General features: G+C 72.5%; 54 protein-coding genes and 1 pseudogene (2 of these 55 cut by a window edge). 32 read left to right on the top strand and 23 right to left on the bottom strand.

What is annotated here, in order from left to right; genetic code table 11:
• The 3 genes from ABD785_RS12145 to ABD785_RS12155 all read left to right on the top strand — a co-directional run.
• Positions 1-525, top strand: the 3' portion of a protein-coding gene (locus ABD785_RS12145; protein WP_344826320.1) for a response regulator transcription factor. The gene continues 138 nt to the left of window position 1, outside the view; only the last 525 of its 663 coding nucleotides appear in the window; its start codon lies off the left edge, out of view; it ends in the stop codon at positions 523-525.
• Positions 522-1,502, top strand: coding sequence for a sensor histidine kinase (locus ABD785_RS12150; RefSeq protein ID WP_344826323.1), 981 nt, complete (start codon positions 522-524; stop codon positions 1,500-1,502). The genes ABD785_RS12145 and ABD785_RS12150 overlap by 4 nt, the downstream gene beginning before the upstream one ends.
• Positions 1,503-1,565: 63 nt before the next feature.
• Positions 1,566-3,038 carry a DUF4153 domain-containing protein gene (locus tag ABD785_RS12155; RefSeq protein ID WP_344826325.1) on the top strand — a complete coding sequence of 491 codons (1,473 nt, stop codon included), beginning with the start codon at positions 1,566-1,568 and terminating at the stop codon, positions 3,036-3,038.
• A 25-nt stretch (positions 3,039-3,063) separates the two neighbouring features.
• Here ABD785_RS12155 and ABD785_RS12160 read toward each other — a convergent pair whose 3' ends face one another.
• Positions 3,064-3,582 (bottom strand): flavin reductase family protein, encoded by a 519-nt coding sequence (locus tag ABD785_RS12160; protein ID WP_344826328.1) that lies wholly within the window; start codon positions 3,580-3,582, stop codon positions 3,064-3,066.
• A gap of 135 nt (positions 3,583-3,717) precedes the next feature.
• On the opposite strand from ABD785_RS12160, the pseudogene ABD785_RS12165 reads away from it, so the two are divergent.
• Positions 3,718-3,915 (top strand): annotated as a pseudogene (locus ABD785_RS12165) (DNA topoisomerase IB); the annotation flags it as partial.
• A gap of 92 nt (positions 3,916-4,007) precedes the next feature.
• Here ABD785_RS12165 and ABD785_RS12170 read toward each other — a convergent pair.
• Together ABD785_RS12170 and ABD785_RS12175 are read right to left on the bottom strand one after the other, a co-directional pair.
• The gene (locus ABD785_RS12170; RefSeq protein ID WP_344826331.1) at positions 4,008-4,214 is read right to left on the bottom strand and encodes a hypothetical protein; all 207 of its coding nucleotides are present in this window, start codon (positions 4,212-4,214) and stop codon (positions 4,008-4,010) included.
• A 96-nt stretch (positions 4,215-4,310) separates the two neighbouring features.
• Positions 4,311-4,886: a TetR/AcrR family transcriptional regulator gene (locus ABD785_RS12175; protein WP_344826334.1), complete on the bottom strand. Its 576-nt coding sequence runs from the start codon at positions 4,884-4,886 to the stop codon at positions 4,311-4,313.
• A gap of 107 nt (positions 4,887-4,993) precedes the next feature.
• Between ABD785_RS12175 and ABD785_RS12180 the strand changes: the two genes are divergently transcribed.
• The gene (locus ABD785_RS12180) at positions 4,994-5,956 is read left to right on the top strand and encodes a zinc-binding dehydrogenase (RefSeq protein ID WP_344826337.1); all 963 of its coding nucleotides are present in this window, start codon (positions 4,994-4,996) and stop codon (positions 5,954-5,956) included.
• A gap of 71 nt (positions 5,957-6,027) precedes the next feature.
• On the top strand, positions 6,028-7,245 hold the full coding sequence (locus tag ABD785_RS12185; protein WP_344826340.1) for a metallophosphoesterase: 1,218 nt from the start codon (positions 6,028-6,030) through the stop codon (positions 7,243-7,245).
• Between the two features lie 22 nt (positions 7,246-7,267).
• On the opposite strand, the gene ABD785_RS12190 is transcribed toward ABD785_RS12185, so the two are convergent.
• On the bottom strand, positions 7,268-7,714 hold the full coding sequence (locus tag ABD785_RS12190; protein WP_344826343.1) for a YdeI/OmpD-associated family protein: 447 nt from the start codon (positions 7,712-7,714) through the stop codon (positions 7,268-7,270).
• A gap of 97 nt (positions 7,715-7,811) precedes the next feature.
• The gene (locus tag ABD785_RS12195) at positions 7,812-9,428 is read right to left on the bottom strand and encodes a collagen-binding domain-containing protein (protein ID WP_344826346.1); all 1,617 of its coding nucleotides are present in this window, start codon (positions 9,426-9,428) and stop codon (positions 7,812-7,814) included.
• A gap of 122 nt (positions 9,429-9,550) precedes the next feature.
• On the opposite strand from ABD785_RS12195, the gene ABD785_RS12200 reads away from it, so the two are divergent.
• Complete coding sequence (locus ABD785_RS12200; protein WP_344826349.1) at positions 9,551-11,623, top strand: MFS transporter; 2,073 nt, start codon at positions 9,551-9,553, stop codon at positions 11,621-11,623.
• Here the strand turns inward: ABD785_RS12200 and ABD785_RS12205 are convergent.
• The 8 genes from ABD785_RS12205 to ABD785_RS12240 all read right to left on the bottom strand — a co-directional run bounded on the left by ABD785_RS12205 (position 11,620) and on the right by ABD785_RS12240 (position 19,544).
• Positions 11,620-12,594 carry an LLM class F420-dependent oxidoreductase gene (locus tag ABD785_RS12205; RefSeq protein ID WP_344826351.1) on the bottom strand — a complete coding sequence of 325 codons (975 nt, stop codon included), beginning with the start codon at positions 12,592-12,594 and terminating at the stop codon, positions 11,620-11,622. The two genes, ABD785_RS12200 and ABD785_RS12205, sit on opposite strands and share 4 nt — an antisense overlap.
• Before the next feature lie 11 nt (positions 12,595-12,605).
• Positions 12,606-12,998, bottom strand: coding sequence for a nuclear transport factor 2 family protein (locus ABD785_RS12210; RefSeq protein WP_344826354.1), 393 nt, complete (start codon positions 12,996-12,998; stop codon positions 12,606-12,608).
• Positions 12,995-14,689, bottom strand: a complete 1,695-nt coding sequence (locus ABD785_RS12215; protein ID WP_344826357.1) for a class I adenylate-forming enzyme family protein — start codon at positions 14,687-14,689, stop codon at positions 12,995-12,997. Before ABD785_RS12215 ends, ABD785_RS12210 begins: the two co-directional genes overlap by 4 nt.
• Positions 14,690-14,756: 67 nt before the next feature.
• Positions 14,757-16,037 (bottom strand): ABC transporter substrate-binding protein, encoded by a 1,281-nt coding sequence (locus tag ABD785_RS12220; RefSeq protein ID WP_344826360.1) that lies wholly within the window; start codon positions 16,035-16,037, stop codon positions 14,757-14,759.
• Positions 16,034-17,143, bottom strand: a complete 1,110-nt coding sequence (locus ABD785_RS12225; protein WP_344827093.1) for a branched-chain amino acid ABC transporter permease — start codon at positions 17,141-17,143, stop codon at positions 16,034-16,036. Before ABD785_RS12225 ends, ABD785_RS12220 begins: the two co-directional genes overlap by 4 nt.
• Positions 17,144-17,148: 5 nt before the next feature.
• Positions 17,149-18,045: a branched-chain amino acid ABC transporter permease gene (locus ABD785_RS12230; protein ID WP_344826363.1), complete on the bottom strand. Its 897-nt coding sequence runs from the start codon at positions 18,043-18,045 to the stop codon at positions 17,149-17,151.
• Positions 18,046-18,054: 9 nt separating this feature from the next.
• Positions 18,055-18,765 (bottom strand): ABC transporter ATP-binding protein, encoded by a 711-nt coding sequence (locus tag ABD785_RS12235; RefSeq protein ID WP_344826366.1) that lies wholly within the window; start codon positions 18,763-18,765, stop codon positions 18,055-18,057.
• Positions 18,762-19,544, bottom strand: a complete 783-nt coding sequence (locus ABD785_RS12240; protein WP_344826369.1) for an ABC transporter ATP-binding protein — start codon at positions 19,542-19,544, stop codon at positions 18,762-18,764. Before ABD785_RS12240 ends, ABD785_RS12235 begins: the two co-directional genes overlap by 4 nt.
• Positions 19,545-19,749: 205 nt before the next feature.
• On the opposite strand from ABD785_RS12240, the gene ABD785_RS12245 reads away from it, so the two are divergent.
• From ABD785_RS12245 to ABD785_RS12270, 6 genes are all read left to right on the top strand, one after another.
• A complete protein-coding gene (locus tag ABD785_RS12245) occupies positions 19,750-20,289 on the top strand; it encodes a nuclear transport factor 2 family protein (protein WP_344826372.1) in 540 nt (179 codons plus the stop codon).
• Positions 20,286-21,053, top strand: a complete 768-nt coding sequence (locus ABD785_RS12250; RefSeq protein WP_344826375.1) for an SDR family oxidoreductase — start codon at positions 20,286-20,288, stop codon at positions 21,051-21,053. Before ABD785_RS12245 ends, ABD785_RS12250 begins: the two co-directional genes overlap by 4 nt.
• The gene (locus tag ABD785_RS12255) at positions 21,050-21,742 is read left to right on the top strand and encodes a VOC family protein (protein WP_344826377.1); all 693 of its coding nucleotides are present in this window, start codon (positions 21,050-21,052) and stop codon (positions 21,740-21,742) included. Before ABD785_RS12250 ends, ABD785_RS12255 begins: the two co-directional genes overlap by 4 nt.
• A complete protein-coding gene (locus ABD785_RS12260; protein ID WP_344826380.1) occupies positions 21,739-22,791 on the top strand; it encodes an NAD(P)H-dependent amine dehydrogenase family protein in 1,053 nt (350 codons plus the stop codon). Before ABD785_RS12255 ends, ABD785_RS12260 begins: the two co-directional genes overlap by 4 nt.
• Positions 22,788-24,386: a long-chain-fatty-acid--CoA ligase gene (locus ABD785_RS12265; RefSeq protein ID WP_344826383.1), complete on the top strand. Its 1,599-nt coding sequence runs from the start codon at positions 22,788-22,790 to the stop codon at positions 24,384-24,386. The genes ABD785_RS12260 and ABD785_RS12265 overlap by 4 nt, the downstream gene beginning before the upstream one ends.
• Before the next feature lie 91 nt (positions 24,387-24,477).
• Positions 24,478-27,357: an AfsR/SARP family transcriptional regulator gene (locus ABD785_RS12270; protein ID WP_344826386.1), complete on the top strand. Its 2,880-nt coding sequence runs from the start codon at positions 24,478-24,480 to the stop codon at positions 27,355-27,357.
• A 16-nt stretch (positions 27,358-27,373) separates the two neighbouring features.
• Here ABD785_RS12270 and ABD785_RS12275 read toward each other — a convergent pair whose 3' ends face one another.
• The 5 genes from ABD785_RS12275 to ABD785_RS12295 all read right to left on the bottom strand — a co-directional run bounded on the left by ABD785_RS12275 (position 27,374) and on the right by ABD785_RS12295 (position 33,403).
• Positions 27,374-27,964, bottom strand: coding sequence for a hypothetical protein (locus ABD785_RS12275; protein ID WP_344826389.1), 591 nt, complete (start codon positions 27,962-27,964; stop codon positions 27,374-27,376).
• A 134-nt stretch (positions 27,965-28,098) separates the two neighbouring features.
• Positions 28,099-29,622, bottom strand: coding sequence for an AMP-binding protein (locus ABD785_RS12280; RefSeq protein WP_344826392.1), 1,524 nt, complete (start codon positions 29,620-29,622; stop codon positions 28,099-28,101).
• A 46-nt stretch (positions 29,623-29,668) separates the two neighbouring features.
• Positions 29,669-30,652 carry a winged helix-turn-helix transcriptional regulator gene (locus tag ABD785_RS12285; RefSeq protein WP_344826395.1) on the bottom strand — a complete coding sequence of 328 codons (984 nt, stop codon included), beginning with the start codon at positions 30,650-30,652 and terminating at the stop codon, positions 29,669-29,671.
• 16 nt (positions 30,653-30,668) lie between these two features.
• Complete coding sequence (locus ABD785_RS12290) at positions 30,669-32,183, bottom strand: carotenoid oxygenase family protein (protein ID WP_344826398.1); 1,515 nt, start codon at positions 32,181-32,183, stop codon at positions 30,669-30,671.
• 11 nt (positions 32,184-32,194) lie between these two features.
• A complete protein-coding gene (locus tag ABD785_RS12295) occupies positions 32,195-33,403 on the bottom strand; it encodes an acetyl-CoA acetyltransferase (protein ID WP_344826401.1) in 1,209 nt (402 codons plus the stop codon).
• 191 nt (positions 33,404-33,594) lie between these two features.
• Between ABD785_RS12295 and ABD785_RS12300 the strand changes: the two genes are divergently transcribed.
• Genes ABD785_RS12300 through ABD785_RS12310 form a run of 3 tightly spaced genes read left to right on the top strand, consistent with a single transcriptional unit; the run spans position 33,595 to position 36,493 of the window.
• Positions 33,595-34,803 carry an acetyl-CoA C-acyltransferase gene (locus tag ABD785_RS12300; protein WP_344826404.1) on the top strand — a complete coding sequence of 403 codons (1,209 nt, stop codon included), beginning with the start codon at positions 33,595-33,597 and terminating at the stop codon, positions 34,801-34,803.
• Positions 34,800-35,690: an SDR family NAD(P)-dependent oxidoreductase gene (locus ABD785_RS12305; RefSeq protein WP_344826407.1), complete on the top strand. Its 891-nt coding sequence runs from the start codon at positions 34,800-34,802 to the stop codon at positions 35,688-35,690. Before ABD785_RS12300 ends, ABD785_RS12305 begins: the two co-directional genes overlap by 4 nt.
• Positions 35,687-36,493 carry a DUF1295 domain-containing protein gene (locus ABD785_RS12310; RefSeq protein ID WP_344826410.1) on the top strand — a complete coding sequence of 269 codons (807 nt, stop codon included), beginning with the start codon at positions 35,687-35,689 and terminating at the stop codon, positions 36,491-36,493. Before ABD785_RS12305 ends, ABD785_RS12310 begins: the two co-directional genes overlap by 4 nt.
• Positions 36,494-36,515: 22 nt before the next feature.
• Here ABD785_RS12310 and ABD785_RS12315 read toward each other — a convergent pair whose 3' ends face one another.
• Positions 36,516-36,902 carry an NUDIX domain-containing protein gene (locus ABD785_RS12315; protein ID WP_344826413.1) on the bottom strand — a complete coding sequence of 129 codons (387 nt, stop codon included), beginning with the start codon at positions 36,900-36,902 and terminating at the stop codon, positions 36,516-36,518.
• 171 nt (positions 36,903-37,073) lie between these two features.
• Here ABD785_RS12315 and ABD785_RS12320 point away from each other — a divergent pair, with 171 nt between their 5' ends.
• A complete protein-coding gene (locus ABD785_RS12320; RefSeq protein WP_344826416.1) occupies positions 37,074-38,246 on the top strand; it encodes a low temperature requirement protein A in 1,173 nt (390 codons plus the stop codon).
• A 99-nt stretch (positions 38,247-38,345) separates the two neighbouring features.
• On the top strand, positions 38,346-38,552 hold the full coding sequence (locus ABD785_RS12325; protein WP_344826419.1) for a hypothetical protein: 207 nt from the start codon (positions 38,346-38,348) through the stop codon (positions 38,550-38,552).
• Positions 38,553-38,718: 166 nt separating this feature from the next.
• Here ABD785_RS12325 and ABD785_RS12330 read toward each other — a convergent pair whose 3' ends face one another.
• Entirely contained in the window at positions 38,719-39,729 is a 1,011-nt protein-coding gene (locus ABD785_RS12330) for an MEDS domain-containing protein (protein ID WP_344826422.1), read from the bottom strand.
• Between the two features lie 165 nt (positions 39,730-39,894).
• Between ABD785_RS12330 and ABD785_RS12335 the strand changes: the two genes are divergently transcribed.
• From ABD785_RS12335 to ABD785_RS12385, 11 genes are all read left to right on the top strand, one after another.
• Positions 39,895-40,623: a PIG-L deacetylase family protein gene (locus ABD785_RS12335; protein ID WP_344826425.1), complete on the top strand. Its 729-nt coding sequence runs from the start codon at positions 39,895-39,897 to the stop codon at positions 40,621-40,623.
• 7 nt (positions 40,624-40,630) lie between these two features.
• Positions 40,631-41,332 (top strand): 4-carboxy-4-hydroxy-2-oxoadipate aldolase/oxaloacetate decarboxylase, encoded by a 702-nt coding sequence (locus ABD785_RS12340; RefSeq protein ID WP_344826428.1) that lies wholly within the window; start codon positions 40,631-40,633, stop codon positions 41,330-41,332.
• Complete coding sequence (locus ABD785_RS12345; protein ID WP_344826431.1) at positions 41,329-42,117, top strand: DUF1932 domain-containing protein; 789 nt, start codon at positions 41,329-41,331, stop codon at positions 42,115-42,117. Before ABD785_RS12340 ends, ABD785_RS12345 begins: the two co-directional genes overlap by 4 nt.
• Complete coding sequence (locus tag ABD785_RS12350; protein ID WP_344826434.1) at positions 42,114-43,196, top strand: 4-oxalomesaconate tautomerase; 1,083 nt, start codon at positions 42,114-42,116, stop codon at positions 43,194-43,196. Before ABD785_RS12345 ends, ABD785_RS12350 begins: the two co-directional genes overlap by 4 nt.
• A gap of 17 nt (positions 43,197-43,213) precedes the next feature.
• The gene (locus tag ABD785_RS12355) at positions 43,214-44,164 is read left to right on the top strand and encodes a VOC family protein (protein WP_344826437.1); all 951 of its coding nucleotides are present in this window, start codon (positions 43,214-43,216) and stop codon (positions 44,162-44,164) included.
• Positions 44,165-44,232: 68 nt separating this feature from the next.
• Positions 44,233-44,901 (top strand): GntR family transcriptional regulator, encoded by a 669-nt coding sequence (locus ABD785_RS12360; protein WP_344826440.1) that lies wholly within the window; start codon positions 44,233-44,235, stop codon positions 44,899-44,901.
• Between the two features lie 240 nt (positions 44,902-45,141).
• Complete coding sequence (locus ABD785_RS12365; protein WP_344826443.1) at positions 45,142-46,104, top strand: ABC transporter substrate-binding protein; 963 nt, start codon at positions 45,142-45,144, stop codon at positions 46,102-46,104.
• The gene (locus tag ABD785_RS12370) at positions 46,101-46,931 is read left to right on the top strand and encodes an ABC transporter permease (RefSeq protein ID WP_344826446.1); all 831 of its coding nucleotides are present in this window, start codon (positions 46,101-46,103) and stop codon (positions 46,929-46,931) included. The genes ABD785_RS12365 and ABD785_RS12370 overlap by 4 nt, the downstream gene beginning before the upstream one ends.
• Positions 46,928-47,710 carry an ABC transporter permease gene (locus ABD785_RS12375; protein WP_344826449.1) on the top strand — a complete coding sequence of 261 codons (783 nt, stop codon included), beginning with the start codon at positions 46,928-46,930 and terminating at the stop codon, positions 47,708-47,710. Before ABD785_RS12370 ends, ABD785_RS12375 begins: the two co-directional genes overlap by 4 nt.
• Positions 47,711-47,750: 40 nt before the next feature.
• The gene (locus ABD785_RS12380) at positions 47,751-48,527 is read left to right on the top strand and encodes an ABC transporter ATP-binding protein (RefSeq protein WP_344827097.1); all 777 of its coding nucleotides are present in this window, start codon (positions 47,751-47,753) and stop codon (positions 48,525-48,527) included.
• A gap of 112 nt (positions 48,528-48,639) precedes the next feature.
• Positions 48,640-48,837 carry a hypothetical protein gene (locus ABD785_RS12385; RefSeq protein WP_344826452.1) on the top strand — a complete coding sequence of 66 codons (198 nt, stop codon included), beginning with the start codon at positions 48,640-48,642 and terminating at the stop codon, positions 48,835-48,837.
• A 123-nt stretch (positions 48,838-48,960) separates the two neighbouring features.
• On the opposite strand, the gene ABD785_RS12390 is transcribed toward ABD785_RS12385, so the two are convergent.
• A complete protein-coding gene (locus ABD785_RS12390) occupies positions 48,961-49,377 on the bottom strand; it encodes an HtaA domain-containing protein (protein ID WP_344826455.1) in 417 nt (138 codons plus the stop codon).
• Positions 49,378-49,675: 298 nt separating this feature from the next.
• On the opposite strand from ABD785_RS12390, the gene ABD785_RS12395 reads away from it, so the two are divergent.
• Complete coding sequence (locus ABD785_RS12395) at positions 49,676-50,320, top strand: sulfotransferase domain-containing protein (RefSeq protein WP_344826458.1); 645 nt, start codon at positions 49,676-49,678, stop codon at positions 50,318-50,320.
• Here ABD785_RS12395 and ABD785_RS12400 read toward each other — a convergent pair whose 3' ends face one another.
• The gene (locus tag ABD785_RS12400; protein ID WP_344826461.1) at positions 50,321-51,202 is read right to left on the bottom strand and encodes a hypothetical protein; all 882 of its coding nucleotides are present in this window, start codon (positions 51,200-51,202) and stop codon (positions 50,321-50,323) included. It abuts the gene before it with no gap.
• Positions 51,203-51,262: 60 nt separating this feature from the next.
• The gene (locus tag ABD785_RS12405) at positions 51,263-51,652 is read right to left on the bottom strand and encodes a hypothetical protein (RefSeq protein WP_344826464.1); all 390 of its coding nucleotides are present in this window, start codon (positions 51,650-51,652) and stop codon (positions 51,263-51,265) included.
• A gap of 424 nt (positions 51,653-52,076) precedes the next feature.
• On the opposite strand from ABD785_RS12405, the gene ABD785_RS12410 reads away from it, so the two are divergent.
• Positions 52,077-54,893, top strand: coding sequence for a carbohydrate-binding protein (locus ABD785_RS12410; protein ID WP_344826467.1), 2,817 nt, complete (start codon positions 52,077-52,079; stop codon positions 54,891-54,893).
• Between the two features lie 56 nt (positions 54,894-54,949).
• Positions 54,950-55,897, top strand: partial view of a ThuA domain-containing protein gene (locus ABD785_RS12415; RefSeq protein WP_344826470.1) — the 5' portion only. 1,137 nt of this gene lie beyond the right edge of the window; only the first 948 of its 2,085 coding nucleotides appear in the window; its start codon is at positions 54,950-54,952; the stop codon falls past the right edge of the window.

Genomic DNA, 55,897 nt, shown 5'->3' on the forward strand with positions numbered 1-55,897 from the left:
GGGCCCGACATGATCGTCCTGGACGTCATGCTGCCGGGGTTCGACGGCCTCGAGGTGTGCCGCAGGGTCCAGGCCAGGCGCCCGGTCCCGGTCCTCATGCTGACCGCCCGCGACGACGAGACCGACCTGCTCGTCGGGCTCGGGGTGGGCGCCGACGACTACGTGACCAAGCCCTTCAGCATGCGCGAGCTCGTCGCCAGGGTCCGCGCCCTGCTGCGCAGGTCGGCGCAGACCGCGAGCGCCGAGAGCCTCGGCCCGCTCGCCATCGACCGCGCCGCCCGCCGGGTCCGGGTGGACGGCGCCGAGGTCCACCTCACCCCGATCGAGTTCGACCTGCTGGACTGCCTGGCCCGCACCCCCGGGACGGTCCTGACCAGGGCCGTCCTCCTGGCCGAGGTCTGGGACTGGGCCGACGCGGCGGGTGAGCGGGTCGTCGACACCCACGTCAAGGCGTTGCGCCGCAAGCTCGGGGCCGGGCTCATCCGGACCGTCCACGGCGTCGGCTACGCCCTGGAGCCGTCATGAAGCGGCCGCGCCCGCTGGATCCCCTGCGCTCCATCAAGGTCAAGATCGGGATCGTCACCGTGGTCACCGCGGCGACCTCCGCGATGATCGTCAAATGGGGGTACTACTTCGGCTTCCGGGCCAGGATCACGCTGCCGTTCGCGGTGCTGGGCTCGCTGATGGTCACCCAGCTCGTCGCGCACGGGATGACCGCGCCGCTGCGCGAGATGACCGCCGCCGCCCGCGCCATGGCCAGGGGCCGGTACGACCAGCGGGTGCGGGTCACCTCCCGGGACGAGGTCGGCGAGCTCGGCCGGGCGTTCAACACCATGGCCGCCGATCTCGCCGAGGTCGAGCGGCAGCGCCGCGAGTTCGTCGCCAACGTCTCCCATGAGCTCCGGACACCGATCACCGCGCTCCAGGCCGTCCTGGAGAACGTCGCCGACGGCGTCACCCCGGCGACGCCCGAGGTCGTCGAGGGAGCCCTCCAGCAGACCGAACGGCTGGGCCGCCTCGTCAAGCAGCTCCTCGACCTGTCCAAGGTCGACGCCGGGGTGGCCAAGCTCGACCTGGCGGTGTTCGACCTGCGCTCGCTCGCCGAGGAGACGATCGCGGAGGCCGCCGCCAACCACCGGGCCGAGTACCTGCTCGAGACCCTCCCCGGGCTCACCTGCAACGCCGACCGCGACCGGCTGCACCAGGTCATGGCCAACCTCCTCGACAACGCGGGACGGCACTCCCCGGCCGGCGGCGTCGTCACGGTGACGGCCGGCCTCGACCAGGACGGCGCCGTGCGGATCGAGGTGACCGACGACGGCCCCGGCATCCCGGCCGAGGAACGGCCCCGGGTGTTCGAGCGCTTCGTGCGCGGCGGGACCTCCGGCGGCGGCACCGGCCTCGGGCTGGCGATCGCCCGCTGGGTCGTCGACCTGCACGGCGGGCGCATCGCGGTGGTCGACTCCGACCACGGCTGCCGCATCCGCGTCACCCTGCCCTGACTCCTCTCCCACCGTCCAGCAGCACCTCTGGCACTACCCCCATGCCGAAAACAGGAGGCTTCGATGTCCGAGAACCATCCCCCGCAGACCGTCTGGGTCGTGGAACCCCCCGCCGTCCCGGAGCCGGAGGGCGAGGGAGCCTCGGTCCACGTCCTGGCCGGGGCGCTCGTCGCCGCGCTGACCGGCGCCGCGGTCCTCGCCTACGAGCGGGTCGGGGCGAACCTCCTCATCACGGCGCTCGCGGTCCTCGGCGCCCTCGCCCCCCTGCGGAAGCGGCGGATGGACCGCACCTCGCTGCTGTTCGGGACGCTGGCCGTGGCGCTGCTGGGCATCGCCGCCCTCCGCGACGCCGGCTGGATCGTGGCCCTGTCCGTCTGCCTGGCGCTGCCGCTGCTCTCCTACGCGACGATCGGCGGAAAGGGCTGGCTCGACCTGGCCGGCGGCGGCCTCGCGCCCCTCGCCTCGATCTTCCGGATGGTGCCCTGGCTCGAACGGGGAGTGCGCGCGCAGGCGAGCGCCGGCCGTGGCAGGGCCGGGACGGCCCTGCGCAGCGGCCTCGCCGCCCTCCTCCTCCTGGTCGTCTTCGGAGCCCTGCTGGCCAGCGCGGACGCCGCCTTCGACAGCGTCATCGCCGCCGTGCTGCCCGACCTCACGCTCCCCTCGGTGATCATCAGATGCTTCCTGTTCCTGACGATCGGGCTGCTCACGCTGGCCCTGGCCCACCAGTGCGCCGAGCCGCCGAGCCTGGACGGCCTCATCACCCGGCCCGAACCCGCCGGCCGTCTGCCGTGGGCGTTTCCGCTGGCCGCGCTGAACCTGCTGTTCGTGGTCTTCGCCGCCGTCCAGGCGACCGTCCTGTTCGCCGGGGACAAGGACGCGCTGCTGCGCTCCACCGGCCTGAGCTACTCCCAGTACGCCCGGCAGGGCTTCTTCCAGCTCGTGGCCGTCACCGTCCTGGTCCTGGCCGTCGTCGCGATCGCCTACCGCTTCGCGCCGCTGGCCGAGAAGAGGGACCGGGTGCTGGTGCGGGTCCTGCTGGGCCTGCTCTGCGCGCTGACCCTGGTGATCGTCGCGGTGGCGCTGCGCCGGATGTCCCTGTACGAGGAGGCGTCGGGCTGGACCCGGCTGCGGCTGTGGGTGCACTCCTTCGAGCTCTGGCTCGGGCTGGTGTTCGTCCTGATCGGAGTCGCCGGGGTCCGGCTCCGCGGCGCCTGGCTGCCGCGGACCGTCGCGGCCACCGGGGCCGCCGGGCTGCTCGTGCTGGGCCTGATCAACCCGGACGCCTTCATCGCCGGACGGAACGTCGACCGCGTCCTGGACGGCCGCCACCTGGACACCGGATATCTGAGAGAGCTGTCGGCCGACGCCGTCCCGGCGCTCGACCGGCTCCCCGAACCCCGCCGCTCATGCCTGCTGGGCCACTACGCCGAGGCACTGGGCGACGGTGACGCCTGGCCCGAGGCGAACCTGTCCAGGTCCGCCGCCCGCGACCTGATCCGCCGTCATCCGCTCGTCCCCGGGACCTGTCCGCGGTGAACCACCGGACCGGAACGCCCCGCGGTCAGCCCGAGGGGTGGCCCGGCTCCAGATCCTCGACGCCGTGGAAGCCGAGCGGGTCCGCGGCGGAGTCGCCCTCGACCTGGACGGGCTCCAGGAGGAAGCCGACATGGTCGCCGAGGTCGAACCGGTCGAGGATCCGGCCCGCGAGACGCCGCGAGGCGCCGGTCAGCAGGGGCACGCCGGCCGGGCCCGGCCGCCAGGCGCACCGGGCGAACTTGTCGATCTCGTCGCCCGTCCTGGTGCCGAACAGCTCCGCCGGCTCGCGCTGGTCCGGGTCGTCGCGGTCCAGGACGTGCACGGCGAGATGCCGGGCGCCACGGGCGACCTCGAAGGTGTGGTTGCTCCGGGACAGGCAGACCAGGTAGCGGAACGGGTCGATGCTCGCCTGGGTGGAGAAGCCGACGAGGCAGCCGGCCCGGTGGCCCGTCCCCGGGTCCACGGTGGTCACCACGAGCACCGGGTAGTCGAAGCCGTCGACGAAATCATCGGCGGAGTCGTCGGCGGAGGCGGGTGAGCTCATCTCGCCGGACTACCCGCCAGATCACCGGCGAACCGCCCGCCGCGACCGGCGGGCAGAGGTTCCCCGGGCGAGGGGGAGGGGAGAGGGCATGTCCGAAGACGGGCAGCGGCCTGCCGGCATCCCGTCCACGCGGACGAGGTCAACGCCTACCTGCGCGAGGCGGCGGACGGCGACTTCACGGCCAAGGACTTCCGGACCTGGCACGGCACCGTGCCGGCCGCCATCGGGCCGGCCGTCTCCAGGGAGGCCGATCACACGAGCTCCACCGCGGCGAAGGACGCGGTCGGCCGGGTCGTCAGGGAACTCGCCCACCACCTCGGGAACACCCCCGCGGTGGCCCGCGCCTTCTACATCGACCCGAGGATCATCGAGCTGTACGAGCGGGACCGCACCATCGACCGGGCCCTGCCCGCCGGCCGGGCGGTTCAGGCGGTGTCGGTGAGCGTCTCGCCGACCGCGAGGCGCTGCTGGAGCCGGGGGAGGAGCGAGATGATCTCCGCCTCCGCCAAAGAGGGCTCGGCGGTCTCCGGCTCGGGGCCGGCGACGGCGGGCAGGGCGCTTTCGATCTTCTCCAGAGCCAGCATGCCGAGCAGGATGCCGAACGGGAAGAGGCCGATCAGGAGGGTGATCATGACGGGTGCCTTTCGTTTCGGTCCTGGCCGCATACCCGGGGCTCCCAGCGCAAACTCCCGGGGGCGCGGAAATTCGGCCACCCGTTTCGGGCCCGGTCAGCCGGGGGACTCGAAGGCGCGGAGCATGAGCTCGGCGAACCGGCGGGAGGCGGCGGCGCGAGCCGGCGGAGAGGCGGCGTGGAGGCCCCTGTTGGCCATGAGCATGAGGATCAGGTCGTCCAGGACGAAGTCGGGGCGCAGGCGGCCGGCGTCCTTGGCGCGCTCGGCCAGGGCGGCCATCGCGGTCAGGGCACGCCGTCTTCCCTCGGCGAAGTCGATCGCGCCGGGATAGGCGGCCATGAAGGCGTCGGTGAAGCCGCGGTCTCGGGCGTGCAGCGCGCAGAGCCGTTCGACCACGAGGCGGAAGCCGTTCCACGGATCCGGGTCGGCCACGCCCTCATCGACGATGGCGTGGCAGGCCTGCATCTGGTCGGCGAAGGCCTCGGTGACCAGGGCCTGCTTGGTCGGGAAGCGGCGGTAGAGGGTCGCGGGCCCGACCCCGGCGCGCCGGGCGACCTCCCGCATCGGCACGTCCAGGCCCTCGGCGGCGAACAGGGTCCTGGCGGCGTCGAGGATGCGCTCGAGGTTGTCCCGGGCGTCGGAGCGCAGGGTGTGAGGCAAGCGGCCGGTCATCGCTCTCACTTTAGCCAAACGGACGGGGGTGTCCGTTAACGTCCGGAGGAATCGGCCGGAGGGGTCCGGCAGGGTGATATCCGGCCAGGTCAGAGGAGGAGAAGAACATGAAGGCGGTCGTGATCCGGACGTTCGGGGAGCCTGCGGGGCTGGAGATCGTCGATCTTCCCGATCCCGTTCCCGGCGCGGGGAGGGTGATGATCGCCACGGAGGCGATCGGGGTCGGCGGCGTCGACACGCTGCTCCGGAGCGGCGCCCTGGCCGCCTACGGCTTCACCGAGGGCCATGTCCCCGGCGGCGAGGTGGCGGGCACCGTGACCGCGGTCGGCGACGGGGTCGACGTGAGCTGGATCGGACGGCGCGTCTGGGCGTTCACCGGGGTGGGCGGCGGCTACGCCGAGCGGGCGGCCGCCCCGGTCGAGGAGCTCGTCCCGCTGCCCGGCGAACTGACCGCCGCCGACGCGGTGACCCTGGGCGGCTCCGGAGCGGTCGCCCACTTCGGCCTGGCCCACGCCCGGTTCGCGCCCGGCGAGTCGGTCCTGGTGCGCGGGGCCTCCGGCGGCATCGGGATCATGACCGTCCAGCTCGCGGCCCGTGCCGGGGCCGCGGCGGTGGCCGTCACGACCTCCTCGCCCGGCCGCGGCGCGCGCCTGCGCGCCCTCGGCGCGACCCACGTCCTGGACCGTTCGGGGGAGGGGGACGGGACGGCCCCCGGCGCCTACGACGTGATCATCGATGTGGTGGCGGGCCCGGACCTGCCCTCCTTCTTCCCGAGGCTCGCCCCGAACGGCCGTCTCGTCGCGGTCGGCGCGAGGGGCGGGCAGCCTCCGGCGGACTTCGGCACCCACCTCATGGCGGCGTTCCAGAAGTCGATGTCCTTCGCCACCTTCAGCTCCGCGACCGTCCCCTCACCCGCCCGCGGCGCCGTCCGCGCCGCCCACTTCGCCGCCGCGGTCCAGGGCGGCCTCCGGTCCGTGATCCACGCCGTCCTCCCCCTGGACCGGGCCAGGGAGGCGCACCGCCTGCTGGACTCCGGCGAGGTCTTCGGCCGTCTCGTCCTCATCCCCTGAGCAGGCCCCTGAGCAGGACCCCTGAACCGGCCCCGGTACGGGCCCCGTGGACCAGGCCCTAGGATCGGGCAGTGTTGATCGTCGTTGTGGTGTCGCTGATCCTGGTCCTCGTCGTCGGGCTGCACTGGTACCTGTGGGCGCGGCTGGTGCGGGACACGACCGCCGCCGGGGGGTGGGCGCGGCGGGCCGGGACGGCCGCCGTCGTGCTGATGCCGCTGCTCACGGTGGCGGGGGTGGCGGCCGGGCGGGCCGGGGCCCCGATGGCGGTGACACGGGCGCTGGAGTGGCCGGGATACCTCTGGATGGCCGTCGCGCTGTACCTGTTCCTCGCGCTGCTGGCGTCCGAGCTTGTGCGGCCCTGGTTGATGCGCCGTGGGCGGAGGACGTCCGGGGAGGCACCGGCGGAACCCGCACCGGCGGAACCCGCAGTGGAGGGGGCCGCACGGGAGGAGGCCGCGCCGGAGGTGTCGCGGCGGCTGGTGGTCGCTCGGGGGATCGCGCTGACGGCCGGGGTCGTCGCGGCGGGGACCGTCGGATACGGGGCCTACCAGGCGTGGCGGCCGCCGCGGGTGCTGCGGGTCACGGTGCCGCTCGCCAAGCTTCCGCGCGCGGGGCACGGGTTCCGGATCGCGGTCGTCAGCGACATCCACCTGAGCTCACTGGCGGGGCGGGAGCACTGCAAGCGGATCGTGGACGTGGTCAACTCGACCCAGGCCGACCTGATCGCGATCGTCGGCGACCTGGTCGACGGGGACGTTCCGGACCTGGCGTCGGCCGCCGCGCCGCTGGCCGGGCTGCGGGCGCGGCAGGGGAAGTACTTCGTGACCGGCAACCACGAGTACTTCTCCGGAGCGCGGCAGTGGATCGACCACGTGCGGGAGCTGGGCATCACCCCGCTGGTGAACGAGCGGGTGGCGCTCGGCGCGTTCGATCTGGCGGGCGTCAACGACCTGCGCGGTGAGGCGTCGGGCGAGGGCCCGGACTTCGGAAGGGCGCTCGGCGGCCGCGACGCCGGCCGGGCGGTCGTCCTGATGGCCCATCAGCCGGTCGTCGTGCACGACGCGGTCGAGCACGGCGTCGACCTGCAGCTCTCCGGGCACACCCACGGCGGGCAGCTGTGGCCGGGACCCTACGTGGCCGAGCTGGCGAACCCGACCGTCGCCGGGCTCGAGCGGTACGGCGACACCCAGCTGTACGTCACCCGCGGCGCCGGGGCGTGGGGGCCGCCCGTCCGGGTGGGCGCCCCCTCCGACGTCACGGTCATCGAACTCGCCTCCCTCCAGGCCTGACCCGCGGGAGATCCGCGGCGCGTCAGGCGAGCAGCGCGTCGACCGCCTGGGCGACGCGGCGGGCGCGGGTCTCCGCCTGCCTGGCCGACTCGACGGCGACGATGTGGCGTTTCCTGGCGCTGGGGGACAGGCGGGCGAAGGCCTCGGCCGCGCCGGGAGCGGCGTCCAGGGCCGCGGCGAGGTCGGCGGGGACGGGAAGATCGCGGGGGGCGGTGTCGAGTTCGAGCACCACCTCGAGGCTGTCGCCCGCCGCGACGCCCGCGAGCCTGCGGTGCTCGGCGCTGACGGGCAGCAGGGTCCTGCCGCCCATGACGCCGAGCGTGCTGCGGTAGGTGTGGGCGCCGAGCGTGACCGTCACCGGGGGGCGCCGCCCCGAGCCGAGCGCCTCGACGATCTCGTCGGGCACCTCGATGCCGGTGGCGGTCCTGCCGTGGGTCTCCAGGACGGCGTGGAACTTCAGGGCGGTCATCGCGGTCTTCCCTCCGTTGCTGTGCGCTGTACCTCCAGGGTCCCGTCCACCGCTTCAGAATCCCTTCAGAACCCCTTCAGGACCGGTGTCACGCCCGCTACTTCGTGGTGCGGGGCGTGATGAAGGTGCGGGTGCGGTCCCGGCCGGTGCTCCACACGACGGAGTTGTCCATGGTGCCGACCCGGGCCGTCCTGACGGTGAAGGTGATCACGACCGAGCGGTGCGCGGCCAGGGAGCCCGCCCAGGTGAGGCGGCCTCGGGAGAAGCGGGCTCTGCCATCCGTCGAGCGGAAGCCGCCGAGGACCGTTCCGTGGCGCAGGACGCCGGAGAGGTCGTCGACGAAGGAGGTCCTGGTGAGCGGGCCCGGGCCGAGGTTGGTGGCCCGCAGCGCGTAGTAGACCTTGCGGCCGACGCGGACGGCCGTCCGGTCGACCCGCTTGTCGACGACGAGCCTGCCGGGAGCGGGCCTCGGGATCGGCGCGGGCGGACTCGGCTGGCCGGTCGCAGGAGTCGGGCCGGGCGGGGCGGTGACCTGGGTGATGGTCACCGTGGGGGTGGGGGTCTCGGTGGCGATCACGGGCACGCAGTCCAGGGTGGTGGCGAACGGGAAGCTGTGGATCTCGCCGCCGTCACCGGCGTCTGAGCCGTGCACGAGGCCGCCGACGATGACGTTGCCCTCGATGTTCGAGGAGTTCAGGTCGGTGAGCCGCGCCCGCGGGGCGAAGATCGTGCCCTCGATCGTGCCGCCCTGCCCCGCGGGCAGCGTGATCTGGGTGGCGGTCGGGAAGTCGAACAGGATGAAGGACGCGTCGGATCCGCCGATGCCGGCGAAGTTCGGGGCCGCCCAGGTGAAGGAGTCACCGACGTCGGAGGTGTCGACGACGACCAGGAGCGGGGCGGTGGCCGTCGGCCTGTTCCCGAAGGTGAGGATGGAGATGTTCGCGAGGTCGGACGCCCTGAGGTGCAGGACGTTCGTGCGGCCCGCGGCGAGGGTGATCCTGGCGTTGGTGCCGGCGGGGATGCCGGTGGGCGCCAGGGCGGCCCCGTCGCCGTCGCGCAGGTTCACGTTCGAGACGCAGCTCGTCAGCTCGTCGGCGCGCTCGCGGTAGGCGTCGAACAGCGCGGCCGGATCGAACGGCAGCCCGGGGCCGACCGAGGACGTGTCCTGCCTTGTGGTCAGCTCGACACGGGGAGCCGAATCGTAGGCGCCACCACCGTTGACCTGGGTGTTCACGAGAGCGCCGTTGCCGTCGACGCTGAGGACCCGGCTCGCCGCCAGGTCACCGATCTTCACGAACCCCTGGGACAGGACCTGGAGCGAGCCGCCGGAGGCGCTCGCCGGCCAGTTCACCCTTCCCCCGATGACCAGCGCGGTCGGGTTCGTGTCGCCGGGGGCGGTGAAGGAGCCCGCCCCGCCGCCGGCGACCCGGTACCGGCCCGTGAGCGTCAGGTCGCCGCCGATCGCCATCGTGCCGTCGTTCTCGTTCCCCGAGACCTCGGCGTCGCCCGCCACGACCACGGTGAACCCGTTGCCGCCCGCGACGGGGTTGCTCGCCGCCCGCACATGGGCGTTCGCGGCGAGGGCGGTGGCGAGGCCCGCGGCGGCGACCAGGGCGGAAACGGCGGCGAGCGCGGGCTTCGAGGACTTCACCATGACCACATGATCGGCCGTCCGCTCCCGTGCGGCGAGCGACGGCGCTGGTGCCCCGGTCAAAGGTCTTTCCATGAGGGGCGACGGCCCGGAGGCCGAGATGACTACTCCATGTAACGGTAAAGAGACATGAGGTGACGTGGCGGGGGCGGTAGTTCTTGAGGGACGTCTAGGGGAGGGGATCCGTGCTGAGGACCGTTGCTGTTCCCGAGACCGGGCGGCGGAAGGAGGCCGGGGGGCGGCGGTGGTGGATCCTCGGCGTGATCGGGATGGCGCAGCTCGTCGTCGTCCTGGACGCGACGGTGGTCAACATCGCGCTTCCGTCGGCCCAGCGGGCCCTCGGGTTCGACGACGGCGACCGGGCGTGGATCGTCACCGCCTACGCGCTGGCCTTCGGCAGCCTGCTGCTGCCCGGCGGGCGGATCACCGACATGATCGGGCGCCGGGCGGCGTTCATGGCGGGGCTCGCCGGGTTCGCGGTCGCGTCCGCGCTGGGCGGGGCCGCCACGGGATTCCCGCTGCTCGTCGTCGCGCGGGCGCTTCAGGGCTGCTTCGGCGCGCTGCTCGCCCCGGCGGCGCTCGCCCTGCTCACGACCACGTTCGCCGAGGGCAAAGACCGGGCCAGGGCCTTCGGGGTGTTCGGCGCGCTCGCGGGATCGGGCAGCGCCGTCGGCCTCCTGCTCGGCGGGGCGCTGACGGAGTACCTCGGCTGGCGCTGGACCCTCTACATCAACCTCGTCTTCATCGCCGCGGCCCTGCTGGGCGCGGCCCTGCTGCTGCCGCGCACCCCGGGCGACCGGACGGTCAAGCTGGACCTCCCGGGAACCGCGCTGATCACCGGCGGGCTGTTCACGCTCGTGTACGGGCTGACCAACGCCGAGCAGAAGGGCTGGTCGGCGACCGAGACCCGGGTGCTGCTCGGCGCGGGGATCGTGCTTCCGCTGGTCTTCTTCCTCTGGCAGGCGGCCTGCAGGCGGCCGCTGCTGCCGCCGCGGGTGCTGGCCGACCGGAACCGGGCGGCGTCCTACCTGTCCGTCGCGATCGTGGGCGCCGCGCTCTTCTCGGTCTTCCTGTTCCTGACCTACTACCTCCAGCTCAACCTGCGGTACTCACCGATCCGGACGGGCCTGGCGTTCCTGCCGATGGTCGCCGCGCTGATGGCCGCGTCCGGGCTGGCGACGGGCGTGCTGGTCCCCAGGCTCGGGCCGAGGGCCGTGGTCCCGGGTGCCATGGCGCTGAGCTCGGCCGGAATGTACTGGCTCACCCAGCTCGATCCGTCGAGGGGCTACGCCGAGGGGGTGCTGCCCGCGCTGGTCGTGATCGGCCTCGGCTGCGGCGGGATCATGGCCCCGGCGATGAACCTGGCGACCTACGGGGTCGGCCCGCGCGACGCGGGCGTCGCCGCGGCCCTGGTCAACACCAGCATGCAGGTCGGCGGCTCCATCGGGACCGCCCTGTTCAACACCCTCGCCGCCACCGCCGCGGCGGACTACCTGACCGCGCACGAGGGCCCGGCCGCCCGGGAGGGCGCCACCCTCCACGCCTACGGCACCGTCTACGCGTGGGCGGCGCTCCTGTTCGCGGGCGGCTGCGTGCTCATCGCCCTGTTCTACCCGCCCAGGAGGCGGGCCGCCGAGCCGGAGCCGCCGCCGTGGACGCTCGATCCCTGGAGCGGCCTCCTCATCACCGAGGACGCCTACCTGGCGCTGCCGCGGAACGTGGCCCGCACCGTCGAGGTCGTCGACGGCAGGGTGGTCTACGCCGAGCGCACTCCCGCCGCCCACCAGCGGGTCTCCTGGAACCTGACCGTCGCCCTGCGGCTGGCCCGTCCCGGCGACTCCCGCGTCGACATCGTGCAGAGCCCCGACATGCGGTTCTCCTCGGTCTTCGCGCCCCCGGCCGGCGAGACCGGGCAGCGCTTCACCGTCCGCCGCCCCGACGTCGCCGTGCTCCGGGGCGTCCGGATGGAACGCCCCGTCGGCTCGCGGGACGTTCTCGCCGCCATCGAGATCTCGGGGCCGCACTCGCTCACCGATTTCGCGCACAAACGCGCCGAGTACGCCTTCGAGGGCATCCCCGTCTATCTGATCGTGGTCATGGACGGTGAGCGCGTCCACTCGGTCGAGGAGTACCGCCTCGACTGGTCCGGCCGCGGCTACCAGATCGCCGCCGTCCACCGCGAACGCCTCGCGGCCGACCTCGGCGGAGGGCTCGAGCTCGATCTGCCGTTCACCGAGCTCGAGCTCCTCCGTACTTAGAACCCCGCGCCGGGGGCGAGGGTCTTGAGGGTGTGCGCGGCGGCCGGGTCGGCGTCGGTGCAGGCGGGGACGATCACCAGATCGTCGACGCCCGCGGCCTCGTAGGCGCGCAGCCGGGCGAGGACGGCGTCGCGGTCGCCGAAGGCGGTGACGGCGAAGACGAGCTCGTCCGGGATCGCGGCCAGCAGCTCGCGCGGATGGGGACGGCTCCTGGCGAACTCGACGACCTGGGCGAAGCCCGCCCGCTCGAACATGTCCGAGTAGCCGGGCGCGGCCAGGTAACCGACGACGCCGCGGCGGATCTGGTCGACGGCGGCGGCGTCCGGATCGACACAGGTGGGAATCCACGCGGCCACCCGCGGCCGCTCCCGTCCGATCCGGTTCGCGGCCTCGCCCAGGGCCTCCGCGAGCTCGCCCGCCGTCGTGGGATCGACGAGGTTCACCACCATCCGGGCCGCGTGACGGGCGGCCGTCGCGATGGCGCGGGGGCCGAACGCCGCGATGGTCAGATCGGCGCCGGGGGCGGCCAGCCGGAGCCGGTAGCCCCGCGAGCCGACCTGACGGCCGGTGAAGCCCGACTTCCCGCCGGCGAGGATCGGGGCGACGGCCTCGGCGGCCTCCTCCAGGGCGGCGCCGGGCGCGGAGCGCGCCCGGCCGTGCCACTCCTCGACGACGACCGTGCTGGACGTGCCCAGCGCCACCTGGACGGGACGCCCGGTCAGCGCCGCCACCGACGCCGCCCCCATCGCGATCATCATGGGGTCGCGCACCTGGACGGCGAAGGGCCCCAGCACCAGCGAGGAGGTGCGCATGGCCGCCCCGGCCGCCGTCGCGAGAGCGAAGGCGTCATAGGTGGCCATCTCACCGATCCACACGGCCGGGTAGCCCAGCTCGTCGGCGATCCGCGCGGTGTCCAGGACCTCCGCGGCGGGCCTGTCCTGCCAGAGTCCGAGGGAGACCTCGATGTTCATCCCGGCCCTCCTCAGGCGGCGAAGTCGGCGGCCAGGCCCATGCCGCGCAGGAGCGTCGGCCGGTCGTAGTACTCCAGCCACTCGGCGACGAGCCCGTCCCTGACCGTCAGCACGCCGACGACCGGCACCTCGGCATGGCCGCCGCGCTCGGTGTCGAACACGTCGACCCGCTGCACGAACACCTTGCCGTCGATCTCGCCGAGGGACTCGACCCGCAGCTCGAGCCGGATCAGCCCCTCGGCGAGCAGCGCCAGGCGCTCGGCGATGGCCTCCCGGCCGACGATGGGCTCGTGCATGACGCTGTGCAGGACGCCGTCCGGGGCGAACAGCGCCTCCACCCGGAGCCAGTCCAGTTCGTTCCAGGCGGTGATCATCTCCTGGACGACGTCGATCTCGGCGCTCACGCGCTCTCCTTTCCGGCCAGGACGTCCGCCCTGACCTCCCGCTTGAGGATCTTGCCGACCGGGTTGCGCGGGAGGACCTCCCGCAGCTCCAGGCGTTCGGGCAGCTTGTAGGAGGCGATCTTCCGCTCCCTGAGGAAGGCGACGAGGTCGGCGAGCTCCGGCGCCGCCCCCTCGGCCGGGACGACGACCGCGCAGACCCGCTCGCCGAGGATCTCGTCGGGGTAGCCGACGACGGCCACGTCCGCGACGCCCGGATGCGCGGCGAGCAGGCCCTCGATCTCGGCGGGGGCGATGTTCATGCCGCCGCGGATGACGAGGTCCTTGGCCCGGTCGACGTAGTGCAGGAACCGGTCGTCCGCACCGGCGATCACGAACACGTCGCCGGTCTTCAGATAGCCGTCCTCGTCGAACGGGCTGGGCAGCAGGTCGCCGCCCAGGTAGCCGGGGAACACGACCGGGCCCTTCAGCCGCAGCTCGCCGGGCACACCGGGCTCGGTGACCTCCCGGCCGTCCGCGTCGACGAGCTTGACGTTGATCTGCTCCGACAGCCGCGACGTCCAGGTGACGCCGGGCGTCCCGTAGCGGGGGAAGTACCGGGCGCGCTCCTCGGGGTCGGGCACGTCGTGCGGGTCGGTCATCAGCCCGATGCCCTCGTTCGAGCCGAAGAAGTTGATGATCCCGATCCCGTGCTCCTCCTGCCAGCCCCGCACCATCGCCGGCGGCAGCGGGGCGGAGCCCGAGCCGATGAGCCGCAGCGAGCCGATGCCCGTCGCGGCCAGCAGGTCGGGCCGGGCCAGCAGCATGCTGAGCAGGGCCGGCGGGGCGACGGTGTAGGTGGCCTGCTCCGCCGCGATCTGCTGGAGGAACACCGGCAGATTGAACGGATGGTGCTGGACGAGCAGCCCGCCGACGCGCAGCCACGGCAGGAACATCCCGTTGATCCCTGCCATGTTGACCATCGGGAACGGGTTGAGCAGCACGTCGTCGCGGGTCAGCCGGGGCGCGTCGACCGTCGCCCAGCTCATGGCGAGCCAGTCGTAGTGGGTGCGCGGCACGCCCTTGGGGGTGCTCTCGGTCCCCGACGTCCAGCAGATCGTCACGCAGTCGTTCGGATCGGCCGGATGCTCGGCCACGTGCGCCTCGACCCGCTCCCGCGCGCCGGGGGCGGCCGGGCCGCCGATCTCGACGTCGCCGGAGGGGCCGTAGGCGAACACGGTGTCCAGCTCCGGCAGCGCCCGCCGGACGTCGGCGGCGAGATCGCGGTCGCCGAACCGGCTCGCCGTCACGAAGGCCGTGAACTCCGCGAGCCGCCCGAGCTCGCCGACCTCGTGCTCCCGGTACTGGACGGCCAGGGGCGACACGACCGCGCCGATCCGCCACAGCGCCAGGTAGGCGGTGACGAGCTCGACGGTGTTGGGGAGCTGGAGCCCCACCACGTCGCCCGCCTCGACGCCGTGCGCGAGCAGGACGTCGGCGAGCGCCGTCACCTCATCGTCGACCTGGGCCCAGGTCAGGCGCCGGGGAGGAGACCCGACGAGGTCCTGCTTGTCGGCCGGATCGACCAGCGCCTCGCGATCGGGTTCGGCGGCGACCCTGGCCCGGAACAGGCCGTCCATGGTCTCCTCGCTCCACCACCCCTTCGCGGTGTACTCCGCCACCCGCTCGGCCGGGTGCAGACCTCGCGTGTTCATCGGTGCCTCCTGGTGCGCTCGGAAGGGCGGGCCCGTGGGGGCCCGCCCTCAATACTGCGGCCAACGATCAGTTCGCGCCGGAAATGTCGATGACGTCGCCGGCGGGCTCGAAGGTCTTCTTGGACGCCGACCAGGTGAACGGCCGGAATCCGCCGATGCCCAGGGAGTTCTCCGGGCTCATCTGCCACTTGATGCCGTCGATGAACATCGGCGGCTGGTAGGTCTGGGTGCGGGCGGTCTTGATGATGCCCAGCTTGCTGAGGCCGTCGCCGGAGGCCGCGGCCTTGGTGAAGGCGTCGACCATCATGTCGGCGATCACCCAGCCGTTGACGGTGTAGCTGTTCAGCGGGAGCTTCACGCCCTGGGCCTGCGCGTCGGCCAGGTACTGCTTGACCCCGGCGTCGTCCTTGTACAGGGCGTTGCCCGGGTCCTTCAGCCAGACCATGACCTGCTGGCCGTCGGCGGCGTCGCCGGCGGGCTCGTAGAGGGTCTTGCCGTCGACGCAGTTGGCGGGCTGCACGAACGTCTCGGGCTTCCAGCCGGAACGGCCGACGGCCTGGCTGAGCGCGAGGCAGTCGGTGGTGACGCCCGCGTCGACGAGGACCTTGGCGCCGGTCGCCTTCAGGGTGGTCGCGGCGGCGTTCGGGTCGGTCAGCGGCGCCTCCTTGACGATCTTGAGGTTGGTGCCCTCGATCGCCTTCTTGAAGCCGTCGGCGTAGGACTGCCCGGACTCGGTCTGGTTGGCCGCGAGCGCGATGTCGGTGCCGCTGGGGTACTTGGCCTTCAGCCCGGCGACGACCGCCTTCATCTCGGCGTCGGCCGAGGGCAGGTACTCGGTGGTCCACGGGAAGTTCTTGGCGTCCTTGTACGCCGGCAGCGAGGCCTGCCCGAACAGCAGCGGGACGCACTGCTCGTTCTGGTCGTCGGCGACCGCGTTGACCTGGCCGGAGCCGAAGGTCTCCAGGACGTGCACGCCGTCCTTCTGGATCAGCTCGTTGACGTTGGACTTGGCGCGCTCGGGGTTGAACGCGTCGTCCTTGGCCACGACCTCGACCTTGACCCCGCCGATGCCACCGGCGGCGTTGGCGACCGCGAAGCGGCCCTTCATGCCGTCGATGACGGCGCCCACGGCGGCGGCGAGCGGACCGGACAGCGGCGCGCTCCAGCCGACCTTGAGCGTGCCGGTGATCTTCGCGGTGGCGGCGTCCGGGTCGGCGCAGTCCGCGGCGGAGATCGAGCCGGGGGCGGCCGACGCGCCGGTGGTGGTCTCGTCGTCGGAACCGGACCCGCAGGCGCTCAGCAGCAGCGCGGCGGAGACTCCCAGAGCGGTCAGGCTGGTCCTCTTCATGCTTGATCTCTTTCCATGGAATCGCCGGATCCGTCCGGCTTCGGGGTGGGGGAGGGATGAGTTCGGGGAACGATCCGCACGATGCCCCGCGCGGTCCGCTCCAGGCGGCCGACGACTCCCTCGGGCATGAGGAAGACGATGAGGATGAGGACAGCGCCGAAGAGGATGCCGGACACGTGCCCGGACACCACGTCGGACGTCCAGTAGGGGACGAACACCACGGCGAGGGCCCCCGCGACCGGCCCGTACAGGGTCGCGACGCCGCCGAGGAACAGGCCCGTGATGAGCTCGATGGACTTGAGGAGGGTGAAGGAGCCGTCGGGTGAGAGCGCGCCCACGTACATCGCGAACAGCCCGCCGGCCAGGCCGGTGATGGCGCCCGACAGCCCGAACACCAGGGTCTTGACCGAGGCGATGCGCACCCCGCTGGCCGCGGCGGCGAGCTCGTTGTCCCGGGTCGCGATCATCGCGATGCCGGTGCGGCTGCGGGTGAGGTTGCGCACCAGCAGCAGGGTCAGGACGAGCAGGATCGCGCTGACCCAGTACAGGAACACGCCGCGGTCGCCCAGGCGCAGGCCGGTCCACTCCGGCGGGGCGAGCTGCCGCGACCGGATGACCATGCCGGCGGCGCCGCCGGTCAGATCGGCGAACCTGCGGACGATCTCGGGGAAGGCCACCCCGACGGCGAGCGTCACCAGGGCCAGGTAGAGGCCGCGGATCCGCAGTGCGGGCAGGCCCACGAGGAAGCCCAGCGCGAAGCAGATCACGACCGCGACCGGCAGCGTCAGCAGCGGCTCGACCTCGTACTTCACGATGAGGACGCCCGTGGTGTAGGCGCCGAGCCCGAAGAAGGCCGAGTGCCCGATGGACAGCAGCCCGGTGTAGCCGGTCGCGAGGTTGAGCCCGCTGATCGCGATCGCGAAGATCAGGACGCTGGTGAGCTGCCCGACCCGGAACGGTTCGAGCCCGGCCCCGGCGAGCAGCAGGAGCAGCACGACCAGGGGCACGGCCACCCGGACGGCCCAGTGGGCGCCGGAGCCCTCCTCGATGACGAACCGGGGTCCGCGCTCTCCGGCGGCGGAGGGCCGCCGGGTCTTCTCCGTCATGGTCGTCACAGCCGCTCCATCTGCCGGGTGCCGAACAGCCCGGTGGGGCGGAACAGCAGGATCGCCACGATCACGACCAGGGCGGCCGTCTGCGGCAGGGTGCCGCCGATGAAGTCGACGTAGCCGGTGATCATCGCCTCGAGGAGGCCGATCGTCAGGCCGCCGACCACCGCTCCGATGGGGCTGTCGAGCCCGCCGAACAGGGCCGCGGCCGAGGCGTAGATGAGGATGGGGAACATGGTCGTCAGGCTGAGCTGCTGCGCCGACAGCGGAGTGACCAGCACTCCGGCGAGCGAGCCGATCGTCCCGGCGAGGCCCCAGCCCAGCATGAGGATCCGGCCGGTCGGCACGCCGCTGAGGGCGGCCGACTCGGGGTTGTCGGCGACGGCCCGCATGTTCAGCCCGAGCCTGGTCCGGTTGAACAGCAGGAACACGGCGCCGATCATGAGGATCACGAACAGCCAGACGCCGAGGGCGTCGAAGTAGAGCCGGGCCCCGCCGACGCCGACGTAGTCGTCCTGGCCGCCGGGGAACAGGCCGTCCATCGGCTTGGTCTCGGAGTTCCACAGCAGCCCGGCGAGCGCGTTGAACCCCGTGAACAACCCCAGGGCGACGATCAGTGTCGCCATGTCGTTGCGTTTGCGGACCGGGCGGATCAGCGTCCGCTCGACGACCGCGCCGAGCAGGAAGCCCACGATCGCCGCGACGAGCGCGCCGATCCAGATCGAGACGCCCTGCGTGGTCAGCCACCAGGCGATGTAGGTGGTGAACAGGGCCATCTCACCCTGCGCGAAGTTGATCGTGCCGGTGCCGCGGAAGACCACGACCAGGGCCAGCGCCATGATGGCGTAGACGGTCCCGTTGGTGATCCCGTCGAACAGCCGTTCAAGGAAGATGTCCATCAGGCTCCCTCACAGACCCAGGTAGGCGCGGCGGATGGACTCGTCGGCGCGGAAGCCCTCGGCGTCGCCCGAGGCCACGACCCGGCCGACCTCGAGCAGGTAGACCCGGGAGGCCAGGCCGAGGGCGAGCTCGGCGTTCTGCTCGACGAGGAGCAGGGCGGTGCCCTGCTCGCGGTTGATGTCGCCGAGCGTCGAGAACAGCTCGGAGACGATCTTGGGGGCGAGGCCGAGACTCGGCTCGTCGCACAGCAGCAGCTTGGGGCGGCTCATCAGGGCCCTGGCCACGGCGAGCATCTGCTGCTCGCCGCCGGACAGCGTCCCGGCCTCCTGGCCGGACCGGGCGGCGAGGATCGGGAAGACCTCGCACCAGCGGTCGATGTCGGCCTTGATCTCCGCGGTGTCGCGGCGCAGTGCCGCGCCGACCCGCAGGTTGTCCAGCACGCTGAGGTGGGAGAACGTGCCGCGGCCCTGGGGGACGAGGCTGACGCCGCGGCCGACGATCTGGGCGGGGTTGAGGCCGTCCAGCGGGGCTCCGTCGAAGGTGACGGTCCCGCCGTGCGGGATGAGGGCGGTCAGGGCGCGCATCGTGGTGGTCTTCCCCGCGCCGTTCGCGCCGAGCACGACCACGACCTCGCCGGGCTCGACGGTCAGGTCGAGGCCGTGCAGGACCCTGGCCTGCCCGTATCCGGCGGTCAGGCCGGTGACTTCGAGGAGGCTCATGAGGCCCGTCCCAGGTAGGCGGAGATCACGCGGTCGTCCGCGCGGACGTCCTCGGGCCTGCCGTCGGCGATGCGCCGACCGGACTCCATCGCGACGACGTGGTCGCTGATGCCCATGACGAGGCCCATGTGGTGCTCGACCAGCAGCGCGCCGAGACCCCGCTCGGAGGCCAGCCGGACGATCAGCTCGCCCAGCTCGTCGACCTCGGCGTGGGTGAGGCCGCCGGCGGGTTCGTCGAGCAGCAGGAGGCGGGGCCTCGCGGCCAGGGCCCTGGCCAGCTCGACCCGCTTCAGGGTGCCGAAGGGCAGGCCGGCGGCGGGCTGGTGGGCGAGGCCGCCCAGGCCCAGGTCGTCGAGGATCTCGAGCGCCTCGGCGGTCAGCGCCCGCTGCTTCGAGCGCGTGGTCGGCCACCCCAGCATCGCCGCGGCGAAACCGGACGGGGTGCGCGCGTGCGCCCCGACGAGGGTGTTCTCCAGGACGGTCAGCGAGGGGAAGAGCGCCAGGTTCTGGAACGTCCTGGCGATGCCCAGCCGGACGATCCGGTCGGGCCGGACGGACAGCAGGTCGGTGCCGCCGAACGTGATGCTCCCCGCGTCGGGCCGGTAGATCCGGGTGACGCAGTTGAACAGGGTGGTCTTCCCGGCGCCGTTCGGGCCGATCAGCCCGCAGACCTCTCCCGGCGCGACCGCCAGGGACACGCCGTCCAGGGCGGTGACGCCGCCGAACCGCAGGGTCACATCGGTGATCTTGAGTTCGGGAGGTGGGTCTTGTGTTGCCATCCAGCTGCGCTCCTCTCCGGTTTCGACACTTCAGTTATGAGTGTGTTGCCGGTCACATACTTGCTACAACAAAGAGAGTGACCACGTCAATGGCCTGATATCGGAACGAGATCTGGCGATTTTGGAGAGACCCGGGTTGCCCCTTTGCCTAGACACTCTGTTAGTTGTAGCGTGATGAGACCGGGATCACCCTCGAGGAGGACCAATGAGCGACCCCGTCCCGCCCGCCGTCCGGGCACTGCTGGACAAGCAGGAGATCACCGAGCTGCTGGCGCGCTACCTGCGCGCCGCCGACCGCGGTGACGCCGACGGCCTCGCCGCCTGCTACCTGCCCGGCGCCACCGAGGACCACGGCGGCGTGTACACCGGCGACGCCGCCGGATACGTCGAGCAGATCCGGCCGGTGCTGACCCACCCCAAGGGCCGGACCATGCACTGCATGTCGAACGTCCTGATCGACCTCGACGGCGACAGCGCGTTCTCGGAGTCCTACGTGGTGACCTTCAGCGCCGTCCGCACCAGCGACGGCCACGGCCACTCCTTCGTCGGCGCCCGCCTGCTCGACCGGCTCGAACGCCGCGACGGCCGCTGGGGCATCGCCCACCGGCAGCTCGTCTGGGAGTTCAGCCACGACGCGCCCGCCACCGAGACCTGGCTGTTCGGCATGCTGATCGACGACCCGGAGAAGCTGGCGCGCGGCGTCAAGTTCCCGGCCGACCCGGTGTACAAGGGGGCCGCCCGATGAGCGGAGCACGCAGGACCTACGCCGGAGCGACCGCGCTGGTGACCGGCGCGACGCGCGGCATCGGGGCGGCGTTCGTCGCCGAGCTGTTCGAACAGGGCGCCAAGGCCGTCTACGCCGGGGCGCGCAACCCCGCCGACGTGCCCGCCGAACTGCTGGAGGCCGGGGCCAGGCCGGTCCGGCTGGACATCACCGACCTGGGCCAGGTCGCCGCCGCGGCCGCGGAGTGCCCGGACGTCTCCGTACTGGTCAACAACGCGGGATACCACGCCAACCAGCGGCTCGTCCTGAACGACGACCCGGCGGCGGCCCGCGCGGAGATGGACGTCAACTACTTCGGGACGCTCAACATGACCCGCGCGTTCGCTCCCGTCCTGGGCGCCAACGGCGGCGGCCAGATCATCAACGTGCTGTCCGTCGCGGCGATCTTCCCGACCGCGTTCATGGGCGGCTACTCGCCCGCCAAGGCCGCGACCCTCTACCTCAGCACGATCACCCGCGCCGAGCTGGAGCCGCAGGGCACCGACGTCACCGCGCTGATCGTCGGCTCGGTCGACACCCAGATGGCCGCCCACGTGGACGGTGAGAAGGAGGACCCGCGCGACATCGCGCGCGCCGGCCTCAAGGCCGCCCTGCGCGGGGAGCACGTCGCCGACACCGACTGGATGGCCGTGGACTCCCGCGCCCGCCTGGCCCGCGACCCCGCCCGCTACGAACGGGGCCTGGCCAAGGTCCTGAACGCGACGCAGCTGAGGACCGGCCGATGAGCGGGCCCGAGCTGATCCAGGCCACGATCGCCGCCCGCTCCCTGCCCGACACCGCCGAGCAGGCCAGGGCGCTGTTCGGGCTGCCGCCCGGCTTCCCCGACCCCGAGCTGGCCGACTGGGGGATCGTCAACGAGATCCTCGGCCTCGGCCGCACCTATGTCGAGATCGTCGCGCCGTCGTCGGAGACCTCGGCCCTGCACCGCTTCCTGGCCCGCGGTGAGGGCGGCTACGTGGTGGGGATGAAGGTCCCCGACACCGACGCGATGATCGAGCGGGCCGCCGAGCGGGGCGTCCGGGTGGCGCACCGCCAGGAGTTCCACGGCGCCGACATCGTCCAGCTCCACCCCGGTGAGCTGGGCGTGATGCTGGAGGCCGACCGGCTCCCCGACGGCAAGGACTGGCACTACGACGACTGGGACGTCCCCGCCCGTCCCGCCGACGCCGCGACGGGCGACCTCGTGGCCGTCGACATCGCCGTCGAGGACCCCGCCGGGACCGCCGAGGTCTGGGCGCACGTGCTCGACGCCGAGCTCGACGGGCCCGCCGCGGTGCGGGCCGGGGGAGTGATCCGGTTCGTCCCCGCGGAGGGGCGGCGCGGGCTCGTCGCCGTCGACGTCCTCGCCCCCGAGGCGTCCGAGCACACCATCGCCGGGCTGCTCGTCCGGTGCGTGACCGAGGAGAAGGCATGACCGTCCGGGTGATCCAGTGGGCGACCGGCGCGATCGGCAAGACCACCCTGCGGGCCGTCCTGGACGCTCCGGACCTGGAACTGGCCGGCCTGTTCGTCTACGGTGACCGCAAGGCCGGCCGGGACGCGGGCGACATCGCCCGCCGCCCGCTCACCGGGGTGATCGCGACCCGCGACCGGGCGGAGATCCTGGCCACCGACGCCGATCTCGTGATCCACGCGCCGCGCCTCCAGGACCCCTACGAGACGCACGACGCCGACATCTGCGCGCTGCTGCGCTCCGGCAAGAACGTCATCACCACCGCCGGGCACAGCTTCCCCCGCGCGCAGGGCCCCGAGCGGGAGCGGATGTTCCTCGACGCCTGCGCCGAGGGCGGGAGCACCCTGTACGGCGTCGGGATCAGCCCCGGCGTCGTGGGGGAGCGGCTCGTGCTGGCGCTGACCGGCGTCTGCCTCGATCTGGAGCACGTCTCCATCGACGAGGTCCTCGACGCCAGCCGGGTGCCCGACCCCAACTTCGTGTTCGACGTCATGGGCATGGGGTCGGCGCCGGGCGCCATCGACCTGGACGGCGGGGGCCTCCCGGTCATGTACGGAAAGCTGTACGGCGAGACCCTCGCGTTCATGGCCGAGCGGATGGAACTGCCGGTCGACCGGATCGAGGCCGACCACCGCGCCGAGCTCGCCACCCGCGACCTGACCGTCCCCGCCGGGACGATCAAGGAGGGGACGGTCGCGGCGACCGAGTGGCGCTGGCACCTGGTCAGCGGCGGCGAACGCCGGATCACCCTGTCGATCATCTGGACCATGGACCCGGAGATGCCGCGGTATGCGGGCCGCGACCACTGGACGGTCACCGTCAAGGGCAAGCCCGGGATGACCATGACGCTCAACCTCATCGAACCCGACGAGCCCGGCAGCCGGACCACGGCCGGGCAGTTCATCACCTCGGGGCCCGTGATCCGCGCGATCCCGGCCGTCCTCGCGGCTCCGCCCGGCATCTTCGAGCCGCCCGTCTTCGCGCCCTACACCTTCGGAGGGACCCGGTGACCCTGACCTACTTCCCGCGCTCCGGCCCCGACGCCACCTACGCGCTGCTCCCCGGCGGCCGCAGGGTCGAGCGCCTCGCGGACATCCTGCGCGCCCGGGCGGCCGCCACGCCGGACGCGCCCGCCGTCATCGAGCCCGGGCGCACCACGACCTTCGGTGAGCTCGACGCCCGCGCCTCCCAGGTGGCGCAGGCCCTCTTCGGGGACGGGGTGCGCTCCGGCGACCGGGTCGCCTACATCGGCGTGAACGCGCCGTCCTTCCTCGAGGTGCTGTTCGGCGCCGCCAAGCTGGGCGCGGTCGCCACGGCCGTCAACAACCGGCTGAACCCGGCCGAGGTCGCCCAGATCCTCGCCGACGCCGAACCGGCCGTCCTGGTCCTGGGCGCGGGCGACGGGGAACTGGCGCCCGCCGAGGGCACGATCCCCTCGCTGACCAGGGTCGTCACCACCGACGGCGACGCGGGAACGACCGGGTTCGAGGCATGGATCGCCGACCGTCCCGGGGTCGATCCGGGCGTCGAGCCCGACCCCGAGGACACGGCGGTCATCTTCTACACCTCCGGGACGACCGGGCTGCCCAAGGGCATCATGCTCAGCGGCCGCAACATCGGCCAGGCGCTCGCGACCATGCACTACGAGATCGAGCTCGACGGGACCTCGGTCGCGATGGCCCCGATCCCCTACTTCCACGTCTCGGGATTCGGGCTGGCGCTCGTCGCCCTGCTCAACGGCTCCGCGCTGCTCCTGGAGATGGCCACGGACCCGGCGGCGCTGCGCGACCTGCTCATCAGCCGCAGGGTCTCGCACGCGGCGCTCGTCCCGACGCTGATCCAGCGGCTGATCGCGCTGCCCGGAGTCGCCGAGGAGGACTGGAGCGCGCTCAAGTACGTCGTGTACGGGGCCTCGCCGATCCCGCTGCCCGTGATCCACGCGGCGACGACCACGATCGGCTGCAAGTTCCTCCAGTCCTACGGGCTGACCGAGTCGACCGGCGGCGTCACCATGCTGAACCCCGGCGACCACCTGCCGGGCCCGGGCGAGGAGCACCGGCTGAGGTCCGCCGGACGCCCCATGCCGGGCGTCGAACTGAAGATCGTCGATCCGGAGACCCTCGAGGAGCTCGCGCCGGGGGAGCGCGGCGAAGTGATCATTGGCGGGGGCCATGTGATGAAGGGCTACTGGCGGCGGCCCGCCGAGACCGAGGCGACGTTCCTGCCGGACGGCTGGCTGCGCACGGGCGACGGCGGCTCCCTGGACGGCGACGGTTACCTCTACCTGCACGACCGGCTCAAGGACATGATCGTCACCGGCGGCGAGAACGTCTATCCCGCCGAGGTCGAGAGCGTCCTGTCCGGCCATCCGTCCGTGGCCGAGGCCGCCGTGATCGGCGTCCCCTCCGACCGCTGGGGTGAGACCCCCTTCGCCGTGGTCGTCCCCCGCCCGGGCACCGTCCTGGACCCCGGCGAGCTCATCGCCTGGACCCGCGACCGGCTCGCCCACTTCAAGTGCCCCACCGCGGTGACCGTCGTCGACGTCCTCCCCCGCAACGCCTCCGGAAAGCTCCTCAAGAACCGCCTCCGCGCGGAGCACGCCTGACCGCCGGACCGGGAGAGTCCGGTATGGGTCAACCCTGGGGGTTGACCCGGTTCCCGCCGTGACCGGAGGGTGAGGCGGGGATTCATCGGCGATGGGGGTCGCGGGGATGTACGGGGTGGAGTTCGGGGTTCTGGGCCGGTTCCGGGTGCTGGCCGGGGGGCGGGAGGGGGATCTGGGCCCGCCGCAGCAGCGGGCTCTGCTGGCGGTGCTGGTGCTGCGAGCGGGCGAGATCGTGTCGGCCGACGCGCTGGCGTCCGCGATCTGGGGGGACCGGGCGCCGGCCACGGCGGCCAACATCGTGCAGGGCTACGTCGCCGGGCTGCGGGGCGCGCTGGAGCCGGAACGGGAACGCGGCGCCGCACCGCGGCTCCTGCTCACCAGGCCGCCCGGCTATCTCCTGGACATCGTTCCCGAGCAGGTCGACGCGGTGCGGTTCGAACGCGCCGTGGAGGCGGCCCGGCGGCTGGAGGCACCGGGCGAACGAGCACGGGCGCTGCGGGCCGCCCTGGGCCTGTGGCGGGGCGAGGCACTCGCCGACCTGGAGGGGTGGGAGTTCGCCCGCGGTACCCGGGTCCGGCTCGCGGGGCTGCGGCGCACGGTCCTGGACGAGCGGATCGAAGCCGACCTCGCCCTGGGCCTGCACGCCGAGCTGGTTCCCGAACTGGAGGCGCTGGCCGCCGCCGAGCCGCTGCGCGAACGCACCCACGGGCACCTGATGGCGGCCCTGTACGGCGCGGGCCGCCAGGCGGACGCCCTCGCCGCCTTCGACCGGGCGCGCCGCTCCCTCGCCGACGAGCTGGGTCTCGATCCCGGCCCGGAGCTGCGGTCCCTGGAGACGGCGATCCTGCGTCAGGAACTGCCCCGCCCCGTCAGGGAACGCGCGGCGGCGGGCGCACTGCCGATTCCTTCCACCGACCTGATCGGCCGCGACGGAGCCCTCGCCGAGATCTCCGGCCTGCTGGACGACCACCGGCTGGTCACGCTCACCGGCACGGGCGGCGTCGGCAAGACCCGGCTGGCGCTGGCCGCGGCCCGGGACCGGGACGGCGCCGTCTGGGTGGACCTGGCCGAACTGAGCGATCCCTCCCAGGTCGAGCAGGCGGTCCGGGCCTCGCTCGGGCTGGAGCCCGGCGCGGCGCTCTCCGACCTGCTGCGCGACGCCCCGCGAACCCTGCTCGTCCTGGACAACTGCGAGCATCTGGTCGACGCGTGCGCGGACCTCGTGGCGGGCCTGCTCCGGGACTGCGCGCAGGTCCGGGTGCTGGCCACCAGCAGGGAGGCACTGGACTTCGCGGGCGAATCGGCCTGGGCCGTGCCTCCGCTGGCCGGCCCCGACGCCGCGACGCTGTTCCGGCGGCGGGCCGCGGGGGGAGCGCACGAGGCGGCGGGCGACGACGCGATCTGCCGGCGGCTCGACGGTCTGCCGCTGGCGATCGAGCTGGCTGCGGCGCGGACCCGGGTGCTGTCGGCGGCGGAGATCGCCGCCCGCCTCGACGACCGGTTCGCGGTGCTGGGACGAGGCGGCCGCGACGTCTCGCAGCGGCACCGCACCCTCACCGCGGTCATGGAGTGGAGCCACGCGCTGCTGACCGACGCCGAACGCGACTACTTCGCCCGGCTGTCGGTCTTCCGCGGCGGTTTCGGCGTCGCGGCCGCCGAGGCGCTCGCCGATCCGCCAGGCGACGGTCTCGACCTGCTGGGACGGCTCGTCGACAAGTCGCTGCTCGTGCGGGGCACGGGCGCGCTGGGGCGGTCCCGGTTCCGGATGCTCGAGACCCTGCGCCGGTTCGGCGAGGACCGTCTGGCCGAACAGGGCGGCGTCAAGTCCGCCTGGCAGCGGCACGCCGGGTTCTACGCCGCCTTCGCCGGCGAGCTGGCCCCCCTCGTCCCCGCCGCCCGCGTCGAGTCCCTCGACCTGCTGGGCGAGGAGTTCGGCAACCTGAGGGCGGCGCTGCTGTGGGCGCTGGAGAACGGGGAGGCGCACCACGCGGCCGAGATCGTCGGGAACTGCTGGCCGCTGTGGGTGGCGCGCGGCATCATCGACGAGGCGCTGGAACTGGTGGAACGGACCCTGGAGACCTGCGAGGGCGGCTCGCCCGGGCTGCTGGCACCGCTGCTGTACGCCAAGGCCTCGGTCAGCGGGATGCGCGGCGACCTGGCGAAGGCGGGGGAGGCGGCCCTCGCGTGCGTCGAGGCGGCGCGCGCCGCCGGCCTGCGGATCGTCGAAGCGCGCGCGACGACCTGCCTGAGCCTGGTCGCCTGGACCCGCGGTGACTCCGCCTCGGCGAAGAGCCTGGCCCTGGACTGCCTGCCCCTGCTGCGGGAGGTCCGCGACCACGCGCACGTCGCGCTCCTGCTGTCCCATCTGGGACGCCTGGCCGAGACGGCCGAAGACGCGGACCGCTACTTCGCGGAGGCCGAGTCGCAGGTACGGCAGGTCGGGGTCACGCATCTGGTCGGATTCGTCCTGGGACTGCGCGCCGACCGTGCCCGGCGGTCCGGCGACCACGACACCGCCCTCGCCCTCAGCGAGCAGGCTCTGGCGGCCTACCACGCCGACGCCGCCCTGCCGCGGCCGGGCAGGGTCGTGAACGCGCTCGTCCACACGGTCGGGATCGCCGGCTGGCTGGGCGCCGACCCGCTCCAGGCGATCTCGGCGCAGTTCCAGGTCGTGTCGGCCGTACCGGAACCGCGTCATTCCCCCATCACCTGCATCGAGACGCTCGCCGACGTGGCCGTCGCGCAGCAGCGGCTCGCGCTGGCCGTCGTCCTGCTGGGAGCGGCCGACGGCCAGCGCGAGCTGCGCGCCGAGCCCGTCCCGGACTCGGAGAGGGCCCGGCACGCCGCGCGGATCGCCGCGTGCCGGGCCGCACTGGGCGCGGAGTTCGACACCTTCTGGAGCACCGGCCGCACCCTCAAGGAGGACGACCTGAGGGACCAGGTCCGGGTGCTGGGCGTCACCCCGGACTGAACATCAGGAGTGCGGGTCAGGCGTCGCCCTCGCAGGAGTTCCGCGTCTCGGCCGAGCAGTAGTCGAATCCGCCGCCGCCGAAGGCCCTGTCGAGGTCGCCGGGGCCGCCGACGATGACGTCGCTGCCCCCGTTGCCCTCGATGGTGTCGTCGTCCTCGTCGCCGAAGACGGTGTCGCGGGCCGAGCCGCCCAGGAAGTAGTCGCCTCCCCGGTTCAGGAAGACCTTCGACGGCAGGGCGGTGCTGTTGACCACGCTGTCGACACCGTCTCCCGTGGAGATCTGGATCTTGGTGAGGCCCGCACTGGCGCAGCGGACGCCCCCGTCGGCGCCCTTCGTACAGCCGGAGTTCGCCGTGAGGACGTCGCTGAAGTTCTTGACGACGATGGAGCTTCCCTCGACGTAGATCAGGATGTTGTTGTCCACGTCGCCCGCGCTGACGTTGAGCTGACCTCCGCTGGAGATCGACACTCCGGTCGTGGCGAGGGCGGGCGTGGCCCCGGCCACCGCCAGGGGGACGGCGACCAGGGCGGCCGCCGAAGCGAGCAGGGCGGCCCTGCGCACCGGGCGGCGGGCCGAGGAGCGTGCGGGCAGAGCGTTCGAAGCCATCGAGGAACCTCTTCTCCGCGGTCGGCCGGCCCGTCTCCCGGGCCCCCGTCTCCGACCGCTCCGCCACTCTCGCCCCTCCCGCTGGACGTCCCCTGGACGCCCGCTGGACGCCGCCGCCGGCCGGGACGCGCGGGTCAGCCGACCTGGCGAGTGCCGCCCTCCCACCAGGGCTTGCGAAGCTCACGCTTGAGGATCTTGCCGGAGGCGTTGCGGGGCAGCTCCGCGGCGAACTCGACCGCGGTCGGGCACTTGAAGTGCGCGAGCCGCTCGCGCAGCCACGCGATGACCTCCTGGGAGGTCGCCTCGGGCGCGCCCGGCCGCCGCACCACGACCGCCAGCGGCGTCTCGCCCCACCGGTCGGACGGGACGCCGATGACGGCGCACTCCAGGACCGACGGATGGCCCGCCAGGACGCTCTCGACCTCGGCGGGGTACACGTTCTCCCCGCCGGAGACGATCATGTCCTTGAGGCGGTCGTGCAGGTAGAGGTAGCCGTCGGCGTCCATCGAGCCGGCGTCGCCGGTGCGCAGCCAGCCGCCCGGCAGGAACGCCGCCTCGGTGGCCTCGGGGTTGCGCCAGTAGCCGGTGGTGACCGAGGGGCCGCGGGTCACGACCTCGCCGACGACGCCCGTCTCGGCGAACTCGCCGGTCACGAGGTCGGCCACGGCCACCTCGATGCCGGGCACGGCCTTCCCGGCCGACCGGAGCCGTCCGGCCACGGGGTTGTCCGGGCGGTGCTGGTCGGGGCCGAGCAGGGTCGTGACCCCGATCGTCTCGGTGAGGCCGTAGGACTGGAAGAACTCGGCTCCGAACAGGGCCACCGCGCGTTCCAGCAGCGGTTCGGAGATCGGCGACGCCCCGTAGACGATCTGCCGCAGCGCCGAGAAGTCGGCGTCCTTCGCGGCGGGCAGCTCGCACATGATCTGGATGACGGCCGGGACCATCGCCGTGTGCGTCACCCGGTGCCCGACGAGCTGGTCGAGCATCGAGAACGGGGTCGGCTCGCGGGTCTGGACGAGCGTGCCGCCCCGGGCGAGGGTGATCAGCGCCCAGCCCGCCCCCGCGATGTGGAAGTAGGGGATCGGGACCAGGCTGACGGAGTCGGGGCCGACGTCGAAGCAGGCGCCGAACAGCTCGACGGCGGCGGCGAGCCCGGCGGCCGTGATGTGGACGCCCTTGGGCCGGCCCGTCGTGCCGGAGGAGTACATGAGCACGAGCAGCTCGTCGCCCGCGGCCTCGCGGCGCGGGTCGAGGGCCGTCCCGCCCTCCAGCCACGTCTCGTAGGACGGGCCGACCCCGATCACGGGGACGGCCAGCCCGGCCAGATCATCGAGGTGCTCGGCCCCGGCGACGACCAGGGAGACCTCGGCGTCGGCGAGGATCCAGCGCAGCTCGGCGCGGGACAGGCGGAAGTTCAGGGGCACGAGCACGACGCCGGCCTTGGCCGCGCCGAACAGCAGCTCGAAGTACTCGGTGGCGTTCCGGTCGACATAACCCACGCGGGAGCCGGCGGGCAGCCGGGCGAGCACGTCGGCGACCCGGTCGGACCGGGCCGAGAGCTCCCCGTAGGTGATCTCGCGGCCGTCGCCGGTGACGGCCGTGGTCTCGGGGTGTTTCGCCGCGACGACCCTCAGCAGGTCGGGAACGGAGGTCGGCATGGTGGTTCTCCCATCTCGCCCGCGGTGCGCCGCGGGCGGAGGACGTTCAGGTGGTGCCGGAGATGACGGAGACCTCGGTGCCGCGCAGGACGGCTCCGCACTGGTCGCAGGCGAGCTGGGCCTTGAGGTCCTGGCCGCAGTTCTTGTGCGTGTAGACCAGGGCGGGGCCCTCCGCTGCCCGGAACCAGCGCTGGCCCCAGTCGACGGCGGTCATGATGACGGGGAAGAAGGCCCGGCCCTTCTGGGTGAAGTGGTAGCCGGGCCAGTCGGGACGGTCGGTGCCGGGCGTCTGCTCGAACACGCCGATCTCACAGAAGGCGCGCAGCCGGTCGGAGATGATCGTCGGCGGGGCGCCGAGCCGGTGCTCGAAGTCGCGGAAGCGGTGCGCGCCCTGGAAGGCGGCGCCCAGCAGCGCCGCCGACCAGCGGTTGCCGATCAGGCCCATGGTCTCGGGGAACATCCCGGCGCCCTCGGCCGAGGCCGAGCGGCGCCGGGTCGTGGCCGCCGGAACCGACCGGTTCCAGGTGCCGCTCGGCCCGAACCCGCCCGTGACGTCGCGGGCCTCGGCCGGCTTGCCGCACGAGCCGCAGCCGAACACGGGAGAGAAGTCCCTCCCGCAGGTCCGGTGCACCATCTGGGGGAGGCTCTCGACGTGGGTCGGCACCCACTGCGCCTCCCAGGTCCAGATGGTCAGCAGCACCGGCCACAGGTCGCGGCCCCGCTTGGTCAGGGCGTACTCGAAGCGGCGCGCGCTCGCCTGGTACTCGACCCGCTCGAAGACGCCCATCTCGGTGAGCGAGGCCAGGCGGCGGGTCAGGACGGCGTGCGAGATCGGCAGGACCTCGCGCCACCCCCCGTACCGCCGGACGCCCAGCATCGCCCACCGCAGGATCAGCAGGTTCCACTCGTCGCCGATCAGCCCGAGCGTGTGGCCGACGGCGTTGGTCGTGCCGCGCGGCAGCCGGGTGGGCTTGTCCCCGGGATGGACGAGGACGGGAGGGGCGTCGAGTGGGACGCTCTGCTGGGTCACAGGGAGGGTTCGCCTTTCAGAGTCCGGCCGCGGTGGCCGGGGAGTCCGCCGTGGACCAGCCGGGGAGGGCCGAGCCCGGCGCCCAGGTCGCGTGGGTACCGCTGGAGATCCGTTCGGGCAGCCGGACCCTGGCCAGCGGGCCGTCCGCGAGACGGGCCGCATCGAAGATCAGGCACTCGGAATGATCTTCATTCATGTCGGTGGTCAGGGTAACAAGGTAGCCGTCGTCCTCGGCCTTGGAGCCGAGGCGCGGCGCGAAGGCCGGCTCGCTTCCGTAGACGCCGTCGGGCAGGGTGATCCGCTCCTCGGCGCCGGTCTTCAGGTCGTGCCGGACGAAGCCGTTGAACAGGAACCAGCCCTCGACGCCCGTCGCGGCGTAGGCGTAGCGGTAGTCGCGACCGCCGCGCAGGTTGTTCAGCACGCCGAACTCGGTGATCGTGTCGGTGAGCCGCTCCTCCCTGCACTGGCCGGTCTTCATGTTGAGCCGCCAGCGGTGCAGGCGGGTCTGCATGCGGTCGAGCGCGAGGAAGCGGAACATCCGCTGGTAGAAACTGCCGTCGCCGGTGTCGCGGGGCTCGGGGTCGCCCTGGAAGAAGCCGTCGAGGACGATCTCGTCACCCTCCTCGTAGGCGTTGACCCAGTGCAGGACGTAGGTCGGGTCGGCGTCGAACCACTTGATCTCGGCCGAGCCGCCGCGCCGGGGGATGACGCCCAGGCGGGTGGGGGTGTCGCGGTAGAAGCGGGCCGCGTGCGCGCCCTTCTTCAGCAGTTCGGGGTCCCAGAACAGCGGGCAGTCGTTGAGGATCGCGTAGTTCTCGGTGAAGGCCATGTCGTGCGGCAGGCGCGGGCCCGGCAGCGGCACCTCGGTGTAGTGGACCAGCTTGTCCTCGGCGTCGACGACGCCGTAGTGCATGTACGGGGCGTCCTTGCCGTAGTTGAAGAACAGCAGCTCGCCGGTGTTCTCGTCGGACTTGGTGTGCGCCGAGACGCCGCAGGAGGGGAAGGAGCCGTTCCACTCGGACTTGCCGAGGGTCTCCAGGGTCAGCGGGTCGAGCCGGTAGAGGTCGCCGCACTGGTAGAAGCTGGTGAGCGCGACGCCCGCGTGCACGACGACGTCGGTGCTGGAAGCGTCCTTCATCCGGCCTCGGGCGCCCCAGCCGTCGGTACGCACAGCCTTCTCGGGACGCTCGGCGATGCCCGCCCACAGGGGTCCGCCGCTCTCGCGCTCGGCGAGCAGCCCGTCGGTCTTGACGAAGCGGTTGCGGTAGAAGGCCTTCCCGTCGCGGAAGCCCACGACATGGACCATGCCGTCGCCGTCGAAGGGGTGGTAGCGGTCGATCGCCGGGTGGACCGGGTTCTCGGTGTTGCGCAGGTAGATGCCGTCGAGGTCGGCGGGGATCTCGCCCTCGACGACGGTCAGGTCGTCGGCCTTCCACTCGCTGGTCTGGGGGCGCCACGGCCCGGTGCGGTAGGGATGGTCGTCATCGTCGGGGAGGGTCGACAGGACCCGTCCGAGCAGTTCCACGTCCACGGGGGTCTCCTCTAGTCCTTGCCGATGACGAAGCTGACGGCGGTGGTGGTGCTGCCGCCGATGTTCAGGGTGGCGAAGCGGCCCGCGCCCTCGACCTGGGTGTCGCCGGCGGTGCCCGTCACCTGGCGGGAGGCGTCGACGAGCATCCGGACGCCGGTCGCGCCGACGGGGTGGCCGACGCCGATCAGGCCGCCGCTGGGGTTGACCGGGATCCGGCCGTCCTTCTCCAGGTCGCCGTTCTCGATGGCCTTCCAGCTCTCGCCGGGGCCGGTGATGCCGAAGTGGTCGATCGCCATGTACTCCGACATCGTGAAGCAGTCGTGGGTCTCGATGCCGTCGACGGCGTCGACCCCGGGCAGGCCCGCGCGGCGGAAGGCGTCGGCGATGACGTCGCGGACGTGCGGGAGGGCGTAGCGGTCGTCGCGCGAGCGGTCGAGCTTCTGCTGGAGCGGCAGGCCCACCGTGCGGTGGCCCCAGCCCTGGATCCGGGCGAGCCCCCGCAGCTCGGGACGGCGCGCGAGGTAGCGGTCGCTGACCAGGACGACCCCGGCGCCGCCGTCGGTCATCTGGGAGCAGTCGAACCGCCGCAGCCTGCCCTCGACCGGGGGATTGGCCTTGTCGTCGGCGCTGAAGCTCGCCTCGGTGACCTCCCAGCCGCGGGTCTGGGCCAGCGGGTTGGCGCGGGCGTTGCGGAAGTTGAGCTCGCCGATGGCCCGCAGGTGGGCGTCGTCGAGGCCGTACCGGCGGTCGTACTCGTCGGTCAGGGCGGCGAACATGTACGGCCACATGAAGGTGGCGTCCTGCCCCTCGTGGCCGGCCCAGGCCGCCGCGCCGAGGTGGCGGGCCGCGAGGTCGCCGGGGACGGTCTTCTCCAGCTCCACGCCCAGGACCAGGGCCACGTCGTAGCGGCCGGACTCCAGATCGGCCATGGCGGCCAGCGCCGCGATGCCGCCGGAGGCGCAGGCCGCCTCGTGGCGGGAGGACGGCAGCCCCCACAGCTCGGGGATCACCGTCGCGGGCATCCCGCCGAGCTGGCCCTGGCCGGTGAACAGCTGGCCGAAGGCGTTGCCGACGTGGATCACCTCGACGTCGGACGGCTCGAGCCCGGCGGACTCCAGGGTGCGGGTGGCGACCTCGTGCGTCAGGTCGGAGAACTCCAGCCCCGCCCGTGCCCAGTTCCGGGCGTAGTCGGTCTGGTAGCCGCCCAGGATCGTGGTCATATCCGGACCTCCTCTTGTGCGACCCCTACGGTTCGCTCCGACTTCTTACTACAACAACCAGAGTTGATCGTCAACGGCTGGAATCATCAAAGCACAGTACAGAGCCGGAATCCTGAGTGAAATGGGTCTTGCTCTGGCTGGACAGCGACACTACATTTATAAGAGTAATCGAGGAGGAGGGGAGCCGTCGCATGGCCGAAGCCCTGGTTCTGGACTATGTGCGCACCGCTCGGGGCAAGGGCTCGCCGCGCGGGTCCCTGCACGGGTTCACCCCGGTCGAGCTGCTGGTCCGGCTGCAGCGGGCGCTCGTCGAGCGCACCGGGCTCGACCCGGCCCGGGTCGACGACGTGACGATCGGCTGCGCCACGCAGAGCGGCGAGCAGGGAGCCAACCCCGCCCGGACCGCCAACCTGCTGGCCGGCTGGGGCGAAGCGGTCCCCGGAGTGTCGATCAACCGGTTCTGCGCCTCCGGCGTGGACGCGGTGGGCCAGACCGCCGCCCGCATCAGGGGCGGAGACCTCGGGCTCGCCGTCGCCGGCGGGGTCGAGAGCGTGTCCCGGGTCCCGATGTTCAGCGACAACGGGCCGCTGTACTGCGATCCGGCCACCGTCCGGAAGATCGGCGCCGTCCACATGGGCATCGCCGCCGACCTGAACGCCACCCTCGACGGCTGGAAGCGCGAGGAGCTCGACGCCTACGCCGTCGAGACCCACTCCAAGGCGGCGGAGGCCTGGGCCAGGGGGGCCTTCGCCAACGAGATCGTGCCGATCGAGCTGCCCGACGGCTCGGTCTTCGCCCGCGACGAGCTGGTCAGGCCCGGGACCTCCCTGGAGGGCCTGGCCAAGATGCCGCCCGCCTTCGCCGGCATGGGCGCCGACGGCCAGGACGCCATCGCGCTCGCCGCCCACCGCCATCTCGACCGCATCGATCACCTGCACACCGTCGGCTCGTCTCCGGCCATGGCCGACGCCGCGGCGCTGCTGCTGATCGGTGACGAGGCGGGCGCGCGGGCGACCGGGCTTCGCCCGCGTGCCCGCATCCTCGCCTCGGCCACCTGCTCGACCGACCCGGTGATCATGCTGACCGCCGGGCAGCACGCCGTCGAGGCCGTGATCGCCAAGGCCGGGCTCACCCCCGCCGACATCGACGTCTTCGAGTTCGCCGAGGCGTTCTCGGCCCTCTGCCTGAAGTTCCGCCGCGACCTCGGCGCCGGGCCCGACCGGCTCAACCCCAACGGCGGCACCATCGCCATGGGCCACGCCTTCGGAGCCACCGGGGCGATCATGGTCGGCGGATGCGTCGAGGAGCTGGAACGCCGCGAGGGCCGCTACGGCGTCGCCGCGGTCTCCGGCGCCGCCGGGCTCGGCGTCGCCGTCCTCATCGAAAGGATCCCCGCATGAGCACCTCGCTGGAGGGGCAGGTCGTCGTGATCAGCGGAGGAGGCCGGGGACTCGGCCGCTCCTTCGCCCTCGACCTCGCCGCGCGCGGCGCCCGGCTCGTGGTCAACAACCGCAACCGGATCGTGGACGACCAGGGCCTCGGTCCCGCCGACCACGTCGTCGCGGAGATCGTCGCGGCGGGCGGTGAGGCCGTCGCCGAACACGGGGACGTCGCCGACCCGCAGACCGCCCAGCGCCTGGTCAAGCTGGCCCTCGACACCTGGGGGCGGATCGACGCCTGTGTCACCAGCGCGGCGATCAGCAGCCCGGCCATGTTCCACAAGGCCACCCCCGAGGGCTTCGGCGAGGTGATCAGGACCAACGTGCTCGGCACGTCGCAGATCGCCTCGGCGTGCGCAGCCGTCATGCGCGAGCAGCGGCACGGCCGGATCGTCCTCGTCGCCTCCACGGCGGGGCTGCACGGCGAGCCGACCGTCTCGGCCTACGCCGCCAGCAAGGGCGCGATCATCGCGCTCGGCAAGACCATCGCCGTCGAGGGCGCTTCCCGCGGGGTCTTCGCCAACGTGCTGCTGCCCTACGCCCTCACCCAGATGACCGACGGCGGGATGAACCCGGCCTACCGCGAGGTCATGGACCCCGGCGCGGTCGCCCCGATCGTCGCCGCGCTCTGCGATCCGCGCTCCACCCTCAACGGGCAGGTCCTCGTCGCCGCCGGCGGCGGGCTGCGCGTCGCGACGTCCGTCGAGTGGGGGACCGTCCCCCTCGAGGGTCCCGTCGACCCGGCCGGGCTCGCCACCGCGGTGGCGGCCAGCCGCGCCGGAACCGCCCACGAATACCTCCACGCCCAGGACGGCTTCCTGGACTTCGCTCAGGAGCTGACCGCGTGAACACCGCCCCCCTGCTGATCAACCTCGCCGTCTCGGCGCTGGCCGTCGCGGTCACCATGCTCGCGACCATGGCCTACGCGCTGAGGACCGGCACCCAGAGCGTCGTCGACACGATCTGGGGCCTCGGCTTCGTCGTGATCGCGGCCGTGACGTTCGTGGTCTCCGGCCTCCAGGGCGAGGGCCTCACCGGCCGCCGCGTCCTGGTCCTCGCGCTCACCGCGATCTGGGGCCTGCGCCTCGGCCTCTACATCCACGCCCGCAACCGCGGCCAGGGCGAGGACCCCAGGTACGCGGCGCTGATGCGGCGCAACACCGGCCCGGTCGTCCCGTTCGTGCTCAAGAACATCTACTGGGCGCAGGGCTGGGTGATGTGGGTCGTGTCGCTGCCCGTCCAGTTCGCGATGTACCAGACCGGCGGGCTGACGCTCCTGGTCTGGCTGGGCGCCGCGCTCTGGCTCGTCGGCATCGCCTTCGAGGCCATCGGCGACTGGCAGCTGTCCCGTTTCAAGTCCGACCCGGCCAACCGCGGCGCCCTGCTCGACAGCGGACTGTGGGCCTGGACCCGCCACCCGAACTACTTCGGCGACGCGACCGTCTGGTGGGGTCTGTTCCTCATCGCCTGCGCCCACTGGTCCGGCCTGATCACGGTCGTCGGCCCGCTGCTCATGACGCACATGCTCGTCAACAAGAGCGGCAAGGCCCTCCTGGAGCGCGGCATGTCCCGCCGCCGCGGCCCCGAGTACGCCGCCTACGTGGCCCGTACCAGCGGCTTCTTTCCCCGGCCGCCCCGCCGGACCGCCTGACGGTCCGACCACCTGACCGTCTTCAGGTAGGGCCCTGGGGCCTGGCGAAGAAGTTCCGCGCCGCGAGCGTCTGGAGCGGGAACGCCAGGTCCCTCGGCCCGTCGATGACGACACGTTCGGTGGTCTCGTCGGTGGGCGCGAACTCCGGCAGGTCCTTCGAGGCGACCTCGTCCACCGCCCCGAACACCAGCACGGTCCCGTCCGGCGCGCTGTGCACGTCGAAGAGCCGGACCCCGCCGGCGTCGAGCACGACCCCGCTCTCCTCCCGCAGCTCCCGCACCGCGGCCTCCTGCCACGTCTCCCCGACGTCGATGAACCCGCCCGGCAGCGCCAGCTCCCCGAGCCCCGGCGAGATCCCCCGCCGCACCGTCAGCAGCCCCCCGTCGACGGGCACCAGCAGCACCGCCACCGGCAGCGGATTGACGAAACTGGTGTTCCCGCACCCCCCGCAGGTCCGAGGCCACCCCAGCCCCACCGGAAAAGCCGCCCCGCAGTACGAACAATGCGCATTTCTCACAGGCACCCCCCGACCCTAACGTTCACGCGCACGGCGGGAATGGAATGTCACTAAGCTCCCGCTATGAGTGAGTCTGGGGGCGTCGAGGGTGAGGCCGGGTCCTCGATCCGGGTGTCGACGCTCGAGCTGTTCTTCGATCTGGTGTTCGTGTTCACGGCGACGCAGCTGACGCGGTCGCTGGTGCATCATCTGGACGGGCTCGCGGTCGTGCGGGTGACGTTGATGCTCGGGATCATCTGGTGGATGTACGGCGGCTACGCGTGGCTGACGAACGCGCTCGCGCCCGACAGCTCGGTGCGGCGGACGCTGCTGCTGACGGGGATGGGCGGGTTCCTCGTCATCGCGCTGGCCGTCCCCGAGGCGTTCGGGGACTCGGGGTGGGCGTTCGGCGTCGGCTACCTGGTCGTCAACCTGGTGCACACCGGGCTGATGCTGTGGTCGGGGGGCGAGGGGATCGGCCGGGCGATGCGCGGTCTCGGCCCGCTCAACCTCGCCTCGGCGCTGCTCGTCCTGGCAGGCGGGCTGATCCCGGGGTGGCCGCGGTACGCGCTGTGGGGCGCCGCGCTCGCGCTGCAGATCGCGACGCCCTATCTGCACCGGATGGAGGCCCACACGATCGTGGCCGGGCACTTCGTCGAGCGGCACGGGCTCGTGGTGATCGTCGCCATCGGGGAGTCCATCGTGGCGATCGGCATGGGGTTCGAGGGGATGGCCGTCGACCTCGGCGTGATCATGATCGCGCTGCTCGGCCTGACGATCGCCTACTACCTGTGGTGGGCGTACTTCTCCCTCAACGACGCGCGGTCCGAGCACGCCCTGGAGGCCATCGCCGACCCGGGGCGCAGGGCGGTGACGGCCCTGCGCGGGTGGGGCTACGCCCACTATCCGCTGCTGCTGGGGATCATCCTGCTGTCCGCGGGGATCAAGAAGACGGTCGGCCACGCCTTCGACCCGCTCGGCTGGGGCCCGGCGACCGTCCTCGCCGCGGGGGCCGCGCTGTTCCTGCTCGGCCACGCCTGGTTCCTGCGCATTCTCGGCCTCGACGGCGCGTTGCACCGGACCCTCGCCGCCCTCGCGATCCTGGCGACGATCCCCCTGGCCCACGTGGTCGCGGTCGGCCAGCTGGTCGCGATCCCGCTCATCATGGCGGGCGCGGCCATCGCCGAGGATCTCAGGCGCATGCGGCGCTCGACCACCCCCGCCATCGGCACCTTCGGACGCACTCCCGGCCACTGACGGACACCCCCGAAATCGCATCTTTCGGGTGATTGCGGGCATGGAGTGCACTTCCAGTGGTTCGGTGGAGGTCCGGGCCGCACCGACGGAAGGCGGAGCATGACACTCCAGATCAGCAGCGACTGGATCACCAGCGACCGGTGCAAGCAGGCGGCGAAGGCGATGTCCGACGGCAGCTGGGTGCTGTCCTGGTGCTCGGGCCGCTACACCCGCGCCCAGGCCGTCACCGCGATGGGCCACGCCGAGCGGGGCGATGTCAGCGCCCGCTCGGTCGAGTCCGCGGCCGCCGAGCCGGCCCGGTCGTAGCCGGCCTTCTCGAACTTCTTGAAGAGCTTCTCGACCGCCTTGTGGTCGTCCTTCAACAGCGTGATCGCGTCCATGAGACTCCCCTGTCCGAACTCGTCCGCTCTCCGTGCCCGCCGAGGACGGTCCGTAACAACCCAGGCGCGATCTTGACGGAGTCCGGACGTCCTCAGAGGGCGAGGCAGGCGCGGATGACGGTGTCGCCGGGGGCGGTGTGGATGAGCACGACGTCGGCGAGCGTGTGGATGAGGAAGAGCCCGCGCCCGCCGTCGGTCGACAGCCCCACCGAGAGCTGCCCGGCGAGATGGTCGGTGAGATGGCCGTGGTCGCTGACCTGGCAGACCATCATCCGGTCGCGGTCGTCGCGCCAGAGCTGAAGGAGGCCGTGGCCGCCGCCGTGCTCGAGGCTGTTGGCGGTGAGCTCGTTGACGATGAGCTCGGCGTCCAGGGCGCGTTCCACCGGGAGGCCCCAGTCCGCGGCGGCCTTGAGGGTCAGGGCGCGGGTGAGGTGCTGGGTGGCCTGGTCGAAGTCCATCCGCAGGACGAGGTCCGCGGCGGGCGGCGGCGACAGGGGCCTGGCGCGGGCGGTGCTGATCCAGGCGGCGTCGTAGTCGAGGTTGGCGCAGTGCCTGCCGGAGTCCAGGACGACCGGATGGGTCCTGACCGCGTGCTCCTGCGTCGTGTCGTCGCTGCCCTCGGCGTACAGGCAGACCAGGGACATGGGCAGGGCACCGAGGGCGAGGTTGGCGAGGGCTTCGAACCGGCCGCAGGCCTCGGCGCGCTGGCCCGTCCAGGAGGCGTCGTGCAGGATCCGCAGCCGCGGCGGGGACGCGCCGGAACCGCGGGTCTCGGCGGCCAGCAGGGGAAGGATCTGCGTGGGCAGGAGGGAGCCGGGGTTGCTCACCGTCTGCAGGTCGATCGTGATGACCATCGCGGCCTCGGCGGCGCCCAGACCGGCCGTCAGAGCGGCCAGCCGCCCGGGAGTGGCGGCGACCGCGACGGTCTCACCGGCTCGCCGTCCGTCGGCGACGAACCGACCGGCCAGGGCGAGGAACTCCGCCTCGGTCCGGTAGGCGGACAGGACGTGGGAGAAGGGCCCGGTGGCCGGGGCCTGGACGGGCTCGGCGCGGCAGCGTTCCAGGGCGGAGATCAGGGCGCCCGTGCCGGGGCCTGCACCCATCGCCTTGCCACCCTTCAGCCGGACACCGCCGTCATCATGCCACTGTTCCCCGCCTTCGCGCACGTAGGTGGAGGGGTTGCGGCCGTGATGATGGTTGCCATATTGTTGACAATCTCGTAGCGAATCGCGTCGCGGATTCGTGTCCACCGGAGGAAAAGGACGGTCATGCCGACCAAGGGCCCCCTGCTGGTCATCACCGCTCATCCGGGAGATTTCGTCTGGCGCGCGGGAGGCGCGATCGCCCTGGCCGCCCGGGACGGCAGGCGGGCCGTGATCGCCTGCCTCAGCTTCGGAGAGCGCGGGGAATCCGCGAGCCTGTGGCGCGGTGGCCTCGGCCTCGACGAGGTCAAGGCGGTCCGGAGGGAGGAGGGGGAGAAGGCGGCCGCCGCGCTCGGCGGCGAGGCCCTCTTCTTCGACGCGGGCGACTACCCGCTGGTGGAGACGCCGGAGCTGACCGAGGCGCTGGTGGCCCTCTACCGGGAGGTGCGGCCGTCGGTGGTGCTGACGCACGCGCCCGCAGACCCCTACAACATCGACCATCCCGTCGCCGGTGAGATCGCCCGCAGGACGCGGATCCTCGCCCAGGCGGCCGGGATCCCCGGCGGCGAGGTCATCGGCGCCCCTCCGGTCTTCTGCTTCGAACCGCACCAGCCGGAGGTCTGCGACTTCACGCCGGACGTCCTGCTGGACATCACCCCGGTGTGGGAGCGCAAGCTCGCCGCCATGCAGATCATGGGCGCGCAGGGGCATCTGGTGGAGTACTACAGCGATCTCGGCCGGCGCCGCGGGGTGCAGGCCAAGCGCAACAGCGGACCCAACCTGGGGCTGCCCGCCGAGACCTTCGCCGAGGCCTACCAGCGGGTCTACCCGCAGGTCACCACCGAGCTGGCCTAGGAGAACGATGAGCGGGCACTACGTCGTACGGAAGGTGACGCGCCCCGATCCGGCGGTCGTCGCCGGGCTGCGCGAGGCCGGGGTGGCCACCGTGCACGAGGCGGCGGGCCGGACGGGACTGGTCTCACCCGAGATCGCCCCCCGCCAGGAGGGCGCGGTGATCGCCGGACCCGCGGTCACGGTCTCCTGCCCGCCGGGGGACAACCTGATGATCCACGCGGCGGTCGAGATGTGCGAGCCGGGCGACGTCCTGGTGGTGACCACGACCTCGCCCTCGGCCGACGGGATGTTCGGAGACCTGCTCGCCACGTCGCTGCTCGCCCGCGGGGTGGCCGGCCTCGTGACCGCCGCGGGGGTGCGCGACATCGCGGCGCTGCGGGAGATGGGCTTCCCCGTCTGGGCGCGGGCCGTCTGCGCGCAGGGGACCGTCAAGGCGAGCCCCGGGTCGGTCAACGTGCCGGTCGTCTGCGGCGGGAGCGCCGTGCGGCCGGGCGACGTCGTGATCGCCGACGACGACGGCGTCCTGTGCCTGCCCGCGCGATCGGCCCCCGGAGTGCTGGAGAGGGCCCGTGCGCGGATCGCCGCCGAGGAGGACAAGCGCGAGGCCTTCTCCTCCGGGGTCCTCGGCCTCGACCTGTACGGGCTGCGCGACCTGCTGACCCGGCTGGGCGTCCGCTACGTCGACGAGCTTCCGGAGGACGGGGCGTGAGGCCGCACGTCGCCCTGCTCGGGCTCGGCGAGGCCGGGCACGCGATCGCCGCGGGCCTCGCCGGGCACGTCAGGGTCACCGGCTTCGACCCGCTCTGGGACGGCCGTCCCGCCGGATTCACCACGACGGCGACGCCCGCGGCGGCGGCAGCTGGAGCCGGAGTGGTCATCGCCCTGACGGCCGCCGCCGACGCCCCCGGCGCCCTGGAGTCGGCCCTCGGCCACACCGCCGACGGAGCCCTCTACCTCGACTGGTCGACCGGAGGCCCCGGCCTCAAACGCGATCTCGCCGGCACCGCGGCCGCGCACGGGCTGCTCTTCGCCGAGGGCGTCCTGATGGCTCCCGTGCTCCGGCTGCTGCTGAGGACGCCCGTCCTGGTGGCGGGACCGGCCGCCGCGCCCGCCGCGGACCTGCTCACCGGCTGCGGGATGGACGTCACCGCGCTCGACGGCCCCGTCGGCGAGGCCGCCGCCCGCAAGCTCCTGCGCAGCATCGTGGTGAAGGGCCTGACCGCCCTGCTGGTGGAGTCGCTCCGGGTGGCGGAGGCAGAGGGGCTCGGCGCGTGGTGCCACGACCACGTGGTCGGCGCCCTGGCCGACCTGGACGCCGCCACGGTCGCCAGGCTCCTCGACGGCACGGCGGCGCACAGCGTCCGGCGGGTCGCCGAGATGGAGGCGGCCACGGCGATGGCCAGATCCGCGGGGGAGCCGGGGACGATGGCCGCGGCGACCGCCGAGGTCCTCAGGTCCGTCTCCGCCCGGGGCCTCCCGCGAGCCGCGCGATGAGCGCGGAGGACGAGGGGATCCGCTGCACGCTGATGCGCGGCGGCACCTCCAAGGGCGCCTACTTCCTCGCGGAGGACCTGCCCGCCGACCCGGACGTCCGCGACGACCTCCTGCTGCGCCTGATGGGCTCGCCCGACGACCGGCAGATCGACGGGATCGGCGGCGGCCACCCGCTGACCAGCAAGGTCGCGATCGTCTCGAGGCCGGCGGACGGCGAGGCCGACCTCGACTACCTGTTCCTCCAGATCATGGTCGGCGAGGCCGGGGTCTCCGCGCGGCAGACCTGCGGCAACCTCCTGGCGGGCGTCGCGCCGTTCGGCATCGAACGCGGCCTGGTCCCCGTCCGCGGCGACAGCACGCGGGTGCGCGTCCGCATCCTCAACGGCGGCGGGCTGGCCACCGCGACCGTCGGCACCCGGGGCGGCCGGGTGAACTACGCGGGGGACACCCTCATCTCGGGCGTCCCGTTCCCGGCCGCGCCCGTGACCCTCGACTTCGCGGGCACCGAGGGCTCCACCTGCGGCCGCCTGCTGCCCACCGGATCGGTGCGCGACGCGATCGGCGGGGTGGAGGTCACCTGCGTCGACAACGGCATGCCCGTTGTGATCATCGCCGCGGACGCCCTCGGCCTGACCGGCCACGAGTCACCGGCCGAGCTGGAGGCCGCCGCCCCGGTGAAGGCGAAGGTGGAGGGGATCCGGCTGCGCGCGGGCGAGCTCATGGGCCTGGGCGACGTGCGGACCACCACCGTGCCCAAGATGACCCTGGTGGCCGCGGCGCGCTCCGGCGGAACGATCGCGACCAGGACCTTCATCCCGCACCGTGTCCACGCCTCGATCGGGGTGCTGGGCGCGGTCTCCGTGGCCACCGCCGTCCTGGTGGAGGGCTCGGTGGCCGCCGCGGTCGCGGTGCCGCCCGCACCGGGGGAAACGCTCCGCATCGAGCATCCGACCGGCTTCTTCGACACCGCGGTCGAGGTGTCGGGGGAGGGGGCGGACCTGCGCGTCCACCGGTCCGGCGTGGTGCGCACCGCCCGCAAGCTCTTCGACGGCACGGTCTGGCCGCGCCGTGCCCTGTGACGACCTGAGGAGTATCCATGCAGTCCGAAGCCTTCCGCGACATCGCCCATGTCGGATCGGTCGAGCTGTTCACCCCCGTACCCGAGCGGACCCGCGACTTCTTCGTCGACCTGATGGCGCTGAAGGAGGTCCACCGGGAGGGCGGCTCGATCTACCTGCACTCCTGGGACGACTACGAGGCCTACACCATCAAGATCACCGCCCGGGAGAGCGCCGGGGTCGGCCGCACCTACCTGCGGACGTCGAGCCCGCAGGCACTGGAGCGGCGGATCGCGGCGATCGAGGCGGCGGGGCTCGGCGGGGGATGGAGCGAGAAGGAGTTCGGCCTCGGCCCCGTCTATCTGTTCACCGATCCCGACGGCCACGACATGGGCCTGTACTACGAGACGGAGCGGTACGTCGCGCCCGCCGAGCACCGGCCGTCGCTGAAGAACCAGGCGTCGGCCTTCCCCGGCAGGGGCGCCAACGTCCGGCGCCTCGATCACGTGAACTACCTCGCCGCCGACGTGCCGTCCGTGTCCTCCTTCGTGGCGGACGTGCTGGGCGCCCGGGCCACCGAGCGGATCGTCACCGACGCGGGGGAGACCGCCGCGATCTGGTACTCGGTCTCCGACAAGTCCTACGACCTCGTCTACACCTCCGACTGGCTCGGTGCGCGCGGGCGGCTGCACCACGTGGCGTTCGCGACCGACACCCGCGAGGACATCCTGCGGGCCGCCGACGTCTTCCTCGAGGCGGGCGTCCACATCGAGACCGGCCCGCACAAGCACGCCATCCAGCAGACCTTCTTCCTCTACGTTTGGGAGCCGGGCGGCAACCGGATCGAGCTGTGCAACGCGGGCGCCCGGCTGGTCCTCGCCCCCGACTGGGAGGTCGTCACCTGGACGCAGGCCGAGCGCGCCAAGGGGCAGGCGTGGGGCCTGAAGACCATTGAGTCCTTCCACACGCACGGCACCCCTGTGATCTGACGGATCTATAATGTTGACGATTTCCGCCACGATCCGGGGGGCCGGATCGGCGCAGCGAGAGGAAGACCATGGCCACGGGCGATCCGCAGGATCTGGTCGCGAAGATCCGCCGCTCGGTCCTGGACGGCCGGTTCGCCGCGGGGCAGCGTCTGGTGGAGTCCGAACTCTGCGAGCTCTACGACGTCAGCCGCGCGACCGTGCGCCAGGCGCTGCGCGAGCTCGTCGCGGACGGTCTCGTCGAGGTGCAGCGCAACAAGGGCGCCCGGGTCCGCACCATCTCCACCGCGGAGGCCGTTGAGATCACCGAGGTGCGGAGGGCGCTCGAGGGCCTGCTCGCGGCCAAGGCGGCCGAGCGCGTGACGCCCGAGCAGGCCGAGCGGCTGCTGGAGATCAAGGCGGCCATGCGGGAGAAGGTCGCCGCGCACGATCCGCTGGCCTACTCGAACCTGAACGCGTCGCTGCACGCCCTCGTCCAGGAGATCGCGGGCCAGACCACGGCCCGCACGATCCTGTCCCGGCTGCAGGGTCAGATCGTCCGCCACCAGTTCCGGCTGTCGCTCCAGCCCGGCCGGTCCCTGGTCTCCCTCGGCCAGCACGAAAGGATCGTCGACGCGATCGTCGCGCGCGACCCCGAGGCGGCGGAGGCCGCGATGCGCGCGCACCTCGACGACGTGATCAGCCAGATCTCGGCCTTCGCGAAGCCGCACGCCGAGCCGGCGGTGCCGGCACCGTGGTGACCGGGCGGTAGCACGTCCCTGCTGTTCAGGGCCCGGCGGAAAGCCGATGGCCCTCTTCGGCGTTCCCGGAAACGGGCGATCAAGTGCGAACATCTTTGGCGCATCACTTGGCTTGCAAATCGTTGACAATCGCGTTGGCGATTCATAGAGTCGGCGCACAGGCCGGCGGTGCTCCCCTGGGTCGCGGTCCGTGCCGACGTCACCCCACCCACCCCCCGACAGACGTCCTGGAGTCGCACCGTGTTCAAGATCCGAGCGGCCCTCGCCGCCGCCTCCCTTCTGCTCCTCGCCGCCTGCGGTGGCGGGGAAGGAGGAGAGGCCACCCCGAAGGAGTCCGGCGGGCTCACGCCGGTGAAGGTCGGCGTCATCCCGATCGTCGACGTGGCCCCGATCTACCTCGGCGTCCAGCAGGGGTTCTTCGCCGAGCAGGGACTGAAGCCGGAGCTCGTGCCCGCCCAGGGCGGCGCCGCGATCGTCCCCGCCGTGGCCTCCGGCCAGAACGACTTCGGGTTCAGCAACTTCACCTCGCTGATCATCGCTCGCTCCAAGGGACTGCCGCTCAAGGTCGTCGCGCCCGGCGCCGGCTCCACCGGGGTCGCGGGCAAGGACTTCGGCGGCGTGGTCGTCAAGGCCGGCAGCCCGCTGAAGTCGGCCAAGGACCTCGCGGGCAAGCGGGTCGCGGTCAACACGCTGAACAACATCAACGACACCACCGTCCGGGCCTCGATCCGGGCCGCCGGCGGCGACCCCAAGAGCGTCAAGTTCACCGAGCTGGCCTTCCCCGACATGCTCGCCGCCCTGGACAAGGGCAACGTCGACGCCGTCCAGGTCGTCGAGCCCTTCCTCGCCACCGCGCTCAAGGGCGGCGGCCGGCTGATCGCCTCCAACTACGTCGACACCGCGCCGAAGCTCACCATCGCCGGCTACTTCACCTCGGAGAAGACCGCCGCCGCCAAGCCCGAGCTGGTCAAGAAGTTCTCGGCCGCCATGCAGAAGTCGCTGAAGTACGCCACGGACAACCCCGACGCGGTCCGCAAGATCCTGCTGACCTACACCAAGATCGATCCGGCGTTGACCGGAGCGCTCACCCTGCCGACCTTCCCCGCCGAGGTCAACGGCGAGGCGCTGAAGACCCTCGCGGGGCTCGCCCAGCAGGACGGCCTGGTCACCACCGCTCCGGACGTCGCCGGGCTGCTGCCGTGACGGCGGCGGTGACGGCGGACGCGCCGGGCCTCGACGCGGGCGGACGCCGTCACCGCCCCCCGCCCGCCTGGGCCCTCGGGCTCACCGGCCTCGCGACCCTGGTGGCCGCGCTGGAGCTGGCACCCCGGACGGGCCTCGTGGACGAGCGGTACCTGCCCCCGTTCAGCGCCATGGTCACGGCGCTCGCCGACCAGGCCGCGACGGAGCAGTTCTGGCGGTCCCTGGCGGAGACGCTGCGCGGCTGGGCAATAGGCCTCACGGCCGCGATGGCCGCCGGAGTGCTGCTGGGGATCCTGATCGGCGGGATCCCGCTGCTGCGGGAGGCCACCGCCTCGACGATCGAGTTCCTGCGCCCCATCCCCTCGGTGGCGCTGATCCCGCTGGCCGTCCTGCTGTTCGGCACCGGGATGCGCTCGACGCTCGTGCTGGTCGTCTACGCCTCGTTCTGGCAGGTGCTCGTCCAGGTCCTGTACGGGGTCAGGGACGTCGACCCGGTCGCCCGCGAGACCGCGCGCTCCTACCGGTTCCGCCCGCTGACCCGGGTCCGCACCGTCATCTGGCCGACCGCGCTGCCCTACGTCATGACCGGGTTCCGGCTGGGCGCCGCCGTCGCGCTGATCCTCGAGGTCACCGGCGAGCTCGTCATCGGGTCGCCCGGGCTCGGCCGCGAGATCGCGGTCGCCCAGACCTCAGGGGCGGTCGCCTCGATGTACGCGCTGGTCATCGTGGTCGGGCTGATCGGCGTGGCCGTCAACACGGTCGCGCGGGCCACCGAGCGCCGCGCGTTGCGCTGGCATCCCTCGGTCCGCTCGGATGCGGTCGCATGAGGCCGCTCGCGCTCGCCCGGAGACTCGTGCTGCTGCTCGCCCTGCCCGCGGTGCTGGCCGGGGCCTGGTGGGCGGCGACCGAGGACAGCACCGACTTCTTCTGGCCGCCGCTCAGCGACATCCTCGGGACGTTCGGCGAGACCTGGTTCACCGGGCGCTTCACCGCCGACGTCCTCCCCAGCCTGGCCCGGCTGCTGGCCGGCTATCTGGTCGCACTGGTCCTGGGCGTGGGCCTCGGCGTCGCGATCGGCTCGTTCCGTACGCTGCGCGGGCTGGTGGAGCCCGTCATGGAGTTCTTCCGGGCGATCCCGCCGCCGGTGCTGGTGCCGATCCTGATGCTGTTCGCCGGGATCGGGAACGGCATGAAGGTCCTGGTCATCGTCTCCGGCTGTCTCTGGCCGGTGCTGCTGAACACCGTCGAGGGCGTGCGGTCCGTCGACGAGGTCCTGCGGGACACCGCCCGCTGCTACCGCCTGCGCCCGCACGCGCGCATCATCCACCTGGTGCTGCCGGGGGCGGGACCGCGCATCTTCGCGGGCGCCCGGCAGGCGCTGTCCATCGGGATCATCCTGATGGTCATCAGCGAGATGTTCGCCGCCAGCGACGGCATCGGTTTCACCGTGATCCAGTTCCAGCGGAGCTTCGCGATCCCGCAGATGTGGACCGGGATCATCATGCTCGGCCTGATCGGCATCGTGCTGTCGCTGGCCTTCCACGCGCTGGAGGCCCGGGTGCTGAGTTGGTACACGGGTCAGCGCAGAGCACAGCGAGAGGGTTGAGATGACGACCACGGACACCGGGTCCCGGACGTCCGGCACGATGCTGGACGTCCGGGGGCTGAGGAAGGTCTACGACGGGAGGGGACGCAGGGTCGAGGCGATCCGCGACCTCACCTTCACCGTCGGGACGGGCGAGCTCGTCTGCATCGTCGGTCCTTCGGGCGCGGGCAAGACGACCCTGCTGCGCTGCACGGCGGGGCTGCTGAACTGCACCGCGGGGGAGGTGACGCTCGAAGGCGAGCGGGTCACCGGCCCGCCGCCGGGCATGGCCGTCGTCTTCCAGGAGTACGGCCGCAGCCTGTTCCCGTGGATGACCGTGCGGCAGAACGTGGAGCTGCCGCTGAAGGAGAAGCGGATCCCCAGGGCGAAGCGGCGGCACCTCGTCGAGGAGGCGCTGGCGGCCGTCGGTCTCGCCGAGGTCGGGGACGCCCACCCGTGGCAGCTCTCGGGCGGGATGCAGCAGCGCGTGGCGATCGCCCGCGCCGTCGCCTACGAGCCGCACATCCTGCTGATGGACGAGCCGTTCGCCGCCGTCGACGCCCAGACGCGCGCCGACCTCGAGGACCTCGTCCGCTCCCTGTGGAAGCGGCTGCGGGTGACGGTCCTGTTCGTCACCCACGACATCGACGAGTCGGTCTACCTCGCCCAGCGGGTCATCGTCCTGTCCGACTCCCCGACCGTCGTCCTGGAGGAGGTCGTCATCGACCTGCCCGACGACCGCGACCAGCTCACCACCCGCTCCCTGCCGCGCTTCGCCGAGCTCAGGTCCCATGTCTACAGGCTCGTCCAGCAGGCCAAGGCGGGCCGTGAAGGTTGAGCCGTCAGCCAAAATTCACTTTTACGGCTTTTGCCCTACAGGCGGGCACAACCGGCGTGCGGATGGGCACGCTAGGGAGTGTTCCAACGCCCACACAACAAGGGGGAAAACGGTGAGCGGTAGGGATAACTTCGAGGACCAGTACCCGGCGTCGCGTTCGGCCGAAGAGCGGCCCGAGCAGCCCGACCCGGGTCAGAACCCGGCCGGACGCCCGCGTCCGCAGCAGGGCCGTCCCGGTCAGCCGCAGCGCAAGGAGCCGCAGCGCCAGGACCGCCGGGAGCGTCAGGACCGCGAAGAGCAGCGTCGGTAGGTCGCCTCATCGGAGGGTCGCTCCCTCCGGCTGAAGGGCGATGATCCGCGGCACGAGTGCTTCTTCTGCCGCGGAACAGGAGCGGGGGGCCGTACGGCCCCCCGCTCCGCCGCGTCCGGGGCGTCAGGCGGGATAGACGACCGGGTCGAGCTCGGCCTTGACCGAGTAGACGTTGCCGAGGAGGGAGACGCCCTCGTAGGTGAGGGCGGCCGCCGCGGTCGCGCGTCCGCCGTCGACCACCGGAGCGCTCAGCCGGGCGATGACCAGCCGGGTGTCCGGCCGGTGGGGCGAGGCGACGGAGAGGGCGAGGCCCTCCTCGTCCTCGACGATCCACGGGTCGGTGATCTTGACGGCGAGCATTCCGCCGTGGGCCTCGAAGGCGACCGTCCCGGTGAAGCGGAGGGCCTCGCCGGCAGCGGGGAAGACGAACGCGTCGCCGTCCCGGGTGGCCTGGCCGGAGGCGGCGATGGTGCCCTCGGAGTGCTCGACGTACTCCCGGAAGCTCTTCTTCACGCCCCACACCAGTGAGCCGTCGGACATGGTCCCTCCCCAGCCGTGCCTGCAGATTCGTCGCTCCGACCCTAGCGCTCCGGCCCCCGGGGGAGCAGGGGGGTACGGGCGATTCTCTGGCCATATGTCAGGTAAATCAGGTAGATATGGTCAACAACAAGGTTCTTCGCTCACCTGGAGGCGCGATGGCACTTCCGGACTTCCTGGTCATCGGCGCTCCGAAGGCCGGGACCACCGCTCTGCACAGCGCGCTGGCGCGGCATCCCGGCCTGTACATGTCGCCGGTCAAGGAGCCGAAGTTCTTCCTGACCGACGGGCCGCCGATCCGGTGGAGCGGGCGCACTCCAACTGGACGCACCTGTGGTCGGCGGGGCTGGAACCGGCCGGCGACGTGGTCAGCGCCTGCGCCGAGGAGGAGTCCCGGATCGACGCGGGCTGGTCGGCGTTCTGGCACTACGTCGGCCTCGGCCGTTACGGCGAGCAGCTGGAGCATCTGTACACGCTGTTCCCCCGCGAGCAGGTGCTGGTCTTCCGCTACAAGGACCTGCTGGACGAGCCGGAGAAGACGCTCGACCGGATCGTCGCCTTCCTCGGCGCCGAGACCGGCCTGGTCACCTCGGTGCCGCGCGAGAACGTCACGGCCCACCCCGAGCCGACGCTGAGGCACCGGCTCCTGGGCCGGGCCCTGCGGGTCGTCACCGCCGTGGACTCCGCGCTGCCCGGCCATCCCCTGCACGCCAGGGCGACCGTTCCGCTGGAACGTGCCCTCCAGCGGAACGCGCGGGCCCGCCGGCCGCTGACGTGGGAGGAGCGCAGCGCCCTGCTCCCGTTCTTCGAGTCCGACGTCAAGCTGCTGGAGACGGTCACCGGCGAGGACTTCTCCGACTGGCTCATGCCGAGGGAGAGCTCGGGCGGGCGGGTCGGCGGCCGTCCCACCGGACAGCACCAGGCCCGCAACGGCCGCGCCCGGTAGTCAGCGCAGTTCGGTGCGCAACTCGTGGGCGCCGTCCGGGCGGGTCAGCTCGTAGTACAGCCGGGTGCCGCCGCCGGCCAGGGGGAGCACCTCGAGGTAGCGCAGCCCGCCGCCGCGGTGCGGTGAGCCGAGCGGCCCGCGGTCGAGCGCCCGCAGCGCCCGCGGGTCGTCGCCGGTCGCGAAGCCGGTCCGCTCCTCGTAGTTCTCCGCCGCGGAGGCGCGCCCGTCGTAGGCGGCGACGACGCCGTCCGGGGTGAAGCGGACCGCGCTGACGCGCACCCCGCGCGAGTCCCAGGCGCCGGGGCGCCGGTCGAGGGCGGTTCCGTGCCAGGTCCACTCGAGGCCGTCGGCGCTCGTGGCGTAGTCGGTCACCATCTGGTCGGCCTCCTCGGCGACGGCCAGCGGATGGCAGGAGGCCCACAGGTGCCAGAGCCCCTCGTGGTGGACGATGACCGGGTCCTTCACCCCGACCTTGTCGTCGCCGGGCAGGACGACGCGGCGGTCCCGCGCGTCGAACTCCTCCGGCGCCGCGGCCTCGAGGACCTCGACCCGCCAGTGCTTGGTGCCCGGAGTGGCGCAGCTCAGGTAGAGCCGCCACACGCCCGAGGGCGTCCGGACCAGGGTGGGACGCTCCAGCGACTCCGACCCGAACTGCTCCTTGAGGATCCGGACGACCGGTTCGAACCGGACGCCGTCGGCCGACCGGGCGACCTCGACCGCGTAACCGCGGCCCTCGCCGAGCGGCCTGCGCAGCCGGTAGGCGAGGTAGACGAATCCGCCGGACTCCACGGCGCTCGGGGCGCCCGCCCAGTACCCCTCGCCGTCGCCCGGCGGAGCGACGGCGACCTCGGAGAGCTCGGGGCGAGGCAGGACGGCGGTCACGTGCGCGTCAATTTTCCCAGCATCCACATCTGAATACTAGGTCATTGGCGGCGGCCCGCTCTAGCCGAGCTGGACGCCGAAGAAGAGGGCCAGCAGGGCGCTGATCGCACCGGTGGCGCCCCAGATCGCCAGGCCCGCCTTGGTGGTGGCGCGAGTGTGCAGGAACGCGGCCAGCCCGGACAGCACGACGAAGCCCAGCTTGACGTTCAGCGTCATCTGGGCCTCGTCCGACAGCTCGACGGCCCGCATGTTCCACACGCCGGTGACGAACAGGACGGCGAACGCGGGCCAGGCGACGGTGTTGAACCGGCGGGCCGCGGCCTTGGTGGCCCCCTCGTAGCCGCGGATGGCGGGGACGAGGGCCCCCAGCGTGATCTGCCCGCCGACCCAGATGGTCGCGGCGAGGATGTGGAGGAAGAGCCGGATATCGGCGGAATGGACGGCCAGCATGCGGTCACAGTAGCGGCACCGCGTCCGCCCCGCCCCTCCGGGTCGCCGCCGCCCGGGTCCGACCCGTCCGGGTGGCACTCGCGGGACCCCGGCCCGTCTCGGCGGGGACGGGTCGAGCGCCCGCGACCGGGCATGGACGGCCGGGCGACGGCTTTTGCGCGGGCTCCCGGTGGAAGCCCCGTCAATGCGGGCGATACAGCCTCTGATGATCGTGATGTTAGGACCGGTTATGGCGACGGTCAAGCAGAAGTTTTAACTCAACGATCATAAGAAGGTTCGTCGGCGATGGAACTGGGTCTTGACCGCGTCGAAACCTCGTGTCACGGTGACGGCGTCCCGGAAGAACGGCGGTGGCACGCCGAGGGGGACGGCAGGATTCGTTCACGCGGTCGGCGGGCGTGCGCCAGGAAAGGACCCCACCCCGATGCCGTCCACGGATCCGCTCCGTACCGCCCTGCGCAGGAGAGCGGCGGGCGCGGCCCTGCTGCTGACCGCGGCGCTCGCGGCCGTCGTCCCGGCCGGGCGCGCCGCCGCCATCCCCATCAACGCGGCCGACTTCCAGCAGGTCACCCTCGCCAGGGGCGTCGCCGAGACCGGCGAGCCCATGTCGCTCGCCGTGCTCCCCGACCGCTCGGTGCTGCACACCGCACGCGACGGCAGCCTGCGGCGCACCGACGCCGCCGGGACGACCACGGTCATCGGCACGGTCCCGGTCTACGCCCACGACGAGGAGGGTCTCCAGGGCGTCGGCGTCGACCCCGGGTTCGCCGCCAACCGGCAGATCTACCTGTACTACGCCCCGCCCCTGTCGACCCCCGCGGGGGACGCCCCCGCCACCGGGACGTCCTGGACGGCCTGGCAGGGCGTCAACCGGCTCGCCCGGTTCACCCTCAACGCCGACTTCACCCTCAACACCGGCAGCCAGGTCACCGTCCTCGACGTGCCCGCCGACCGCGGCCTGTGCTGCCACGTCGGCGGCGACATCGACTTCGACGCCGCCGGGAACCTCTACCTCTCGACGGGCGACGACTCCAACCCCTTCGACTCCGCCGGGTACGCCCCCCTCGACGAGCGCACCGACCGTAACCCCGCCTACGACGCCCAGCGCAGCGCGGGCAACACCAACGACCTGCGCGGCAAGATCCTGCGGATCAAGGTGAACGGCGCGGGCGGCTACACGATCCCGGCGGGCAACCTCTTCGCCCCCGGCACCGCGAAGACCCGTCCGGAGATCTACGCGATGGGCTTCCGCAACCCGTTCCGGATGAGCGTCGACAAGGCCACCGGCGTGGTCTACGTGGGCGACTACGGTCCTGACGCGGGCTCCAGCAGCGCGGCTCGCGGCCCCGCCGGCCAGGTCGAGTTCAACCGGATCACCGGCCCCGGCAACTACGGCTGGCCGTACTGCACCGGCACCAACACCGCCGCCGAGACCTACGCCGAGTGGGACTTCGCCGCGGGCACCGGCGGCGCCAAGTACAACTGCGCGGGCGGTCCCGCCAACAACTCCTTCCGCAACACCGGGCTGGCCACCCTGCCCGCGGCCAAGCCCGCCTGGATCCGCTACGGCGGCGACGCGGGCACCCCGGCCGAGTTCGGCGGCGGCTCCGAGTCGCCGATGGCGGGCCCGGTCTACCGGTACAGCGCGTCGAACACCTCCCCGTCGAAGTTCCCGCAGTCCTTCGACGGCCTGTTCTTCGCGACCGAGTTCGGCCGGGGCTGGATCAAGCCGATCCAGGTCGCCGCCAACGGCTCGCCGGGGGAGATCTCCTCCTTCCCCTGGGCCGGCAAGCAGGTCATGGACTCGGCCTTCGGCCCCGACGGCTCGCTCTACGTGCTGGACTACGGCACGGGCTACTTCAACGGCGACGCCAACTCCGCCCTCTACCGCTTCGACTACGTCGCGGGCGGCAACCGAGCGCCGACCGCCGCCGCCTCCGGGGTCCCCGGCTCGGGACAGGCGCCGCTCACGGTGGCCTTCTCCTCGGCGGGCTCCACCGACCCCGACGGCGACGCCCTCACCTACGCCTGGACGTTCGGCGACGGAGGCACCTCCACCGCCGCCAACCCCTCGCACACCTACACCGCCAACGGCACCTACACCGCGACGCTCACCGTCCGGGACCCCTCGGGCGCCACGGGCACGGCCGGTGTCATGGTCGGGGTCGGGAACACCGCGCCGACCGTCACGATCACCGCACCCGGCGACGGCCGGCTGTTCTCCTTCGGCGACGTCATCCCCTTCCAGATCACGGCCTCCGACCCGGAGGACGGGGCGGTCGACTGCGCCCGCGCCAAGATGACCTACGTGCTCGGGCACGACAGCCACGGCCACCAGATCACCTCGAAGAGCGGCTGCTCGGGCGCCATCGCGATCCCGGTCGACGGCGAGCATGACGACGCCGCCAACATCTTCGGGGTCTTCGACGCCGAGTACGCCGACAGCAAGGGCCTGATCAGCCGCAAGCAGGCGATCCTCCAGCCGCGGCACCGGCAGGCCGAACACTTCAAGGCCTCCGCGGGCGTCAGCCCGATCGACAAGGCGGCGGCCGAGGGCGGCAGGACCGTGGGGAACATCGAGAACGGCGACTGGATCTCCTTCACCCCCTACCGTCTCGGCAACGTGAAGTCCTTCACCGCCCGGGTCTCCTCCGGCGGGGCCGGCGGCACCCTCCAGATCCGGGCGGGCTCGGCGACCGGCACCGTCCTCGGGTCGGCGACCGTCCCGGTCACCGGGAGCTGGGAGACCTTCACGACCGTGACGGGGACCGTCACCGGCGCCCCCGCTGGGACGACGACCCTCTACCTCACCTTCGCGGGCGGGACCGGGGCGCTGTTCGACCTCGACTCCTTCACCTTCACCACCGGAGGGCCCGTGACCGGGCTGGCGGGCAAGTGCCTGGACGTCCGCTCGGCGGCCACCGCCGACGGCACCCAGATCCAGCTCTACACCTGCAACGGCACGGGCGCGCAGAGCTGGAACCGCGAGGGCCGGACACTCCGTGCCCTCGGCAAGTGCCTCGACGTCTCCGGTGCGGGCACCGCCGACGGCACGAAGATCCAGCTCTACACCTGCAACGGCTCCGGCGCCCAGAACTGGGTCCCCCAGGTCAACGGCACCCTGGTCAACCCGTCCTCGGGCAAGTGCCTGGACGTCTCCGGAGCCGACCCCGCCGACAGCACCCCGGTCCACCTGTGGACCTGCGGCACCGGCGCCAACCAGAAGTGGACCCTCACCTAGCCTGACGGCGGGGGCGCGGCCGCGCGCCCCCGCTCCCTCTCCAGGGAGTTCCAGACATGATCCGTTTCCGTCCTCTCCGCGCGGCGCTCACCGCCGCCGCCGTCACCCTCGGCTGCCTCTGCGGCGCCGTCCCCGCGGACGCCGCCGACGCCCCCTACGACGTCCTCGTCTTCTCCAAGACCGCGGGCTTCCGGCACGACTCCATCGCCGCGGGCACCCAGGCGATCCGCGATCTCGGCGCGTCGGGGAACTTCACCGTCACCGCGACGGAGGACGCCGCCGCCTTCACCTCCACCGGCCTCGCGCCGTACGAGGCGGTCGTCTTCCTCAACACCACCGGCGACGCGCTCAACGCCGGCCAGCAGAGCGCGTTCGAGGGCTACATCCGGGCCGGAGGCGGGTTCGTGGGGGTCCACGCCGCCGCCGACACCGAGTACGACTGGCCGTTCTACGGGGACCTCGTCGGCGCCTATTTCTCCTCACATCCGGCCGTCCAGCAGGCCACCGTCAAGGTCGAGAACCGCGGGACGGCCGCCACCGCGACCCTCCCGCGCACCTGGGCCCGCACCGACGAGTGGTACGACTACCGCACCAACCCGCGCTCCACCGCACGGGTACTCGCCACCCTCGACGAGACGTCCTACACGGGCGGGTCGATGGGCGCCGACCATCCGCACATCTGGTGCAAGACCTACCAGGGCGGCCGTTCCTTCTACACCGGCGGCGGGCACTCCCAGGCCTCCTTCGCCGAGGCGCCGTTCCGGGCCGTGCTGCTCGGCGGCATCCGCTACGCGGCCGGGCGCAGCAAGGCCGACTGCCGCCCCGAGAGCGGCTACACCTCCTTGTACGACGGCTCGGCGGCGGGCTGGTCGCAGGCCGGGCCCGGCGGCTTCACCGCCACCGACGCGACCCTGAGGTCCACCGGCGGCATGGGCCTGTTCTGGTACGGGGCCCGCCAGTACACCTCCTACTCCCTGAAGCTCGACTGGAAGGCCGACGGCGAC

This window comes from Actinocorallia longicatena (assembly GCF_039534125.1).
In the GTDB taxonomy this organism is placed as follows: Bacteria; Actinomycetota; Actinomycetes; order Streptosporangiales; family Streptosporangiaceae; genus Actinocorallia; species Actinocorallia longicatena.

Bases quoted from the DNA above. Each gene is read 5' to 3' on its own strand.
- ABD785_RS12150 (WP_344826323.1), top strand. From the start codon at position 522: ATGAAGCGGCCGCGCCCGCTGGATCCCCTGCGCTCCATCAAGGTCAAG.
- ABD785_RS12155 (WP_344826325.1), top strand. From the start codon at position 1,566: ATGTCCGAGAACCATCCCCCGCAGACCGTCTGGGTCGTGGAACCCCCC.
- ABD785_RS12160 (WP_344826328.1), bottom strand. From the start codon at position 3,582: ATGAGCTCACCCGCCTCCGCCGACGACTCCGCCGATGATTTCGTCGAC.
- ABD785_RS12170 (WP_344826331.1), bottom strand. From the start codon at position 4,214: ATGATCACCCTCCTGATCGGCCTCTTCCCGTTCGGCATCCTGCTCGGC.
- ABD785_RS12175 (WP_344826334.1), bottom strand. From the start codon at position 4,886: ATGACCGGCCGCTTGCCTCACACCCTGCGCTCCGACGCCCGGGACAAC.
- ABD785_RS12180 (WP_344826337.1), top strand. From the start codon at position 4,994: ATGAAGGCGGTCGTGATCCGGACGTTCGGGGAGCCTGCGGGGCTGGAG.
- ABD785_RS12190 (WP_344826343.1), bottom strand. From the start codon at position 7,714: ATGACCGCCCTGAAGTTCCACGCCGTCCTGGAGACCCACGGCAGGACC.
- ABD785_RS12205 (WP_344826351.1), bottom strand. From the start codon at position 12,594: ATGAACATCGAGGTCTCCCTCGGACTCTGGCAGGACAGGCCCGCCGCG.
- ABD785_RS12215 (WP_344826357.1), bottom strand. From the start codon at position 14,689: ATGAACACGCGAGGTCTGCACCCGGCCGAGCGGGTGGCGGAGTACACC.
- ABD785_RS12220 (WP_344826360.1), bottom strand. From the start codon at position 16,037: ATGAAGAGGACCAGCCTGACCGCTCTGGGAGTCTCCGCCGCGCTGCTG.
- ABD785_RS12225 (WP_344827093.1), bottom strand. From the start codon at position 17,143: ATGACGGAGAAGACCCGGCGGCCCTCCGCCGCCGGAGAGCGCGGACCC.
- ABD785_RS12230 (WP_344826363.1), bottom strand. From the start codon at position 18,045: ATGGACATCTTCCTTGAACGGCTGTTCGACGGGATCACCAACGGGACC.
- ABD785_RS12235 (WP_344826366.1), bottom strand. From the start codon at position 18,765: ATGAGCCTCCTCGAAGTCACCGGCCTGACCGCCGGATACGGGCAGGCC.
- ABD785_RS12240 (WP_344826369.1), bottom strand. From the start codon at position 19,544: ATGGCAACACAAGACCCACCTCCCGAACTCAAGATCACCGATGTGACC.
- ABD785_RS12245 (WP_344826372.1), top strand. From the start codon at position 19,750: ATGAGCGACCCCGTCCCGCCCGCCGTCCGGGCACTGCTGGACAAGCAG.
- ABD785_RS12250 (WP_344826375.1), top strand. From the start codon at position 20,286: ATGAGCGGAGCACGCAGGACCTACGCCGGAGCGACCGCGCTGGTGACC.
- ABD785_RS12255 (WP_344826377.1), top strand. From the start codon at position 21,050: ATGAGCGGGCCCGAGCTGATCCAGGCCACGATCGCCGCCCGCTCCCTG.
- ABD785_RS12260 (WP_344826380.1), top strand. From the start codon at position 21,739: ATGACCGTCCGGGTGATCCAGTGGGCGACCGGCGCGATCGGCAAGACC.
- ABD785_RS12270 (WP_344826386.1), top strand. From the start codon at position 24,478: ATGGGGGTCGCGGGGATGTACGGGGTGGAGTTCGGGGTTCTGGGCCGG.
- ABD785_RS12275 (WP_344826389.1), bottom strand. From the start codon at position 27,964: ATGGCTTCGAACGCTCTGCCCGCACGCTCCTCGGCCCGCCGCCCGGTG.
- ABD785_RS12280 (WP_344826392.1), bottom strand. From the start codon at position 29,622: ATGCCGACCTCCGTTCCCGACCTGCTGAGGGTCGTCGCGGCGAAACAC.
- ABD785_RS12295 (WP_344826401.1), bottom strand. From the start codon at position 33,403: ATGACCACGATCCTGGGCGGCTACCAGACCGACTACGCCCGGAACTGG.
- ABD785_RS12300 (WP_344826404.1), top strand. From the start codon at position 33,595: ATGGCCGAAGCCCTGGTTCTGGACTATGTGCGCACCGCTCGGGGCAAG.
- ABD785_RS12305 (WP_344826407.1), top strand. From the start codon at position 34,800: ATGAGCACCTCGCTGGAGGGGCAGGTCGTCGTGATCAGCGGAGGAGGC.
- ABD785_RS12320 (WP_344826416.1), top strand. From the start codon at position 37,074: ATGAGTGAGTCTGGGGGCGTCGAGGGTGAGGCCGGGTCCTCGATCCGG.
- ABD785_RS12325 (WP_344826419.1), top strand. From the start codon at position 38,346: ATGACACTCCAGATCAGCAGCGACTGGATCACCAGCGACCGGTGCAAG.
- ABD785_RS12330 (WP_344826422.1), bottom strand. From the start codon at position 39,729: ATGGGTGCAGGCCCCGGCACGGGCGCCCTGATCTCCGCCCTGGAACGC.
- ABD785_RS12335 (WP_344826425.1), top strand. From the start codon at position 39,895: ATGCCGACCAAGGGCCCCCTGCTGGTCATCACCGCTCATCCGGGAGAT.
- ABD785_RS12340 (WP_344826428.1), top strand. From the start codon at position 40,631: ATGAGCGGGCACTACGTCGTACGGAAGGTGACGCGCCCCGATCCGGCG.
- ABD785_RS12350 (WP_344826434.1), top strand. From the start codon at position 42,114: ATGAGCGCGGAGGACGAGGGGATCCGCTGCACGCTGATGCGCGGCGGC.
- ABD785_RS12355 (WP_344826437.1), top strand. From the start codon at position 43,214: ATGCAGTCCGAAGCCTTCCGCGACATCGCCCATGTCGGATCGGTCGAG.
- ABD785_RS12360 (WP_344826440.1), top strand. From the start codon at position 44,233: ATGGCCACGGGCGATCCGCAGGATCTGGTCGCGAAGATCCGCCGCTCG.
- ABD785_RS12375 (WP_344826449.1), top strand. From the start codon at position 46,928: ATGAGGCCGCTCGCGCTCGCCCGGAGACTCGTGCTGCTGCTCGCCCTG.
- ABD785_RS12380 (WP_344827097.1), top strand. From the start codon at position 47,751: ATGCTGGACGTCCGGGGGCTGAGGAAGGTCTACGACGGGAGGGGACGC.
- ABD785_RS12390 (WP_344826455.1), bottom strand. From the start codon at position 49,377: ATGTCCGACGGCTCACTGGTGTGGGGCGTGAAGAAGAGCTTCCGGGAG.
- ABD785_RS12405 (WP_344826464.1), bottom strand. From the start codon at position 51,652: ATGCTGGCCGTCCATTCCGCCGATATCCGGCTCTTCCTCCACATCCTC.
- ABD785_RS12410 (WP_344826467.1), top strand. From the start codon at position 52,077: ATGCCGTCCACGGATCCGCTCCGTACCGCCCTGCGCAGGAGAGCGGCG.